The sequence below is a fragment of the Mesorhizobium sp. WSM4807 genome (genome assembly GCF_055811615.1).
In genome coordinates, this window is record NZ_JBVVQY010000014.1 from 107,834 (window position 1) to 165,504 (window position 57,671).

At 62.7% G+C, this 57,671-nt stretch carries 48 protein-coding genes and 3 pseudogenes (1 of these 51 cut by a window edge); 29 read left to right on the top strand and 22 right to left on the bottom strand.

What is annotated here, in order from left to right; translation table 11 throughout:
* The first annotated feature begins 2 nt into the window (after positions 1 to 2).
* The gene (locus tag AC0L3N_RS19510) at positions 3 to 203 is read left to right on the top strand and encodes a hypothetical protein (protein ID WP_123148387.1); all 201 of its coding nucleotides are present in this window, start codon (positions 3 to 5) and stop codon (positions 201 to 203) included.
* Positions 200 to 454 carry a type II toxin-antitoxin system RelE family toxin gene (locus AC0L3N_RS19515; RefSeq protein ID WP_123148388.1) on the top strand — a complete coding sequence of 85 codons (255 nt, stop codon included), beginning with the start codon at positions 200 to 202 and terminating at the stop codon, positions 452 to 454. Before AC0L3N_RS19510 ends, AC0L3N_RS19515 begins: the two co-directional genes overlap by 4 nt.
* A gap of 14 nt (positions 455 to 468) precedes the next feature.
* Here the strand turns inward: AC0L3N_RS19515 and AC0L3N_RS19520 are convergent, their stop codons facing one another.
* The 3 genes from AC0L3N_RS19520 to AC0L3N_RS19530 all read right to left on the bottom strand — a co-directional run bounded on the left by AC0L3N_RS19520 (position 469) and on the right by AC0L3N_RS19530 (position 2,950).
* Positions 469 to 1,080 (bottom strand): glutathione S-transferase family protein, encoded by a 612-nt coding sequence (locus AC0L3N_RS19520; protein ID WP_123148389.1) that lies wholly within the window; start codon positions 1,078 to 1,080, stop codon positions 469 to 471.
* A gap of 125 nt (positions 1,081 to 1,205) precedes the next feature.
* Positions 1,206 to 2,060: an EAL domain-containing protein gene (locus AC0L3N_RS19525; RefSeq protein WP_123148390.1), complete on the bottom strand. Its 855-nt coding sequence runs from the start codon at positions 2,058 to 2,060 to the stop codon at positions 1,206 to 1,208.
* Positions 2,057 to 2,950 (bottom strand): EAL domain-containing protein, encoded by an 894-nt coding sequence (locus tag AC0L3N_RS19530; protein WP_123148391.1) that lies wholly within the window; start codon positions 2,948 to 2,950, stop codon positions 2,057 to 2,059. Before AC0L3N_RS19530 ends, AC0L3N_RS19525 begins: the two co-directional genes overlap by 4 nt.
* Before the next feature lie 206 nt (positions 2,951 to 3,156).
* Here AC0L3N_RS19530 and AC0L3N_RS19535 point away from each other — a divergent pair, with 206 nt between their 5' ends.
* Positions 3,157 to 4,359, top strand: a complete 1,203-nt coding sequence (locus AC0L3N_RS19535) for a pyridoxal phosphate-dependent aminotransferase (RefSeq protein ID WP_473549119.1) — start codon at positions 3,157 to 3,159, stop codon at positions 4,357 to 4,359.
* A gap of 65 nt (positions 4,360 to 4,424) precedes the next feature.
* Here AC0L3N_RS19535 and AC0L3N_RS19540 read toward each other — a convergent pair whose 3' ends face one another.
* Positions 4,425 to 5,942 (bottom strand): DHA2 family efflux MFS transporter permease subunit, encoded by a 1,518-nt coding sequence (locus AC0L3N_RS19540; protein ID WP_473549120.1) that lies wholly within the window; start codon positions 5,940 to 5,942, stop codon positions 4,425 to 4,427.
* Between the two features lie 57 nt (positions 5,943 to 5,999).
* The gene (locus AC0L3N_RS19545; protein WP_123148393.1) at positions 6,000 to 6,407 is read right to left on the bottom strand and encodes a (R)-mandelonitrile lyase; all 408 of its coding nucleotides are present in this window, start codon (positions 6,405 to 6,407) and stop codon (positions 6,000 to 6,002) included.
* Between the two features lie 360 nt (positions 6,408 to 6,767).
* Between AC0L3N_RS19545 and AC0L3N_RS19550 the strand changes: the two genes are divergently transcribed.
* Together AC0L3N_RS19550 and AC0L3N_RS19555 are read left to right on the top strand one after the other, a co-directional pair.
* Complete coding sequence (locus AC0L3N_RS19550; RefSeq protein ID WP_123148394.1) at positions 6,768 to 8,819, top strand: elongation factor G; 2,052 nt, start codon at positions 6,768 to 6,770, stop codon at positions 8,817 to 8,819.
* 964 nt (positions 8,820 to 9,783) lie between these two features.
* Complete coding sequence (locus AC0L3N_RS19555) at positions 9,784 to 10,281, top strand: methyltransferase family protein (protein WP_123148395.1); 498 nt, start codon at positions 9,784 to 9,786, stop codon at positions 10,279 to 10,281.
* A 290-nt stretch (positions 10,282 to 10,571) separates the two neighbouring features.
* Here the strand turns inward: AC0L3N_RS19555 and AC0L3N_RS19560 are convergent, their stop codons facing one another.
* Both AC0L3N_RS19560 and trxB read right to left on the bottom strand, forming a co-directional pair.
* The gene (locus AC0L3N_RS19560; protein ID WP_023799796.1) at positions 10,572 to 11,468 is read right to left on the bottom strand and encodes a LysR family transcriptional regulator; all 897 of its coding nucleotides are present in this window, start codon (positions 11,466 to 11,468) and stop codon (positions 10,572 to 10,574) included.
* Positions 11,469 to 11,540: 72 nt separating this feature from the next.
* A complete protein-coding gene (gene trxB / locus AC0L3N_RS19565; RefSeq protein ID WP_123148546.1) occupies positions 11,541 to 12,515 on the bottom strand; it encodes a thioredoxin-disulfide reductase in 975 nt (324 codons plus the stop codon).
* Between the two features lie 258 nt (positions 12,516 to 12,773).
* Here trxB and AC0L3N_RS19570 point away from each other — a divergent pair, with 258 nt between their 5' ends.
* Positions 12,774 to 13,259: an Lrp/AsnC family transcriptional regulator gene (locus AC0L3N_RS19570; protein WP_473549121.1), complete on the top strand. Its 486-nt coding sequence runs from the start codon at positions 12,774 to 12,776 to the stop codon at positions 13,257 to 13,259.
* Here AC0L3N_RS19570 and AC0L3N_RS19575 read toward each other — a convergent pair.
* The 4 genes from AC0L3N_RS19575 to AC0L3N_RS19590 form a co-directional block, all read right to left on the bottom strand.
* Positions 13,256 to 13,921: a D-glycero-alpha-D-manno-heptose-1,7-bisphosphate 7-phosphatase gene (locus AC0L3N_RS19575; protein ID WP_473549122.1), complete on the bottom strand. Its 666-nt coding sequence runs from the start codon at positions 13,919 to 13,921 to the stop codon at positions 13,256 to 13,258. The genes AC0L3N_RS19570 and AC0L3N_RS19575 overlap by 4 nt on opposite strands.
* On the bottom strand, positions 13,914 to 14,486 hold the full coding sequence (locus tag AC0L3N_RS19580; protein ID WP_473549123.1) for a D-sedoheptulose-7-phosphate isomerase: 573 nt from the start codon (positions 14,484 to 14,486) through the stop codon (positions 13,914 to 13,916). The genes AC0L3N_RS19575 and AC0L3N_RS19580 overlap by 8 nt, the downstream gene beginning before the upstream one ends.
* Positions 14,487 to 14,493: 7 nt before the next feature.
* A complete protein-coding gene (rfaE1, locus tag AC0L3N_RS19585) occupies positions 14,494 to 15,984 on the bottom strand; it encodes a D-glycero-beta-D-manno-heptose-7-phosphate kinase (protein WP_123148398.1) in 1,491 nt (496 codons plus the stop codon).
* 151 nt (positions 15,985 to 16,135) lie between these two features.
* Positions 16,136 to 16,768, bottom strand: a complete 633-nt coding sequence (locus AC0L3N_RS19590; protein WP_473549124.1) for a LysE family translocator — start codon at positions 16,766 to 16,768, stop codon at positions 16,136 to 16,138.
* 164 nt (positions 16,769 to 16,932) lie between these two features.
* On the opposite strand from AC0L3N_RS19590, the gene rfaD reads away from it, so the two are divergent.
* From rfaD to waaC, 3 genes are read left to right on the top strand one after another with little or no spacing between them, the layout of a single operon-like run.
* Entirely contained in the window at positions 16,933 to 17,883 is a 951-nt protein-coding gene (gene rfaD / locus AC0L3N_RS19595) for an ADP-glyceromanno-heptose 6-epimerase (RefSeq protein ID WP_473549125.1), read from the top strand.
* On the top strand, positions 17,856 to 18,863 hold the full coding sequence (waaF, locus tag AC0L3N_RS19600; protein WP_473549126.1) for a lipopolysaccharide heptosyltransferase II: 1,008 nt from the start codon (positions 17,856 to 17,858) through the stop codon (positions 18,861 to 18,863). Before rfaD ends, waaF begins: the two co-directional genes overlap by 28 nt.
* On the top strand, positions 18,860 to 19,846 hold the full coding sequence (gene waaC, locus AC0L3N_RS19605; RefSeq protein WP_473549127.1) for a lipopolysaccharide heptosyltransferase I: 987 nt from the start codon (positions 18,860 to 18,862) through the stop codon (positions 19,844 to 19,846). The genes waaF and waaC overlap by 4 nt, the downstream gene beginning before the upstream one ends.
* Before the next feature lie 249 nt (positions 19,847 to 20,095).
* Here waaC and greA read toward each other — a convergent pair whose 3' ends face one another.
* Positions 20,096 to 20,569, bottom strand: coding sequence for a transcription elongation factor GreA (greA, locus tag AC0L3N_RS19610; protein ID WP_123148547.1), 474 nt, complete (start codon positions 20,567 to 20,569; stop codon positions 20,096 to 20,098).
* A gap of 284 nt (positions 20,570 to 20,853) precedes the next feature.
* Entirely contained in the window at positions 20,854 to 21,393 is a 540-nt protein-coding gene (locus AC0L3N_RS19615) for a tetratricopeptide repeat protein (protein ID WP_123148548.1), read from the bottom strand.
* A 196-nt stretch (positions 21,394 to 21,589) separates the two neighbouring features.
* On the opposite strand from AC0L3N_RS19615, the gene AC0L3N_RS19620 reads away from it, so the two are divergent.
* The 7 genes from AC0L3N_RS19620 to AC0L3N_RS19650 all read left to right on the top strand — a co-directional run bounded on the left by AC0L3N_RS19620 (position 21,590) and on the right by AC0L3N_RS19650 (position 27,579).
* Positions 21,590 to 22,015, top strand: coding sequence for a DUF3775 domain-containing protein (locus AC0L3N_RS19620; RefSeq protein WP_095491539.1), 426 nt, complete (start codon positions 21,590 to 21,592; stop codon positions 22,013 to 22,015).
* 75 nt (positions 22,016 to 22,090) lie between these two features.
* Positions 22,091 to 23,101: an extensin-like domain-containing protein gene (locus AC0L3N_RS19625; RefSeq protein ID WP_473549128.1), complete on the top strand. Its 1,011-nt coding sequence runs from the start codon at positions 22,091 to 22,093 to the stop codon at positions 23,099 to 23,101.
* 201 nt (positions 23,102 to 23,302) lie between these two features.
* Positions 23,303 to 24,103, top strand: a complete 801-nt coding sequence (locus AC0L3N_RS19630) for an extensin-like domain-containing protein (protein ID WP_473489034.1) — start codon at positions 23,303 to 23,305, stop codon at positions 24,101 to 24,103.
* Positions 24,104 to 24,192: 89 nt separating this feature from the next.
* Positions 24,193 to 24,900, top strand: coding sequence for an LssY C-terminal domain-containing protein (locus tag AC0L3N_RS19635; protein WP_123148405.1), 708 nt, complete (start codon positions 24,193 to 24,195; stop codon positions 24,898 to 24,900).
* Positions 24,901 to 24,932: 32 nt separating this feature from the next.
* A complete protein-coding gene (locus AC0L3N_RS19640) occupies positions 24,933 to 25,079 on the top strand; it encodes a hypothetical protein (protein WP_244602819.1) in 147 nt (48 codons plus the stop codon).
* A gap of 101 nt (positions 25,080 to 25,180) precedes the next feature.
* Positions 25,181 to 26,491, top strand: a complete 1,311-nt coding sequence (locus AC0L3N_RS19645; RefSeq protein WP_473549129.1) for a hemolysin family protein — start codon at positions 25,181 to 25,183, stop codon at positions 26,489 to 26,491.
* 506 nt (positions 26,492 to 26,997) lie between these two features.
* Positions 26,998 to 27,579 carry a hypothetical protein gene (locus tag AC0L3N_RS19650; protein WP_473549130.1) on the top strand — a complete coding sequence of 194 codons (582 nt, stop codon included), beginning with the start codon at positions 26,998 to 27,000 and terminating at the stop codon, positions 27,577 to 27,579.
* A 7-nt stretch (positions 27,580 to 27,586) separates the two neighbouring features.
* Here AC0L3N_RS19650 and otnC read toward each other — a convergent pair whose 3' ends face one another.
* Positions 27,587 to 28,252: a 3-oxo-tetronate 4-phosphate decarboxylase gene (gene otnC / locus AC0L3N_RS19655; protein WP_473549131.1), complete on the bottom strand. Its 666-nt coding sequence runs from the start codon at positions 28,250 to 28,252 to the stop codon at positions 27,587 to 27,589.
* Positions 28,249 to 29,265 carry a LacI family DNA-binding transcriptional regulator gene (locus AC0L3N_RS19660; protein WP_123148409.1) on the bottom strand — a complete coding sequence of 339 codons (1,017 nt, stop codon included), beginning with the start codon at positions 29,263 to 29,265 and terminating at the stop codon, positions 28,249 to 28,251. The genes otnC and AC0L3N_RS19660 overlap by 4 nt, the downstream gene beginning before the upstream one ends.
* Positions 29,266 to 29,479: 214 nt before the next feature.
* Here AC0L3N_RS19660 and AC0L3N_RS19665 point away from each other — a divergent pair.
* The 4 genes and pseudogenes from AC0L3N_RS19665 to otnK all read left to right on the top strand — a co-directional run bounded on the left by AC0L3N_RS19665 (position 29,480) and on the right by otnK (position 33,828).
* Positions 29,480 to 30,741, top strand: a pseudogene (locus tag AC0L3N_RS19665) (MFS transporter).
* A gap of 30 nt (positions 30,742 to 30,771) precedes the next feature.
* Positions 30,772 to 31,716: an L-threonate dehydrogenase gene (gene ltnD / locus AC0L3N_RS19670; protein WP_473549132.1), complete on the top strand. Its 945-nt coding sequence runs from the start codon at positions 30,772 to 30,774 to the stop codon at positions 31,714 to 31,716.
* Between the two features lie 19 nt (positions 31,717 to 31,735).
* A complete protein-coding gene (otnI, locus tag AC0L3N_RS19675) occupies positions 31,736 to 32,554 on the top strand; it encodes a 2-oxo-tetronate isomerase (RefSeq protein ID WP_473549133.1) in 819 nt (272 codons plus the stop codon).
* A complete protein-coding gene (otnK, locus tag AC0L3N_RS19680; protein ID WP_473549134.1) occupies positions 32,551 to 33,828 on the top strand; it encodes a 3-oxo-tetronate kinase in 1,278 nt (425 codons plus the stop codon). The genes otnI and otnK overlap by 4 nt, the downstream gene beginning before the upstream one ends.
* 222 nt (positions 33,829 to 34,050) lie before the next feature.
* Here the strand turns inward: otnK and AC0L3N_RS19685 are convergent.
* Positions 34,051 to 39,154 (bottom strand): annotated as a pseudogene (locus AC0L3N_RS19685) (RecQ family ATP-dependent DNA helicase).
* A gap of 878 nt (positions 39,155 to 40,032) precedes the next feature.
* Here AC0L3N_RS19685 and AC0L3N_RS19690 point away from each other — a divergent pair.
* Positions 40,033 to 42,117, top strand: a complete 2,085-nt coding sequence (locus tag AC0L3N_RS19690; protein ID WP_473549135.1) for an adenylate/guanylate cyclase domain-containing protein — start codon at positions 40,033 to 40,035, stop codon at positions 42,115 to 42,117.
* 363 nt (positions 42,118 to 42,480) lie between these two features.
* Here AC0L3N_RS19690 and AC0L3N_RS19695 read toward each other — a convergent pair.
* Positions 42,481 to 43,457, bottom strand: a pseudogene (locus AC0L3N_RS19695) (quinone oxidoreductase family protein).
* Positions 43,458 to 43,555: 98 nt separating this feature from the next.
* On the opposite strand from AC0L3N_RS19695, the gene AC0L3N_RS19700 reads away from it, so the two are divergent.
* Positions 43,556 to 43,978: a winged helix-turn-helix transcriptional regulator gene (locus AC0L3N_RS19700; protein ID WP_473549136.1), complete on the top strand. Its 423-nt coding sequence runs from the start codon at positions 43,556 to 43,558 to the stop codon at positions 43,976 to 43,978.
* Between the two features lie 68 nt (positions 43,979 to 44,046).
* Here the strand turns inward: AC0L3N_RS19700 and AC0L3N_RS19705 are convergent, their stop codons facing one another.
* Positions 44,047 to 44,652 (bottom strand): NADPH-dependent FMN reductase, encoded by a 606-nt coding sequence (locus AC0L3N_RS19705; RefSeq protein ID WP_473549137.1) that lies wholly within the window; start codon positions 44,650 to 44,652, stop codon positions 44,047 to 44,049.
* Between the two features lie 91 nt (positions 44,653 to 44,743).
* Between AC0L3N_RS19705 and AC0L3N_RS19710 the strand changes: the two genes are divergently transcribed.
* Positions 44,744 to 45,112, top strand: coding sequence for a winged helix-turn-helix transcriptional regulator (locus AC0L3N_RS19710; RefSeq protein WP_029350030.1), 369 nt, complete (start codon positions 44,744 to 44,746; stop codon positions 45,110 to 45,112).
* A 503-nt stretch (positions 45,113 to 45,615) separates the two neighbouring features.
* On the opposite strand, the gene AC0L3N_RS19715 is transcribed toward AC0L3N_RS19710, so the two are convergent.
* On the bottom strand, positions 45,616 to 46,011 hold the full coding sequence (locus AC0L3N_RS19715; RefSeq protein WP_292180427.1) for an acyl-CoA thioesterase: 396 nt from the start codon (positions 46,009 to 46,011) through the stop codon (positions 45,616 to 45,618).
* 850 nt (positions 46,012 to 46,861) lie between these two features.
* Between AC0L3N_RS19715 and AC0L3N_RS19720 the strand changes: the two genes are divergently transcribed.
* Genes AC0L3N_RS19720 through AC0L3N_RS19730 form a run of 3 tightly spaced genes read left to right on the top strand, consistent with a single transcriptional unit; the run spans position 46,862 to position 50,606 of the window.
* Complete coding sequence (locus tag AC0L3N_RS19720) at positions 46,862 to 48,478, top strand: GMC family oxidoreductase (protein ID WP_473549151.1); 1,617 nt, start codon at positions 46,862 to 46,864, stop codon at positions 48,476 to 48,478.
* The gene (locus tag AC0L3N_RS19725) at positions 48,475 to 49,686 is read left to right on the top strand and encodes a mandelate racemase/muconate lactonizing enzyme family protein (protein WP_473549138.1); all 1,212 of its coding nucleotides are present in this window, start codon (positions 48,475 to 48,477) and stop codon (positions 49,684 to 49,686) included. The genes AC0L3N_RS19720 and AC0L3N_RS19725 overlap by 4 nt, the downstream gene beginning before the upstream one ends.
* Entirely contained in the window at positions 49,683 to 50,606 is a 924-nt protein-coding gene (locus tag AC0L3N_RS19730; protein ID WP_473549139.1) for an NAD(P)-dependent oxidoreductase, read from the top strand. The genes AC0L3N_RS19725 and AC0L3N_RS19730 overlap by 4 nt, the downstream gene beginning before the upstream one ends.
* A gap of 91 nt (positions 50,607 to 50,697) precedes the next feature.
* Here AC0L3N_RS19730 and AC0L3N_RS19735 read toward each other — a convergent pair whose 3' ends face one another.
* On the bottom strand, positions 50,698 to 51,636 hold the full coding sequence (locus AC0L3N_RS19735; RefSeq protein WP_473488722.1) for a diacylglycerol/lipid kinase family protein: 939 nt from the start codon (positions 51,634 to 51,636) through the stop codon (positions 50,698 to 50,700).
* Between the two features lie 865 nt (positions 51,637 to 52,501).
* On the opposite strand from AC0L3N_RS19735, the gene AC0L3N_RS19740 reads away from it, so the two are divergent.
* The gene (locus tag AC0L3N_RS19740) at positions 52,502 to 53,011 is read left to right on the top strand and encodes a hypothetical protein (RefSeq protein ID WP_473549140.1); all 510 of its coding nucleotides are present in this window, start codon (positions 52,502 to 52,504) and stop codon (positions 53,009 to 53,011) included.
* On the opposite strand, the gene AC0L3N_RS19745 is transcribed toward AC0L3N_RS19740, so the two are convergent.
* On the bottom strand, positions 53,008 to 53,979 hold the full coding sequence (locus AC0L3N_RS19745) for a hypothetical protein (RefSeq protein ID WP_473549141.1): 972 nt from the start codon (positions 53,977 to 53,979) through the stop codon (positions 53,008 to 53,010). The two genes, AC0L3N_RS19740 and AC0L3N_RS19745, sit on opposite strands and share 4 nt — an antisense overlap.
* A 128-nt stretch (positions 53,980 to 54,107) precedes the next feature.
* A complete protein-coding gene (locus AC0L3N_RS19750; RefSeq protein WP_473549152.1) occupies positions 54,108 to 55,145 on the bottom strand; it encodes a CapA family protein in 1,038 nt (345 codons plus the stop codon).
* Between the two features lie 142 nt (positions 55,146 to 55,287).
* Between AC0L3N_RS19750 and AC0L3N_RS19755 the strand changes: the two genes are divergently transcribed.
* Together AC0L3N_RS19755 and uvrB are read left to right on the top strand one after the other, a co-directional pair.
* A complete protein-coding gene (locus AC0L3N_RS19755) occupies positions 55,288 to 56,532 on the top strand; it encodes a hypothetical protein (protein WP_473549142.1) in 1,245 nt (414 codons plus the stop codon).
* A 112-nt stretch (positions 56,533 to 56,644) separates the two neighbouring features.
* Positions 56,645 to 57,671: the 5' portion of an excinuclease ABC subunit UvrB gene (gene uvrB, locus AC0L3N_RS19760; protein ID WP_473549143.1), read on the top strand. 2,114 nt of this gene lie beyond the right edge of the window; only the first 1,027 of its 3,141 coding nucleotides appear in the window; the start codon lies at positions 56,645 to 56,647; the stop codon falls past the right edge of the window.

Consider the following 57,671-nt stretch of genomic DNA (forward strand, 5'->3'; position numbering starts at 1 on the left):
CTATGAGCAAGCTCGAACAGATCGAAAAATCCGTTGCCGAACTAAGCCCTGAGGAGCTGAAGGCGTTTGCCGCCTGGTTCGAGGCGCTGCAAGCGGACATATGGGATCGGCAGATCGAAACCGACGCCAAGGCCGGCAGGCTGGATAAACTTGCCGAGCAGGCCTTGGCTGACCATCGCGCCGGCCGGACCCGGTCTCTGTGAATCATTTCGCCACTCCCTCATTCTGGGAGGCTTATGCAAAACTGCCCTCGTCGATCAGAGCAAAGGCGGACAAATGTTTCGCCAAGCTACGTTCTGATCCGTTTCACCCGTCGCTGCATTTCAAACAGGTCGGACGCTATTGGTCGGCCCGGGTTGATCTCAGCTACCGCGCCGTAGCTGTCCGCGACCACGATGACGTGATCTGGTTTTGGATCGGCACCCACTCCGAATATGACCACCTGCTGAAATAGCCGTAAGGACAGAACTACCCCAGCCATTCCATCGACACATGCCCCGGATCGGCCTCGACTCGTTTCAGCCAGGCCGCCACCGCTGGATAGGCGTCGAGCTGGAAGCCGCCCATCTCGGCCGTATGCGTATAGGCGTAGAGCGCGATGTCGGCGACGCTCAATGCCTCACCGGCAAAGAACGCACTGCCCGCCAGATGCTTGTTCATCACGCCGAGCGCCTTGTTGCCGCGCTCCAGCGTCACCGCCAGCCGTTCCGGCGTCGCATCCTTGGCCCGTTCGGGAAAGGTGAGCAGCGCCTTGCGCACCGCGATATAGGGTTCGTGGCTGTACTGCTCGAAGAACAGCCACTGATAGGCCAGCGCCCGCTCGTATTTGTCGGCCGGCAGGTACCGAGTGCCCTCGGCGAGATAGAGCAGGATGGCGTTGGATTCGGCAAGCCGCCAGCCGTCGTCGAGTTCGAGCAGCGGCACCATGGCGTTCGGGTTCTTGGCGACATAGTCCGGCTTGCGCGTGTCGCCGGTATGCGAACTCACCTCGACATTGGTGAAGGCCATGCCCAGCTTGCCCATCAACAGGCGCGGCTTGTAGCAATTGCCGCTGTCGATCATTCCGTAGAGTATGGTCATTGGCGCTCCGCTCGCTCGTGCAACGACAGCCCTTGGGGCCTGAGTCCGGTCTCAAGGCTCTATCCCGGCGGCAACGGCTTCATCCAGTGATTTGTTTTGGCGCAACCATCAGCGCCGCTGATGGATCACCCAAACAACGGCACGACGTTATTGTCCCTGCCAAGCAGCCTGTCGATCGATAGCGGTTCCTCATCGAACAGCGTGCCGGCCAGCGCCGGCCGGGCAAGGTAAAAACCCTGCAAAAGATCGACGCCGCCGTCCAGCGCGACGCGCAGATGCGTGGATTGCTCGATGCCTTCGACCAGCACCTTGGTGCCGCGGTCGTGCAGCGCAGAGACCAGCGGCCGGAAAAACCGCTCGGCGGCGGCATGGCGGCAGAATTCCGCGAACCAGGTGCCGTCGATCTTGACGATGTCGGGCTGGACAAGCGCGACCCGTTCTTCCGTCGAATGCCCGGTGCCGAAATCGTCGATGGCGATGCGGATGCCGTCACGCCGCATCTCGCGCGCCAGGCTGACGAGCACCTTGTCGTCGGCCGCCTGTTCGGTGATTTCGCAGACCAGCATGCCGGGGTAGAGATCGAACTCGGCGAGATGCCTGGTCATCAGCCTGATCTCAGCCAGCGCTCGCCCGGGGTCATCGTTGATCAGCGGATTGTAGTTGAAGAATAGGTCGAGCCCATCGACGCCGATGTTGCGGAAGTTCCGGAGATGCAGCACCCGGCACATCGTCTCGACGAACAGGCGATCCGCCACGGGGACGCCCTCGAAAAATACGCGCGGCGCGACCGACCTGCCGGCGCGGTGCGGCTCGATCAGGCCCTCGACCGCGACGGCCTTCAAAAACCTGCCGCGCGGGGCAAAAATCGGCTGATAGGCGCTTCTCAACCGGAACGCGCCATAGACGCCGTATTCGATACCGACCTCATCGGTAAAGATTGCTTCGCCGACATTGCGCCGCCTGTCCGGCCGCCCGGTCATGGCACCGCCTTGCGCCCGAAAGCCCGTTTCGGCCGCGGCGAAGGCGAGACAGTCGCAGGCGCCTCGCCGGCATCTGGCACTGTCACCGGCATCTGCCTGTCCTTGCCGAAGGCGTGAAAGCTGGTCGGTGCAAGCTCGGGGCGCGCCAGTGCGAATCCCTGCACCATCGAGGCTCCCGATTTCTCGGCCAGTTCAAGCTGCCAGCCCTCCTCTATGCCCTCGAACACGGTGCGGATGCCTTGCTGTTCGAAACTTGCCACCATGGCGGTCAGCAGTGCGAAACCGGCGCCGGACTCCATCAGCTGCATGACCCAGCGGGCATCGAATTTGACGATGTCCGGCCGGAGCTCCTTGATGCGGTTGATGTCGGACTCGTCGGCGCCGTAGTCGTCGACGGCTATGCGAAACCCGTTGGCCCTGAGTGCCTCGACGAAATTGTAGAGCGTTTCTTGCGACGCTGATTTTTGCTCGGTCACCTCGCAGACGACGCGGTTCGCATCGATCTCAGCCTCATGCAGCACCAGCCGCATGTCGCGCAGCGCCTTGTCGGCGATGCTGCGGTCGGTGAACACCGAAGGATCGAAGTTGATGAAGATGGATGCCTCTTGCGGCAGGCAAGCGCCGGCGTTCAAAAGATGCAGCGTCCTTGTCAGCGCCTCGATATGCAGGCGGTCGACCGTCGGACAGGTGTTGAAAAAGCTCACCGGCGACTGCGGCTCGCCGTCGCGGAACGGCCGGATCAGCCCCTCGAATCCGGTGACGGACAATTTGCCGTTGCTGAAGGCGAAGATCGGCTGGAAAGCGCTCTGCAGCGTATAGATGCCCCAGACACCGCTGGCGGTGCCGTCGTCATGACGGACGATATGGGCATGCTCGATGCTGCGCGACACGGTTCCTCGCTCTGCGAGACTGGCGGAATGGGTCGTGGATCCAGCCACTCGGGGTTTTACCGCCTGCAGGTGAATTTATTGTTGCCGGATTTGCCGGGGTTTGTGATCTGGCTCATCCGACAATGCTTGCGCTTGGCGGAATGATGCGACATGAGAAGCGCCGCGGTTGGATGGACCGCCTGCATCCCCAAGGAGATAACATCGTCATGGCCTTTCTTGCTGACGTCCTTTCCCGCGTAAAGCCTTCCGCGACCATCGCGGTGACGCAGAAAGCGCGCGAGCTGAAAAACGCCGGCCGTGACGTGATTGGGTTGGGTGCCGGCGAACCGGACTTCGACACGCCGGACAACATCAAGAACGCTGCGATCGAGGCCATCCGCCGCGGCGAAACGAAATATCCTCCTGTTTCCGGCATCGTGCCGCTGCGCGAGGCGATCGCCAAAAAATTCAAGCGAGAAAACAATCTCGACTACCGGCCGGAGCAGACCATCGTCGGCACCGGCGGCAAGCAGATCCTGTTCAATGCCTTTATGGCGACGCTGAATCCCGGCGACGAGGTCATCATTCCGAGGCCGTACTGGGTCAGCTATCCCGAGATGGTGGCGATCTGCGGCGGCACCCCGGCATTTGCCGACACCTCCATCGACAACGGCTTCAAGCTGACGGCGGCGGCGTTGGAAAAGGCGATCACGCCGCGCACCAAATGGCTGTTGATGAACTCACCGTCGAACCCGTCGGGCGCCGCCTACACCGAGGCTGAATTGCGCGCGCTGGCCGACGTGCTGCTCGAACATCCCCATGTCTGGGTGCTGACCGACGACATGTACGAGCACCTGATCTACGGCGATTTCGTCTTCAGGACCATCGCCGAGGTCGAGCCGAAGCTTTATGAGCGCACGCTGACGATGAACGGCGTGTCGAAGGCCTATGCCATGACCGGCTGGCGCATCGGCTATGCGGCCGGGCCCGTGGCGCTGATCAAGGCGATGGATATGATCCAGGGCCAGCAGACCTCCGGCGCCTGCACCATTGCCCAGTGGGCATCGGTGGAGGCGCTGAACGGTCCGCAGGATTTCATTGCGAAAAACAAGGCGATCTTCCAGGCTCGGCGCGATCTCGTCGTGTCGATGCTCAACCAGGCGCGCGGCATTACATGTCCCTCGCCGGAAGGCGCCTTCTATGTCTATCCGTCCTGTGCCCAGTTGATCGGCAAGAAGACCAAAGCCGGCAAGGTGATCGACAGCGACGAAGCCTTCTGCTCGGAGCTGCTCGAGGCCGAGGGCGTCGCGGTCGTGTTCGGCTCGGCCTTCGGCCTCGGCCCGAACTTCCGCATCTCCTACGCCACATCGGAGGCGCTGCTCGAAGAGGCCTGCACACGAATCCAGCGCTTCACCGCCTCGCTGATCTGATCAGGCGCATCTCAAACACCAAAACCCTGCCGCGAGCCGGGTTTTCATCACGATAGGCACCAGCCTCATCCCCGCTGATTGGTTTCGCGTGCCGAACGTGCCTCGGCCGGCGCCAGAACGGTGACCAGAAGCCCGGCCGTGACGAACGAAACGATGGCCGCCGTCAGCATCGCCGCATGGAAACCGCCGGCATAAGCGGCTGCGAACAGATCGCGCAGGCTCTCCTCGCCCATCGCCGCATCGGCTGCGAAATCGTACCTTGAAACGGCGGCGCGGGCCACCGCTCCGGCATTGGCGACACCGGCATTTTCAAGATGCGCCGTCAGCAGGGCTGTTGCTCGCATGCTCATCAAGGCGCCGAGCAGGGCGATGCCGATGGCGGTGCCGCCCTGGCGGGTTGCGTTGATCACCGCCGACACCATGCCCGAACGCTCGCGCGGCGCAAACGACATCGCGGCAGCACTGCCGGTCGGGATGGACAGCCCATTGCCGAGGCCGCCGACGGCAAACAGCAGGCCGATCGTCACATAGGTTGTCGAGGGTCCAACCCAGCACATTCCCAGCATGGAAAGACCGCTCGAAAGATAGCCCGATGTCATCAGCGCCGAGTGTCCGTAGCGCTGACTGAGCCTGCCGATCGCCGGCGACACGACCATTTGGACAAGGAACAGCGGCGCCATGCGCAGGCCGGTCTGTGTCGGCGACCAGCCCTGCGCCTGCTGCAGGAACATCGAATAGAGGAAGACGCTGGTGTAGGAGGTGAGGCCGAGCGCGAACGAGGCGACATTGGCGACGGCAAAGCGAATGTCGCGGAACAGGCCAAGCGGCAGCATCGGCCGCGGCGTGCGTGCCTCGAAGACAAGGAATGCCACTAGGCCGGCGAAGCCGACGACAAGGGCGATAACAGCCTCTCGATCGCCCCAACCTTTTTCGCCTGCCGAGATCAGGCCGAAGGTCAAGGCGCCCAGCCACAGAATGCTAAGCGCCAGGCCGACAAGGTCGAGATGGGCATGCTCGGGGTGTGAAGTCTCTACGATCGAAGCCGCACCGAGCACGATCGTGGCCAGGCCGAGCGGCAGGTTGATCAGGAAAATGCTCTGCCATCCGGCGGTTTCGACCAGGATGCCGCCGAGGACCGGGCCGGCGAGCAGCGAGACAGCGGCGAACGACGCCCAGCCTCCGATAACGCCGGCACGCTCGCGACCGTCGGGAAACGCCTGCGTCAGAATCGACAGCGCACCCGGAATGATCAGCGATCCGGCTATCCCCTGCACCACCCGGCCCACCAGCAGCACCGGCAGGTTGGGCGCGATTGCACAGATGGCGGAACCGGCCACGAAAATGCCGATGCCTGCCAGCCAGGAGCGCTTGCGCCCGTAGCGGTCAGCGATCAGGCCTGCCGACAGCATGAAGGCCGACAGGCAAAGCGTGTAGGCGTCGATCACCCATTGCAGCCCGGCGAAATCGATGCCGAGCGCAAGCTGGATCGTCGGCAGCGCGACGTTGACGATGCTGATGTCGAGCAGTGCGACGAATGTGCCGAGATAGACGGCGGCAACAAGAGGCAAGCGACGCTTCGACATGTCGACTCCAAACCTGAGTATGGAAAATCACCTATAATGATCGGACGCGGCGCGCTTTTAGGTCCGATCAACGCCGCCATACTGAACGTCTGTCACCGTCTCCAGCCAGTCGGCATGGACGCCGTCGAGCGCCTCCTGCATGGCGATATGCGCCATCGCCGATTTCGGGCCGGCGCCATGCCAGTGCTTTTCCTCAGGCGCGAACGAAATGACGTCGCCGGCCCTGATCGCCTGTACCGGCTCGCCCCAGCTTTGCGCGAGGCCGGCGCCTGATATGACATAGAGCGTCTGGCCGAGCGGATGCGTATGCCAGTGGGTACGCGCGCCGGGCTCGAAACTGACGATGATGGCGCGCAGCCGCGCTGGCGCTTCCTTCTCGATGATCGGCGTCTGCCACACACGTCCGGTGAAGTACTTTTCCGGCGCAATGACGGTCGGCACGCTGCCGCAGGCAATGATTTTCATCGTCGCGAGTCCTCAAGCTGATGGCGGATCGGTCGGCGACGGCCGTTCCTTTTTGTCGCAAGAAGCAGGCACTTTCGTCCGATAACCATCATGGCGCAACCGCTTTTGCGGCTGTTCGGCGACGGGCTCTGTCGCGGGATTTGATAGGAGGCTAGGCTCGCATCCAACGGCTTCGCCGATCACGGCTCAACATCCGCGACATCAGGCGATCCTCAAATCCCCGATTCTCAAATCACTTGCCCTCCCGGCTAACCCGTGGGACGATGCCTTTGGGTAGGTGGCAAACTGAAAAAAGCCCCGCCCGCGACGGTCGACAGGCCGGCCGCCGCTCCCAGGGAAACGCCTGAGTGGAGGTCAGTCATGGGAACTCGCGCCGGAGGACGACGCACGGGACCGAAATGCATTGCCATAGTCGGTCCCTTTGCAAGCGGTAAGACGACACTTCTCGAAGCCATATTGGCCCGCACGGGCGCCATTCCCCGCCAGAATCCCGTTTCCTCGGGAAATACCGTTTCCGATCATTCGCCCGAGGCACGCGCCCACGCCATGAGCGTCGAGGCGACCTTTGCGACCACCGAATTCATGGACGAGCAACTCACCTTCGTCGATTGTCCCGGTTCCATCGAATTCTCTTTCGAGGCAGAGCCGGTGCTTGCCGCCTGCGACATCGCCGTGGTCGTCGCTGAAGCCGACGCGAAGAAGATCCCTGCCCTGCAGCTGATCATGCGCAAGCTCGACGATCTCGGCGTGCCGCGCATCATGTTCCTCAACAAGGTCGATAAGGCGATATCAGGCGTGCGCGACACGCTGAAGATGCTGCAGCCGGCAAGCTCGGTGCCGTTGCTGCTTCGCCAGATTCCGCTGCGCAAGAACGGTGTCGTCATCGGCTCGATCGATCTCGCTCTGGAGCGCGCCTACATCTATCGCGAATATGCCGAAAGCGAGGTCGCCCAGATTCCCAGCGACGACAAGGCGCGCGAGCTGGAGGCGCGCTTTTCCATGCTGGAGACACTTGCCGACCATGACGACCAGTTGATGGAGCAGCTCCTCGAAGAGATCGAGCCGCCGAAGGACGCGATCTTCGACGACCTCGCCGCCGACCTGCGTGACGGCGCGGTGACACCGGTGCTGATCGGCACCGCCGAGAAGGGCAATGGTGTGCTGCGGCTTCTAAAGACGATCCGCCACGACGCGCCTGATGTTGAAGCAACGCGCAAGCGCCTCGGTGCACCTGACGGCAATACGACCGTAGTCCAGGTGATGAAGACCATCCATACTGCGCATGGCGGCAAGCTGTCGGTCTCGCGCATCCTGTCCGGTCAGCTTGCCGACGCCTCCGAGCTGTTCCTTTCGAATGGCGCCACGGCAAAGGTGTCCGGCATCTACAGGATGCTCGGCAAGGACCAGACCAAGCTCACCTCGGCCAAGGCCGGCGACACGGTCGCGCTCGGCAAGCTGGACGACGTCACGACCGGTCAGACGCTGAGCTCGGCCAAGGGCGGCATCAAGCCGCTGGTGACGCTGGCGCCGCCGCAACCAGTCTTCGCCTTCGCGCTGCGGCCGAAGGAACGCAAGGACGAGGTGAAGATGTCCGCGGCCATCCAGCGCCTTGCCGAAGAAGATCCCTCGCTCAGCCTGCGCCACAATCAGGATTCGGCCGAAACCGTGCTGTCGGGCCATGGCGAGATGCATCTGCGCGTCGTGCGCGAGCGGCTGGAAGGCAAGAACCAGATCCCGGTCGAAGGTCATCCGCCGGCGGTGCCTTATCGAGAGACGATCCGCAAAACGGCGCAGCAGCGTGGCCGCCACAAGAAGCAGTCGGGCGGCCATGGCCAGTTCGGCGATGTGGTCATCGAGATCAAGCCGCTGCCGCGCGGCTCCGGCTTCCAGTTCACCGACACCATCACCGGCGGCGCCGTGCCGAAAACCTATATCCAGTCGGTCGAGACCGGCGTGCGTGACTATCTGAAATCCGGCCCGCTCGGCTTTCAGGTGGTCGATGTCGCGGTCAACCTGTCCGACGGCTCCTATCATGCCGTCGATTCCTCGGACATGGCCTTCCAGATGGCGGCGAAGCTGGCGATGAAGGAAGGCATGGCCGCCTGCTCGCCAGTGCTGCTCGAACCTATCATGAAGGTCGAGATCGTCACGCCGTCCGACGCCACGTCGAGGATCATCGCCCTGATCCCGCAGCGGCGCGGCCAGATCCTCGGCTACGATGCGCGGCCCGGCTGGCCGGGATGGGATGTCGTCGAGGCGACCATGCCGCAGGCCGAGATCGGCGACCTGATCATCGAGTTGCGTTCGGCCACCGCGGGCGTGGCCAGCTATCGTGCCACCTTCGACCATATGGCCGAACTCACCGGTCGCCTGGCCGATGAGGCGTTGAACGCCAATGGCAAGGCCGCCTGATACTGGATTTTGACGCCGGTATCGCAGGCTGCAGAACACAGGGAAACGGCGTCCGGAGTGATCCGGACGCCGTTTCCTTGCGGACCGTCTTCGTGGGAGGCGAAAACGGCAGGTCCGCCGCACATGCCGCCAGCGCCTGACGGCCTCAGCGGAAGAATGGTTCGGACGCGGTAGCCGCCTGAGCCCGGATCGTCCGAGTGATGCCCCCATCTCCCGCACGAACCACACCGCGTCCTATGATCTGCTTAGTCGATGATGGGCGCCTGGGATATGTTACCTGAGGTTACATGTCACTGTTACGTGACAATTTCGGTCGGCTTTCCCTGGGCGCCAGCAGGTTTCAGGCAACAAAAAAGCCGGATCAATGAAGATCCGGCTGAGTTTGATTGGAAGTGCCTGTTAAGGCTAACCTCCAGAGGGGAACACTCGAGGGCGCTAATGGGAGGAGAACGCGCCCAGGAGATGATCTATATATGTGCTCATCATGCCCAAGAAACAAGCATCTATTTTGCAACACACGCATGCAAAATGACACAGGCTGTGGTCTAACCCATTCCTTGGCCCCGTAGGACCAGCAGAATCGTCGAAATGCGGTGCACAGCCAGGCAAAAACCATCGCGAAATAGCGAATCAGAGCCAATTCTCGGCCCGGAATGCAGAAACAACGAATGACGTCGAATCAGGCAGCACGCGTTTATTTTTGCAGCAGCCGCGCATCGGCCCGAAAATTGGCATCGATGTTCGGAAAGCACGGTGCGCAGATCCAAAGTGCTAAAGCGTATTTGTGCGTCCAAGCAGGCGCACGCCGCTCTAATGCATGTCGCCCAAAAGCATGCCCTCGGGCCCGACCCGAGGGTGCGCAGTGGTTTTGGGACAACGACATGCATAAAAACAAGAACTGAAAGCGCGTCGCATGAATCCCTTTGAATCCTTCAGACGCGACGCGCTTTAGAAGGAAGCCTCGATGAGGACACGTCAGGCGATCGCCGGCAGCGCGCTATTCTTCATCGCAGCGCCCGGCGTGGTCGCGGGATTGCTGCCCTGGCTTTTGACCGATCGCTATCGTCTGCCATGGTCGACCCGGCCCGGCTTGGTCCCCGTCGGCTGGGTCCTGATTGTCGTCGCAGCGGCCTTGCTGCTTCATGCTTTCGCCCGTTTTTCCCTCGAAGGCCGGGGCACGCCCGCCCCGGTCGCGCCAACCGAGCGACTGGTTGTCGGCGGCATCTACCGCCATGTCCGCAACCCGATGTATGTGGCGGTGCTGGCGATCATCCTTGGCCAGGCGCTGCTGTTTTCGAGCTGGGCTCTCGTCGCCTATGCCGCTATCGCCGCCATCGCCATGGTCTCCTTCGTGAAGTTCTATGAGGAACCGACGCTTGCTCGGCGCTATGGCGCCGACTACGAGGCCTACCGCCGCGCCGTCCCCGGCTGGCTGCCCCGCCTGACGCCATGGCGCGGGTGAGCCGGAAAGCGGAGATGGCGCCGTTTCAGGGTGTGTTCAGGTCAGGCCGAGTCGAGAATGGTGGGTTCCGAGAAACGGAACGGAGCGGGACAAGGGTCCGTAAGTACCGGAAGCGCAGGTATCAGCCGTTCGCAGGCCGGCATCACCTGAATATCGACATACCCTAATGCGTGTCGCCCAAAAGCTTGCCCTCGGGCTTGACCCGAGGGGCGCAGCGGTTTTGGGATAACGACATGCATAAAGACAAGAACCTAAGCGCGTCGCATGTATCCGTTCAAACGCGACGCGCTTTAGAACGACCAGCTGCGCGCCTTGGCGATGATAAAATCGCGGAAGACGTGCAGTTTCGCTTGGTTCTTCATCGCATCGGGATAAGCGAAATAGGTGTCGAAGGACGGCACTTCGGTCTCCGGCAGCAACTGCACCAGCCCTGAGTCCTTGCTGACCACATAGTCGGGCAGCATGGCGATGCCGGCACCACCCTGAACCGCGCGCTTGATCGACAATATGTCGTTGATCTGCAGCGTCGGCACCCTTTGCCCGCCTTCGAAATCGCCGACCGTTTCCAGCCAGTTCAATTCCGACAAATGCGCCGGCACCGGCACGCCGAAGGTGACGATGCGATGGCTCTTCAACTCGGCGATCGACGCCGGCTTGCCATACTTGTTGACGTAAGAAGGGGCGGCGTAGAGATGGAAATGCACGGTGAACAGGCGGCGCTGGATGAGATCGGGCTGCTGCGGCTGGCGCAGCCGGATCGCGCAATCCGCTCGGCGCATGGTGAGGTCGAGTTCCTCGTTCGCCAGGATCAACTGCAGGCTGATCTCAGGATAGAGCTCGATGAATTCCTGCACGCGCTCGGTCAGCCAGCCGGCACCGAGCCCCACCGTGGTCGTCACCCTAAGCACGCCGGAGGGCCGGTCCTTGGCCTCGGTCAGCCGCGATTTGATCGTCTCCAGCTTCATCAGCACGTCATGCGCCGTGCGGAACAGCATCTCACCCTGCTCGGTCAACACCAGGCCGCGGGCATGGCGATTGAACAGCGGCACGCCGACGTCATGTTCGAGCGCGCTGACCTGCCGCGAGATCGCCGATTGCGACAGATGCAGTGTCTCGGCGGCATGGGTGAACGACCCAGCTTCCGCCGCAGCGTGAAACACGCGTAGCTTGTCCCAGTCCAACGCCATGATGCCCCCGTTCTGTTTTCTGGCGTCTGAATGAAAAATCAGGCTTTTGCGCGGCTTTTCTCGGCCGCTTCCTTACTCCGCCGCTTCGCGGTGAACTTCGATCCCGGCGAGGTACTTTTCCGCCTCGAGCGCGGCCATGCAGCCGAGCCCCGCCGCCGTCACCGCCTGGCGGTAGATGTCGTCGGTCACGTCGCCGGCGGCGAACACGCCCGGCACGTCGGTGCAGGTCGAATCCGGCGCCGTCCACAGATAGCCGTTCGGCTTCTGCTTCAGCTTGCCGGCGAACAGCTCGACTGCCGGCGCATGGCCGATCGCCACGAACACGCCGTCGACCGTCAGATGCATCTCCTGGCCGGTCACCACATTGCGCAGCTTCAGCCCTTCCACCGACGGCGGCAGCGGCGTCTTGCCGGACTGGCCGGTGATCTCGTCGACGACGGTGTCCCAGATGACGCGGATATTGTCCTTCTTGAACAGCCGCTCGCTAAGGATGCGCTCGGCGCGGAAGTCGCTGCGCCGGTGGATGACCGTAACGCTCTTTGCCAGGTTGGAAAGGTAGAGCGCCTCCTCCACCGCCGAATTGCCGCCGCCGATCACCGCGACATCCTTGCCGCGATAGAAGAAGCCGTCGCAGGTGGCGCAGGCCGATACGCCGAAGCCCATGAAGGTCTGTTCGCTCGGGATGCCCAGCCATTTCGCCTGCGCACCGGTGGCGATGATCAGCGCGTCGGCGGTATAGGTGGTGCCGGAATCGCCCTTGGCACGGAACGGCCGCACATTGAGGTCGACTTCGGTGATGATGTCATTGATGACGTCGGTGCCGACATGCTCGGCCTGCTTCAACATTTGTTCCATCAGCCACGGACCCTGGATCGGATCGGCGAAGCCCGGATAGTTTTCGACGTCGGTGGTGATCACCAGCTGGCCGCCCTGCTGCAGCCCGGCGACCAGCATCGGCTTCAGCATGGCGCGGGCGGCGTAGATTGCCGCCGTATAGCCGGCGGGGCCGGAACCGATGATGAGAACGGGTGCGTGCTTGGTGATCATGGACAGGCTTTCACAAAACCGGACGCGAATGAAGCGTCCGGCACAGGGTTCGATATCGGCCCTAATCTAGGTGTTGCAGGCGACGCCAGCAAGACGACCTGGCCTTCGTCCCCGGAAAGCTTGCCCGCAAACAGACGATCCATGAACATCTTGCGCGGCGACTGTCCGAAAATCAGCGACTGAAGGGATGGAATGGACACCAAAGTCGTTTAATTACAAAATCACGAAAGATTCTTGCGTGAAGCGCCGAAGGTATCCATGCCGCTCAAAGCCGATCTCGATGCCATCGACTGGAAAATCCTGCGCGAGCTTCAGCAAGACGGGCGCATGACCAATGTCGAGCTGTCCGGCCGCGTCGGCATTTCGGCGCCGCCATGCCTGCGTCGCGTCAGGCGGTTGGAAGAGACCGGCATCATCCGCGGCTATCGCGCCTTGCTCAATGCGCCGGCGCTCGGCCTGGATGTCGTCGCCTTCTGCCTTATCGGCCTGCATCACCAGGCCGACGCGGAGCTGAAAACCTTCGCCGAACGCACCCGCGGTTGGCCGATCGTTCGCGACGCCTGGATGGTGTCGGGCGAATCCGACTTTTTGCTGCATTGCGTGGCGCGCGACCTCGGCGCCTTCCAGACCTTCGTCATCGAGGAACTGGCCTCGGCGCCGAATGTCGACACGGTGCGGACGGCATTGACCATCCGCCGCGTCAAGGACGAGGGCCTGGTGGCTTTCAGCGAAGTGAGAATCTAATCCCGGCCGAATTCGGCGATGGCGTCGCAGAGTTTGCTGTGATCGTTACCGGTCGTAAGTTTGCGCTTCATGAAAGTACCATCGCCAGAAGTCCGATTGGATCTGCCGTGCACCAACCAGCCCTCGCAAAGTCCGGCGCGCCGTCCGGCTTCCATGTCATCAGCCTTGTCGCCGACGATGATTGATCGGCTGATATCCACGCCCAGCAGATCGCGGGCGCGCAGAAGCATGCCCGGATTGGGCTTGCGCATCGGATGATCATCTACTGCCAGTTCACCCGTCCCGCTCGAATGGTAGGCGCAGGCGAGCACCAGATCGATCCGGCAATTCTGTGCTTCGAGAAGTGTCAGCAGCCGAGCATTGACTGCGGCGAACTCCGGCCAGCCGAAATAGCCGCGGGCTATGCCTGACTGGTTGGAGACCACGATCGCAGGAAGGCCGACGATGTTCGCCATTCGGATCACCGGCAGCATCTCCGGCCGCAGCACGATGTCAGCCGGATCGCTGGGATAGCCGCTATCGACATTGATGGTGCCGTCGCGGTCGAGGAACAGCGCCGGCGTGCCAGCTGCAAAAACCGAGGTACCGATCCGCTCGACCCACAGGCCCGGCTCTTCGAGCGGGTACGGCTGCGAGGTCCTGACAGCGTCCCTATCAGCCATCACAGAGGCGCGCTTCGACCATTTCGCACAGATGATGATAGAGGCACAGATGCCCCTGCTGGATGATCGGCGTCGAGGTCGAGGGCACGTTGAGCAGGATGTCGGAGAGCGGCTTGAGCTTGCCGCCGGTGTCGCCGGTCAGGCTGATCACCGTCATGTCCATCGTGCGCGCCTGCTCGGCAGCGGCAAGGATGCTGGCCGAGTTGCCGCTGGTCGAGATGGCGAGCAGCACGGCACCCGCTGAGCCATGTGCCTCGACCTGGCGTGAAAACACCGTGTCGAAGCCGTAATCATTGCCCCAGGCGGTCAGCACCGCCGCATTGGCCGGCAGCGCGATGACGTTGTAGGCCTTGCGCTCCTTCAGGAAGCGGCCGACCAGTTCACCGGCGATGTGGATGGCATCGCTGGCCGAGCCGCCATTGCCGCAGATCAGCAGCGCCTTGCCCTGCGAAAGCGCGGCGACAACGGCGGTAACCGCCCGCTCCATCTCGCCGGTGAGGTCGCGCTCGATCATCGCGGTGATCGCGGCCGCCGAGCGGACCAGGTATTCGTTCAGTTCGGACATGAAAACCTCAGTTTGTACTGCCGGCGCGCAACTTGCCGATGGTGCCGGTGGTGCTCTTGCCGGCGACGAGATCGACCAGCACGACGCGGCCGCCCGCCTTTTGCACGATTTCGGCGCCGACCACCTGATCGATCGTGTAGTCGGCGCCCTTGACCAGTATGTCGGGCTTGAGCGCCTCGATCAGCGCGAGCGGCGTGTCCTCCTCGAAGACGACGACGGCATCGACCGAGGCAAGCGCCGCCAGGACACAAGCCCGGTCATGCTCGTCGTTGACCGGGCGCCCTGGCCCTTTCAGCCGGCGCACCGAGGCATCGCTGTTGAGGCCGAGAACCAGCCGGTCGCATTGGCTGCGTGCCGCATGCAAAAGGCTGACATGGCCGGCGTGAAGGATATCGAAGCAGCCATTGGTGAAACCGACGCTCAGGCCTTCGTCCTTCCACGTCGCCACCAGCCGTGCCGCGGCAGCGGCATCGAGAATTGCATCCTTGTGGGCAATCGGTCCATGCGACCGAAACAGCGCCCCGGTAAGCTCTTCGACCGTCAGCCGCGCGGTACCGCGCTTTCCCACCACCACGCCACCCGCCGCGTTGGCGATGGCGGCGGCCATGATGCGGTCGGCGCCCGCGGCCAGAGCCAACGCAAACGTCGCAATGACAGTGTCGCCGGCGCCGGAAACGTCGAACACTTCCCGCGCCTGCGTAGCGATGTGGCGGGCATCGTCCGCGCCGACGACGCTCATGCCCTTTTCGCTGCGCGTCGCGACCACGAAATCGAAGCCGTGTGCCGAGATCAGCTCACGCGCCGCGGCCACGATCTCGTCATCGGCAAACACCACGCGTCCAACCGCCTCGCCAAGTTCCTTGCGATTGGGCGTGATCGCCGTCGCCCCGGCATAGCAAGCATAGTCGCGGCCCTTGGGATCGACCAGCACCGGCTTTCCCGCCTCGCGGCAGATCGAGATCAGCTCGCCGGCGACGCCGTCGAGCAATATGCCCTTGCCGTAGTCGGACAGGATAACGATGTCGGCTTGCGCGAGCGCGGCGCGGAAATGCCGGACCAGCGTTGCCCGCTCAGCGTCGCCCAGCGGCTTGATTTCCTCTTCGTCGAAGCGCAGCACCTGCTGGTTGAGCGCACTGAACCGGCTTTTCGACGAGGTCATCCGGTTCGCGTCCTGCGCGAGGCCGCCAGTCTCGACACCAAATTCGGCGAGCATGCGCAGGAGATTGTCGCCGGCCTGATCGGCGCCGATCACCGAGACCGGTATCGCGGCAGCGCCGAGCGAGACGATATTGGCGACGACATTGCCGGCGCCGCCCATCGCCGACGTTTCGCCACGCCCGCGCAGCACCGGAATGGGCGCTTCCGGCGAAATCCGCTCGATGACGCCGTTGACGAAACGGTCGCGGATGAAGTCGCCGACCACCAGCACCGTGACGTTGCCGAACCGCGAGATGGCGCGGTGAAGGGGTTCGGGAGAAGGCAGGTATTGCTCGCTCATGTCATCCGCGACGTGCAATGAGAGCCGGTCCCGATGCTGTGAAAACGCTGGACTGGCAGGGCTGATCATTCATGGCGAAGCCGATATACCGCAATTCGGCTCAGCGCAACGGCAGCCACCGAACGGCCCACAGCCATCGCCGGTTGGCGGATCAGCCTTTCTGCAAAGCCACATGGACGCCCAATCCGACGAGCACCGCACCGCCCGCACGCCGCATGAGGCGCTGTGCGTGGCTCGAACGCCGTAGCCTGGTGATCAGCGCACCCGCCAGCACCACGCACATGACATCCGCCGAGGAGAACATCAGATTGACGATCGTCCCGAGGACGAGGAATTGGAGCCAGACGGGAAACGTCGCCGACGCGTCGATGAATTGCGGCAGGAACGCCATGAAGAAGATTGCAGTCTTGGGATTGAGCACCTCGACGGTGATACTCTCGAAAAAGGCGCGGCTGGCGGATTTCGGCTCAATGCCTGAGATAACAGTATCGTCTTGCGCCCTGGCGCGGAACAGCGACACACCCAGCCAGATCAGATAGAGCGCGCCAGCCAGCTTGACTGCGATGTAGAGCGTCGGTACGGCGTGGAAAAGCACGGACAACCCGGCAGCGGCGGCGACGACGTGCACATAGCCGCCAAGATGGATCCCCAACGCCGCCGTCAGGCCGGACCAGCGGCCGCGCGCCATGGTTTGCGCGGCAGCGTAAAGCATCGCCGGACCGGGAATGTAGGCAAAGATTGCCGTGGTGGCGAAGAAGGCGATAAGCAGTTCGGTCGACGGCATTGCCTTGCTCCTGTCGCGCTTCGCCGGTGATCGCCGACTGAAGCGAAAGCTTTGCGGCTGCACTGTGGCGCTCACCCAACCGCCGGATTGCGACCTGCTTTATCGACAGCCCCGCCAGCCTCCCCTATAAGGGCCGGAATCGGCACAAGATACCAGAGGCTTTCATGATCATCGTCACGGGCGGCGCCGGCATGATCGGCTCCAACATCGTCGCCGCCCTTAACGCCGAAGGGATCAGCGACATCCTCGTCGTCGACGACCTGACCGACGGCCACAAGATCGCCAATCTCGCCGACCTGCAGATCGCCGATTATCTCGACAAGGACGATTTCCTGCCGCGGATGGAGGCCGGAGACCTCGGCCGCATCGAGGCCGTCTTCCACCAGGGCGCCTGCTCGACCACCACCGAATGGAACGGCAAGTTCATGATGGAGGTGAACTACGCTTATTCGAAGCGGCTGCTGCATGCCTGCCTGGCGCTGCGGGTGCCTTTCCTCTATGCCTCCTCAGCCTCGGTCTATGGCGGCGGAGCCGAGTTTCGCGAGGAGCCGGAATGCGAACGCCCGCTCAATGTCTATGCCTATTCAAAGAAGCTGTTCGACGACTACGTCCGCCGCACCGTCTTCGATACCGACCATTCGCCGGTGGCGGGCCTGCGCTATTTCAACGTCTATGGGCCACGCGAGGCGCACAAGGGCACCATGGCCTCGGTCGCCTTCCACCTGTTCAACCAAGTCGAGCAAGGCCAGAACCCGAAACTGTTCGGCGCCTATGACGGTTTTGGACCCGGCGAGCAGAGCCGCGATTTCATCCATGTCGGCGACGTTGCCGACGTCAACCTGTGGTTGTGGAAACGGGGCTCAAGCGGCATCTTCAACTGCGGCACCGGCCTTGCCCAGCCGTTCCGCGCCATCGCCGAAACGGTGATAAGCACGCTCGGCAAAGGCGAGATCGAGTTCATCGACTTCCCAGACCATCTCAAGGGCAGCTACCAGAGTTTTACGCAAGCTGATATGTCCCGGTTGCGCGCTGCCGGTTACAATGGTCAGTTTCGCACAGTGGAAACCGGCGTCAGAGACTATGTCGAATGGCTGAAAGCCCAACGATCCTCGTGATCGGCCCACGCTGGGTGGGCGACATGGTGATGGCGCAGTGCCTGTTCTCGGCACTGAGAGAGCTTCACCCGAACGCCGCGATCGACGTGCTGGCCCCGGCATGGGCGGCGCCACTGGTCAAGCGCATGCCCGAAATACGCCAGCAGATCGATCTGCCGCTGAAATCCGGCGCGCTGGAATTCCGCATGCGAAGGCGCTTCGGCCGCCTGCTGCGCGGCCACTACGACATCGCCTATGTCATGCCTGGAAGCTGGAAATCGGCGCTTGTCCCGTTCTTTGCCCGCATTCCGCGCCGCGTCGGCCATCTCAAGGAAATGCGCTACGGGCTGCTGACCGATATCGTCCCCTTGCCCGACAATGTGAAACGGCGCACGGCGCAGGCCTATTTCGGCCTCGCGCAAGGCGGCACGTTCCGTGCTCCCAAGCTCGCTGTCGACACGAAAAACCAGGCGGCATTGCTGGGTCGCTTCGGGCTGGAGGCGGAAAAATTCGTCGCGCTGATGCCCGGCGCCGAATTCGGCCCGGCCAAACGCTGGCCGAGCGAACGCTATACCGGCCTTGCCCTCGACATGATGGCGAAAGGTTTTGAGGTCGCGCTGTTCGGATCGAAGAACGACGCCGACGTGACGGCGGAAATCGCCACGCTTGCCCCAGGCGTTGTCGACCTCGCCGGCCAGACGCGGCTGGAGGACGCCATCGACCTGATCGCCGCGGCCAGGCTTGCGGTGTCGAACGATAGTGGGCTGATGCATGTTGCCGCCGCGGTCGGCACGCCGATCGTAGCCGTCTACGGCTCGACCTCGCCGCAGAATACGCCGCCACTCGCCGAGCAGCGCGAACTGGTCTGGCTCGGCCTGTCCTGTTCGCCCTGCCACCGGAAAATCTGTCCGCTCGGCCATCTCAACTGCCTGAACACGCTTGAGGTGGCACAGGTCGCGGCAGCAGCGGAACGGCTGCTGGAAATGCCGGCCGCCGCATGAAGGTGCTCATCGTCAAGACATCCTCGATGGGTGACGTCATCCACACCTTTCCGGCCGTCGAGGATGCGCGCCGCAACCGGCCGGATGTGTCGTTCGACTGGTGTGTGGAAGAGGCTTTTGCCGGCATCGTGGCGCTGCATCCGGCGATCGCAACCATTCACACCGTGGCGATCCGGCGCTGGCGCACAAGCCCGCTCGGCCGCAGCACATGGCGCGAGGCGGCGCCACTGCGCCGCGCCTTGCGGGATTGCCGCTACGATCTCGTCATCGACGCGCAAGGATTGCTGAAGTCGGCCCTGGTGGCAAAACTGGCTGCGGCGCCGATCGCCGGCTTCGACCGGTCGAGCGCCCGCGAGCCTTCGGCGACTTTGTTCTACGACCGCCGCTATGCTGTGCCGCGTGATCTGCACGCCATAGAACGCACAAGGCGGCTGTTCGGGCTGGCGCTCGGCTATGAACCGGATTTTTCCAGGCTCGAGTCCGGCATCGTGCCGCCGGCCGGCGGTTCGACCTTTGTCGGCGAAAAAACCGCCTTCCTGCTGCACGGCACCAGCCGCGAGGACAAGAAATGGCCGGTCGGCGACTGGATCGAAACTGCCCGGCTTCTCGTGGAGAGAGGAATGACGCCGGTCACCACCTGGTCGAATGATAGGGAAAAGGCGGTTGCCGAGGCAATCGCCGAGGCCATTCCGCAGACCGTGCTGGTGCCGAAATCACCGCTTTCTGAGATCGTCGCGATCATCGGCCGGTCGGCGCTGGTCATCGGCGCCGACACCGGCCTCGCCCACCTCGCCAGCGCCTTCGGCCTGCCGACGGTCGCCGTGTTTCTGGCGACAGAACCCGGCCTGACCGGCCCGCGCGGACCGTTCTCGTCAACGCTGCTGGCCGCGCCCGGCGGCCGCATTACGCCTGAGGAGGTGTTGGCTGAGGCAGAGAAGTTGCTGGAGCGCCACGTGCATGATCTGGCAGCCGGAAGGCGTTGATTTATTGAATCAATCCAAATGGAAAGGCCGGCGCCGCCCCTCATCCGCCTGCCGGCACCTTCTCCCCGTATAGTGACGGGGAGAAGGGGGCTGGACGCGAACTCGGCGCCTATTTGCAACGCTGACAATTGGCGAAACCGTCGGTGACGGCGTCCTTCTCCCCGTCACTATACGGGGAGAAGATGGCGGCAGCCAGATGAGGGGCAGCGCCATTCCTGGATTGGAATAGCGACGTTCAGCACCAATCCCTCAGATGAACTGCACCTGGACGATCTCATAGCCCCGTGCACCGCCTGGCGCGTTGACCTCGATCGCATCGCCGACTTCCTTTCCGATCAGCGCCCGCGCGATCGGCGAGGAGATCGAGATGCGGCCGGACTTCACGTCCGCTTCCTGGTCGCCGACGATCTGGTAGGTCTTCTTCTCTTCCGTGTCCTCGTCGACCAGCACCACGGTCGCGCCGAACTTGACCTTTTCGCCGCTGAGCTTGGTGATGTCGATCACTTCGGCGCGGGCGATGAAGTCCTCGAGCTCGTTGACGCGGCCCTCATTGAGGCTCTGCGCCTCTTTCGCCGAGTGGTACTCGGCATTTTCGGAAAGATCGCCATGCGAGCGCGCTTCGGAGATCGCTTCGATGATGCGCGGCCGCTCTACCTGCTGGCGCCAGCGCAGTTCTTCCTTCAATGACGCGAACCCCTCGCCTGTCATCGGGACCTTGTTCATGATGCCTGACCTTTCCTGCCGCCGCCCCCGCATTCCGGGAGCGACCTTGTCGATGGGTACAAAAAGAAAACGGTCCGGCAGCCTCGGGCTAACGGAACCGTGTCACCGCTATTTCCCCCAATATAGCAATCTTCGCGGGTTTTTCACGCCAAAAAATCGGTTTTGAAAAATTCGCCCGCCATTTGTGGAAATGCCGTCACGGCAGCGCGGCAGGCAGGGCGAGCGGCAACAAAAAACCGGCTGCGATTGCTCACAGCCGGTTTCAGGAGCGTTTGGGCTTCGAATCAGCTCTTCATGAAACGGTCTATCTGCTCAGACAGCATGCCGTATTCACGAGATCCCTTGCCGGTGCGCTTCTCGATCTCGCGGAGCTGCTCCTGGGCACCGGCGATATCGCCGATCTGCAGATGCGCCTCGCCGAGATATTCACGTACCAGCGTGTAATCAGGATCGATGCGCAGCGCTTCCTCGTAATAGCCGAGGCCGACGGTGACACGTCCGGAATGGCGATGCGAGTAGCCGAGATAGTTGAGGATGCGAGGGTCTTTCTTGTCCGCAGCCAGGCTGAGTACGGCGATCGCCTCGTCATAACGTCCGGCCATCGCCAGCGCGCGGCCAGCTTCATAGATGTTGTCGTCGTCCAGCATGCCTTGCTTGGGTGCCACGCATTTCTTCAGCTTCTTGTCCCAGACCATGCCTTTCTTGCACTGTGTCGTCTGGCTGCCATCGCCACCGCCTCCACCTTCACCGGCCGAAAACACCGGAACAGCAAACAGCGGCAGGGCGGCAACCGCCAGAACCTGGATCAGCAATCGTCGGCGCATCGAACCCTCCTTGAAGCATGACAATGCAAGATAAACGCCGGGCAAAAGCCATTTCATCCCGGAAAAAAGTCATGGCCACTGAAAGCTTTTTTAACGATCCGCGCCAGCGGAAAATAGAAGCGCCGAACATGACGTGACGAGCGCTGCAAATTCGCTATCATCCAGCAAACGGCAACGGAGTATGCGGAGACGGCCAGTGCAGCGGCGCCTTGAAAAGGAATGGGAGCTTTCGATCGGTCCCGACACGGTGCGCCTATTCATCCTCAAGGCGAAGGCGTTGAGCGCTGCCGTCAACGAAGACTATGCCGATGGCGCCGAGCACGAGGTAGAACTCGATGGCGAGGCGCATGACAACCATCATCATGACGGTCTCGTCGAGGAAAGTTCCGAAGACCTCACCGAAGAAGAACTGCGCGAACTGATCAACGACCTCAATGTCGACGAGGCGGCCGAACTCGTCGCCCTCGCCTGGGTCGGACGCGGTGACTATGACGCCTCGGAATGGGCGGACGCGCTGACGGCCGCGCGCGAGCGCGCCAACAAGCGCACGGCGAAATATCTGCTCGGCATGCCGCTCTTGGCCGACTGGCTGGAGGAAGGGCTGGAAGCGATCGGTGCGTAACGCGGCGGTTACCGTTCGTGATCGGCCAAAACCCTCGTTCAGGCAACTTCCGCATTCGCCCGCCGTTTACGGCAAATGGCGGCGCTGACCCCTCTCTTATTCTTCAGATTGGCCGGATTTATCAGATTGGCCGGATTGACCAGATTGACCAAATTGGCGCTGCCCTTGGCGGCGGCGATGCTGTCGGCAGGAGCGGCCCTGGCCCAGGCTCCGGAATTGCCTGATACCGTGCCCGTCCCGGAGCTCAATCAGTCGCAATCAGCGCAAGAAGCCGCACCTGCCGACGTGCCGATCCCCGAGCCGCGCCCTGCGGATGCGCCAGGGCCTGATCAACCCGCCACCGACAAACTGAACCAGCAGAAGTCGGACCAGCATCAGGAAGCCCGGCCGGAGCCGCCGGCAATCGCTCCAACGCCGTCCGAAAAGCCCGCCGAGGCGCAACCGCCGGCCGCCGCCCCGAAACCACCGGAGAAGCCGGCGCAAGCGCAGCAGAAAGAAATCCCTGCCGACCCGCGCTCGGCCTTGGTGCCGCAGGAAAAAATGCCGGACGAGGAACTTGCCTGCCGCAGGCGGCTGAAGTCGATGGGCGTCGACTTCGAGGAACGCAAGGCCGAGCACGATGCGGCGATCGGCTGCTCTATCCCCTATCCGATCGTGCTGAAGACGCTGGGCAAGTCATTGGATATCAACCCCGAAGCCGAGCTTAACTGCCAGATGGCCGAGGCCGCCGCGCGCTTCGCTGCGAACATCATCCAGCCGGCGGCCAAGGCCGAGCTCGGCGCCAATCTCAAGTCGGTCGGCCAGGCGTCCGCCTTTGTCTGCCGGTCGCGCCACGGCGGAGGGAAACTGTCGGAACATGCCTTCGGCAACGCGCTCGACATCGCCAGCTTCACGCTTTCGGACGGCAGAAGGATCGACATCGGCCCGGCGCCGCCGGAAAAGGATGCAAAATTCATGAACGCAATACGCAAGGCGGCCTGCGGACCGTTCAAGACCGTGCTCGGCCCGGGCAGCGATGCCGATCATTCGCTACATCTCCATCTCGATCTCGCACCGCGCCGCAACGGCGGCACCTTCTGCCAGTGATATGGTCCCAGACCGCCGCGCGCCGCAATTTGGCCGCAGCCGTAAACGCGGCCGCTGATTTTTCCTTTACTCTTGGCGGTTAATCTCCGTCTCGTCTGACCATGATCCCGAAAAGCCGGATCCGGTTTTCGGAGAAAGATCATGATCAAACGATGAGACAGAGCCTGATCGGGATCAGGCTTGGGGACAGGGATCTTGTCGATGGCCGGGATAATTCGCGCCGCGTTCGTCGCCGTGCGGCAAACCAGACGCGCGCGCATGATTGCCGGCGGCCTTGCCATCACAGCGATCTCGGCCTGCACCACCGGCAGCGTGCTTTCGCTTGAACCGGCCGTCGATGTCGGCAGCCAGACATCGGCCGTTCCGAACTACGCGGGGATGCAGCGCCTCGTCCCGTCCAACCCATACATGACCGCCGCCTATCCGCGCATGGACGAGCCGATGGCGCCGACCGAACAGATGCCGGCCAGCGAGGTCGACTGCCGCAACGAACTGAAACGCCTGGGCGTCGTCTACACCGATCTTGCGCCGATCCGCGAAGGCCAGTGCGGCATCGACTATCCGGTCAAGATCTCGGCCATCGGCAGCGTCGGAATGAAGCCTGCCGCGACGCTGACCTGCGACATGGCCGCCACCTTCGCCGGCTGGACCAGGAATGAACTGGTCCCCTCCGCCCGCTGGCGTTATTTCTCCGGCGTCAAGACCATTCGCCAGGGCTCGAGCTATTCCTGCCGCAGGATCGCCGGCGAAGGCGTGCTGTCGGAGCACGGCAAGGGCAACGCCCTGGACGTCATGAGCATCGAGCTCGGCAATGGCAAAGATATCGACGTGCGCAAGCCCGGCCTGTTCGCCTTCCGCACGCGCGGCTTCCTCAACACTGTGCGTGCTGACGGCTGCCAGTATTTCACCACTGTGCTCGGCCCCGGCTACAATTACGACCACCGCAACCACTTCCATTTCGACATCAAGAACCGCAGGAACGGCTACCGCGCCTGCCGCTGAACCCGAGCGCATGCCCACTGCCCAAGGTCTGCGCCGCCGCGTAGAATGACGCCATATAAGGTGATGCCGTATCGCCTGGGTGGTGTCTCGTGAGCCGACGAAGCCTTCGACGACGCGCAACGATCTGGCTGGTGGCGTTCTGTGCCGGCTATCTCGTGCTCGCCTATTTCGCCGCGCCGGAATTCTGGACCCTGAGGGACCGCAATTTCCGTACGCAGCGCTTCGCGATGCTGACGCACACGCCGCAGGGTATTGCGGGCGACCCGATCAATGTCGGCCTCGTCGGCACCAAAAAAGAGCTGGTCCACGCCTTCGCCGTCGCCGGGTGGGACACGGCCGACGCCCTCACGCTGAAGACCGCCATCGAGATCGGCGAAAGCGTGCTGTTCGATCGGCCCTATCCCGACGCGCCGGTCAGCCGGTTGTTATTCGAAGGCCGTGCACAGGATCTGGCCTTCGAGAAGCCGGTCGGCGACAGTGCCGACCGGCGTCATCACGTCCGCTTTTGGCAGACCGAGGCGACCGGAGACGATGGCCGGCCGCTCTGGCTGGGGTCGGCAAGCTTCGATCGCGGCGTTGGCCTCAGCCACGACACCGGCGCGATCACTCACCATATCGCTCCCGACATCGACGCCGAGCGCGATTTCCTGATCCGCGACCTGTCTGCCGCAGGCATGCTGATCTCGACCGACGAAATCGCAGGCATCGGCGCGACAAAGACCGGGCGCAATGGCGGTGGCGACCCCTATTTCACCGACGGCAAGGCGGTGGTGGGCGTGCTGCTGCAGTTGCCGTAGGCGCAAGACGAAACGGTTCTATCTCCAGATGCTTGAACGTCTGCGACACCTGGTCGAAACAGAGCAGCGAACTCGAGACGGTCCTGTCGGAGTGTCTCGTCGAAGACATCGTCGTGCACGCCATCTGGCCGGTGACGCGCAGCCTGACGCCAAAGGTCGGCGCCGCGTCGACGCCTTGATCATCATTTTTCGTCGCCGCCATGGGATGCTGCATGAAACCGGCATGAAAAATGATGGCGATCTATTTTCGAAGACCGCGCCGCAATGCTATTGACCCCGCATGCTCTATGCTGAAATCGCCATCGTGGCCGCCCTCATCTGCGTGAACGGCCTTCTGGCAATGTCCGAACTTGCCATCGTCTCGTCACGGCCGGCCCGCCTCAGGGCGATGATCGACCGCGATGTCAAGGGCGCCGGCCGCGCCTTGGCGCTCGGCTCCAATCCCGGCAAATTCCTGTCGTCGGTGCAGATCGGCATCACCCTGGTCGGTGTTTTATCCGGCGCCTTTTCCGGCGCCACGCTCGGCGAGCGGCTGTCCGTGTTCCTGGCATCGGCCGGCGTCCGCGAAAGCCTTGCCGACCCGATCGGCGTCGGCATCGTCGTCGCCCTCATCACCTACTTCTCGCTCGTCATCGGCGAACTGGTGCCCAAGCAGATCGCGCTGCGCGATCCCGAACGCGTCGCCGCCAAGGTTGCTCCGGCGATGATCATCCTCGCCACCGTCTCGGCGCCGCTGGTGTTCCTGCTCGACATTTCCGGCCGCGCTATGCTGTGGCTGCTCGGCCAACGCGGTGAAAGCGAGGAGAAGGTCACGGACGAGGAGATCAAGATGCTGGTCGCCGAGGCCGAGCATCACGGCACCATCGAATCCGACGAGAGGCGCATGATCGCCGGCGTCATGCGCCTCGGCGACCGCGCTGTCCGCGCGGTGATGACGCCGCGCACCGAGGTCGACTGGATCAACCTGGAGTCCGACGACACGGCGATCCGCAAACTCTTGATTGAGACCCAGCATTCGCGCCTGCCAGCCGGCGATGGCAGCGTCGACGCCATGATCGGCGTGGTCCAGACCCGCGACGTGCTGGCCGCCATGCTTGGCGGTCGCGCGCTCGACCCGCGCCGGCACGTCCGCACCGCTCCCATTGTCCATGACCAGGCCGACGCGCTGGATGTCCTTTCGACGCTCAGGGAATCCAACGTGCCGATGGCGCTGGTCCATGACGAATATGGCCATTTCGAAGGCATCGTCACCCCGGCGGACATACTGGAAGCCATCACCGGCGTCTTCCGGGCGGACCTCGACGCCGGCGATGAGGAAAACGCTGTCAAGCGCGAGGACGGCTCATGGCTGCTCGCCGGCTACATGCAGGCCGACGAAATGGCGGACGTTCTCGGCATCGACCTGCCCGAGAATCGCGATTACGAGACCGTCGCCGGCTACGTGCTGTCGCACATGCACCATCTGCCGGCGACCGGCGAAAGCGTGGATGCGCAGGGCTGGCGCTTCGAGGTCGTCGACCTCGACGGCCGCCGCATCGACAAGCTCATCGCCACCCGCCTGCCCGGCGGTCACCGCGAAATCGTGCGGTAACAAGCGTGTCGAGGTGAAGAGGCACCACGGAACGGTCCGTTTGCCTCGATCGAGTCGCTGATCTCAACTGAAAGAGCCTGCATCTGGACGTTGCGCGGGCTCTTGGACAACGAGCAGTTCAAGCGGCTTCTGGAGGAGCCGAGAGGGCACTTATGCCCTTCGTGACGGCGGTCGGCGCCATCGTTGGCAACGCGTCACCCCAACGGGAATACCACCTCGACCTCGTAGAAAACGATGAGCCCGGCCAACGCCAATAGGAGAGCAAGCAAGCCTGCGCCGAGTAATGACTCGAACTTGTTTCCGTCGCTGCGCATTGGAACGCCAATGGTTGACAAGTTGCTAATCTTTATGTGACACTTTTGTGACAATTGCAAGGGTGGGATATGACAATAGCAAGGGTGGGAAAGGAAGCCCCGCTTCTGTTCAGCGAATGGAGACCGATACTCGCCCTAGTTACAGTATTATCTCTACTGATTCTTTGTGCAAGTTTCGCACAAGATTTAAGCTTGTACGCTGGACAGGAGCCGGACCTTTCGAGAAAAATATGGCTCCTTGATGTCGATGTGGAACGGAGCGCGTTCACTTGGGTCTCCGTGCTGGTGCTTTTTTTCTGTAGCCGTCTTCTATTTCAGTGCGGAGACGATGCGGCGGGCCGTAGCAGTCGGTTCACTTGGCATTGGTACTTCTTAGGCTTCCTGTTCCTGCTTCTTTCTTTCGATGAATTCACGGGCCTTCATGAGAAGCTATCCGCTGCGTTGGCTGCGAGGTCAACCAATACGGGCCTGCTGTATTTTGCATGGGCAGCGCCGGCAGGCATCCTTAGCTTGGTGGGGCTAGCTGCCTTTGTTCCATTCATCCGCTCTTTCCCGACATCGCTCGCCGTGCTGTTGGCGGTTTCGGCGGCGCTGTTTCTTGGCGGAGCGGTCGGGTTTGAAATGGTCGGCGGCAGCGTTGCAGAGGCGGAAGGTATGGAATCCTTGCGCTATCGCATTCTGGCCAACATCGAAGAAGGTCTCGAACTTGCCGGGACATTGACCTTTATCTACGCACTACTCTCATACCGTGAGATAACATCACGCACGCGCTGAGGGTATGCTAATGGTGGTGCTCGTCTTGCTTCGGCAAGGATATCCCGAAAACCCGCACCAAATCGGCGACCTGTTCCGGCGACAGGTAGCGGGGGTTGAGGCCGCGTAAGAGCAGATAGAGCCTTGCGGTTTCTTCCAGCTCCTCGGTAGCGAATACTGCGGCCTCGAGCGTTTCGCCCGCGACCACGGGACCGTGATTTGCCAGCAGCACTGAGGAGTAGCGTCCGGCAAGGCCCTTGATCGCAGCGACAACCGCCGGGTCGCCTGGCCGATGGTAGGACACCAGCGCGGTTTGTCCGGCGCGCATCAGATAGTAGGGCGTCATCGGCGGCAGCACCGCCTTAGGATCGATTTCCGGCAGCATGGAAAGGGCAACTGCGTGGGTTGAGTGCAGATGCACGATGGCGCGCGCCTCTGCCCTCGTCTGATAGAGCGCAGTATGCAACGGAATTTCCTTGGTCGGCGCATCGCCAGAGGTCAGCCGGCCTTGCGCATCAAGGCGTGAAATTCGGCCAGGATCCAGGAATCCCAGCGAGGCATTGGTGGGTGTGACCAGCCAGCCGCCATCATCGAGCCGCAGGCTGATATTGCCTGATGATCCCGGCGTCAGCCCGCGCTCGAACAACGAACGTCCGAAGCGGCAGATATCGTCCCTCAGCTTGGTTTCAGTCACGTCGTCGCTCCTTCAATCAGCTCGAACCCGATATCGACCACTGCGGATGGTCCGTCGGAGCAGACGAGCCGTGCTCCGATCTCACCGACGGTCACGCGCGGCGTCAGGATGGTCGAAAGTGGCTGCGGCGCACTCCTGGCTACATCGAGACCGTTGTAGCCGAAGATCGCCAGCCGGTCCGGTATGGTGATGCCGTGGGCGAGACAGTGGAAATAGCCGCCGATCGCCATGTCGTCGTTGGAGAAATAAACCGCATCCAGATCGGGACAACGCTCCAGCAATCGAGCCAGCCCGTCGCGCCCGGCTTCGATCGAGGATGCGGCAGGAATGATTTCTTCTCCGATGACGCTGAGCCCGGCTTCGCCCAAGGCCGCGCGAAATGCTGCGAAGCGCTTGGCCGCGCGAAGGTCCAGGCTGAGGTCGTGGCCAACGTAACCGATGCAGCGATAGCCACGCGATATCAAATGCCGAGCGCTCACCCGGCCCGCCTTGCGGTTGGAAAAGCCCACGACGATGTCGATGCCCTCGCCATCGGTATCGAGCAATTCGGCCACTCTGATGCGGGCGTTCCGCAGCATGGCGCCGGTGCGCTCGGTATGCTCGAGCCCCGCTACCATCATCCCGGCTGGACGCCAGCTGAGGAGTGACTCGATGACGCTCTCCTCTCGCTCCGGATCGTAGTCTGTCACTGCGACGACAGGTTGGAAGCCGGCTCCGACCAGTACTGTATTGGCGCCGCGCAGCACATCCGGAAAGACGATATTGCTTAGCGAAGGAATGACAACACCGACGAGCTTGGACCCCATGGAGGCCAAGGTTCCCGCGATCCGGTTTGGCACATAGCCGAGGCTCCGCGCGGCAGTGAGTACACTCTCGCGTGTCTTGGTTGAGAAGGAACCATGCCCACGCAACACGCGCGAAGCAGTGCTTTCGCCGACGCCAGCCGCGCGCGCAACGTCGGTGAGGGTTATCATCGCACCGGTTTGCGGACCTTCTTCTGCTTCGCTCTGCATTCCAGTTTCTCGGCTCGATGCGTCGGTACGACTCCAGTTCCTGACGCTTCTTTTGTCACATTCAGGCACCGCACTCAACAAAATTTGGCAGCGCTGCCATTTTTTGTTTGGCAGCGCTGCCATTCTCGTGTATCGAACTATGCAAGCGCTGCCAAAATCCAGCCAGGGGGCGTGAGACCTTGAGGGACCACCCCTTACACTTGGGAGGAAACTGATGACGATACTCATCCCGACGCTTCCGGCGGAGGCCGGAGCAGAAGACGACATCAAAAGGAAGGCCTACGGCAAAGTCTTCTGGCGCATCGTGCCGTTTCTGATGCTGTGCTATGTCGTTGCGTACCTCGATCGGGTCAATGTCGGCTTTGCCAAGCTGCAGATGTCGACCGACCTTGCCTTCAGTGAAACCGTCTACGGCCTTGGCGCCGGCATCTTCTTCATCGGCTATTTCCTGTTCGAGGTCCCGAGCAACGTCATCCTGCATAAAGTAGGGGCACGCGTCTCACTGCATCTGCCCCGATGTTCTATCTGCTGCGCTTCCTGCTCGGTGTCGCCGAGGCTGGTTTCTACCCCGGCATCATCCTCTTCCTCACCTATTGGTACCCCTCGCACCGCCGCGCCAAGATCATCGCGATATTCATGTCCGCGATCCCCATCTCCGGGATTTTCGGCAATCCGCTTTCCGGCTGGATCATGGATTCGTTCCATGGCAGCAACGGCCTTGCCGGCTGGCAGTAGATGTTCCTGATCGAAGCGGTTCCGGCAATCCTGCTCGGCATCGCGGTCTTTTTCTTCCTTGACAACGGCATCCGTCACGCCAAGTGGCTGAGTGAAGCGGAGAAGCAGGCAATCGAGCGAGAAATCGCCCAGGAAGAGCACAGCAAGGAACGCTCACACTCCGTCGCCGGCATTTTCCGCGATCCCCGGATCTGGCTGATGTGTCTCATCTATTTCTGCTTCGTAATGGGCCAGTACGGATTGACGTTCTGGATGCCCACGCTCGTCAAGGCGACGGGGGTCGCCGGCAACCTCAACATCGGACTGATCAGCGCAATCCCGTTTATCTGCGCTGTAATCGCCATGAACTTTTTTGGCCGCAGCGCCGACAGATATCGCGAGCGCCGCTGGCACCTGGTGGTTCCCGCTCTCTTTGGAGCCATCGGCTTCGTCGTCGCAGCCGCCTCGCCCGATCCCACCATCGCGATTGCCTTTCTGTCGCTGGCCGCAGCAGGTGCGATCACTTGTGCGCCGCTGTTCTGGTCACTGCCCACAGCGTTCCTCGGCGGAACTGGTGCTGCGGCTGGTATTGCGCTCATCAATTCGGTCGGAAATCTTGCCGGCTTCGTCAGCCCCTATCTCGTTGGCTACCTCAAGGATCTGACCGGCACGACCCAGGTCGGCATGTACGCCCTGGCCGCAATCCTGGTGGTCGGCGCGATCCTGGTGCTGACAGTCCCGCCCAAACTGGTCAACCGCTAGCCGAACCGCCTAATGCAGGGAGTTTCCATTATGACCATGAACGACGAGCAGAAGGATATCCCAGCTGCAACCACACTGCGGGTCGCGGTTATCGGCCTCGGTTCGATGGGGTTCGGGATGGCGACGTCGCTTCGCCGCGCGGGGTTCGAGGTGACGGGCTTCGACGTCAACGACCAGATGGTGGCGCGCTTTGTCGCCACCGGCGGGCGGGGAGCACAAACCCCCGCCGAGGCCGCCCAAGCTGCGGAGGTCGTGATCTCAGTGGTCGTCAATGCGGCGCAGACCGAAGCGATCCTCTTTGGCGCCGATGGGGTGGCCGAAACCCTGCCAGGCGGCGCGGTGTTCGTCTCCTCAGCCACCATGGATCCTGACGTTGCACGCAATCTGGCCGCCCGGCTGGAAACCACCGGACGGCTCTATCTTGACGCCCCGATCAGTGGTGGGTCGGTCCGCGCGGCGGAAGGTGCCCTCACCGTTCTGGCCTCCGGCAGCGCTGCCGCCTTTGCCAAGGCGCGGCCCGCACTCGACGCAATGGCAGCCAAGCTTTATGAGCTTGGAGATGAACCGGGCGTCGGCGCGGCATTCAAGATGATAAACCAATTGCTCGCCGGTGTGCATATCGCGGCAGCGAGCGAAGCTGTCGCCTTTGCCGCTCGGCAAGGGCTCGATATTCGCAAGGTCTATGAGGTCATCACCGCCTCGGCCGGCAATTCATGGATGTTTGAGAACCGCGTTCCGCACGTGCTCGATGGCGACTATGCCCCTCGCAGCGCCGTCGACATTTTTGTCAAGGATCTCGGTATCGTCCAGGACATGGCGCGCAGCGCCAAGTTCCCCGTGCCGGTGGCTGCCGCAGCGCTGCAGATGTTCCTGATGACCTCGGCGGCCGGTATGGGGCGCGATGACGATGCCTCGGTCGCCCGCCTCTACGCAAGGATCACGGGCACCGACTTGCCCGGCGAACCGCAAACCTGACCAGGACCGGACCCAGCCAATGCCCCGCTTCGCCGCCAATCTCACCATGATGTTCAACGAATGGCCGTTCCTCGACCGGTTCGCTGCCGCCGCCGATGCCGGCTTCGAAGCGGTCGAGTTTCTTTTCCCTTACGAGCATAGACCCGATGCGATCGCCGAACGCCTCGCAAAGAACGGTCTTTGCCAGGTCCTGTTCAACCTGCCGCCCGGTAACTGGGCTGCCGGCGAGCGCGGGCTGGCCTCCCTGCCGGGACGGCTCGACGAGCTCAAGGCCGGCGTTGAAACAGCGCTCTCCTACGCAGAGGCGACCGGCGTCAAGCGCCTTCATCTCATGTCGGGGATTGCCTCTCGCGACGACAAGGAAGCTGTCGAGGCCTACCGGAAGGCCATCGTCTGGACGGCCGGAAAACTCGCCGATCGAGGCATCGATCTCCTGATCGAGCCGATCAACAGCCGTGACATGCCGGGTTACTTCCTCAACGACTTCGGCTTCGCAGAAGCTCTTGTCGGCGATCTGGCGCTACCCAATCTCAAGTTGCAATTCGACGTCTACCATCGCCAGATCATGCATGGTGACGTCACCATGGCGCTTCGGCGGATGATGCCGCTCATTGGTCACATCCAGATCGCCAGCGTGCCTTCGCGGCATGAACCGGCGACCGGGGAACTCAATGATCACTTCATTTTCGACGAGCTGGACCGGCTAGGATATGCCGGCTTTGTCGGCTGCGAATACCGGCCGAGCAGCAAAACGCTCGACGGGCTCAGCTGGCTCGCGCCCTATACCGGCGAGCGCCAGCGCCCAATTTCCGGTGCCAAGCGTGGAGTTCTCCCATGACGCTCTCGCTCGGCTGCATCGCGGACGACTACACCGGTGCCTCGGACCTGGCGAACACGCTGGCCAAAGAGGGTCTGCGTACGATCCAGACCATCGGAATTCCCACGGACGACCTGGCTTTGCCCGAAGTCGATGCGATTGTCGTTTCGCTGAAGATCCGGTCGATCGCCGCATCTGAGGCGGTCGAACGTGCCCGTGCCTCTGATCGCTGGCTGCGCGAGCGCGGCGCCGATCATGTCATGTACAAAATCTGTTCCACCTTCGATTCGACCGACAGGGGCAATATCGGCCCGGTGCTCGATTCCTTGCGCGCCGATGCCGGTGAAACAACGGTGCTGGTGACGCCGGCCTTTCCGCAGACCGGTCGCACCGTCTATCAGGGCAATCTCTTCGTCGGAGCGGCGCCGCTCAACGAAAGCCCACTGAAGGATCATCCGCTCAACCCCATGCACGATGCCAACCTGGTCCGCGTTCTGGCTCGGCAGAGTGCTGCGGCGGTTGGACTGGTCGATCTCGCAATCGTTGCGCGCGGCGCCGAGGCGATCGTCGAGCGGCTGGCACGGCTTGCCTCCGATGGGAACGGAGCGGCCATCACCGATGCCGTGTTCGAGAGCGACCTCGAAGCAATTGGCGCGGCGGCGCTTCGTCAGCGATTGTCGATCGGAGCCTCCGGTTTGGGATTAGGTCTTGCCCGCGGCCTGATCGCGGCGGGCACCGTACGTCGCCACGAGAGGACTGCTGTTTACGGCAGACCGGTCGCAGGACCAGCAGCTATTCTTGCCGGAAGCTGTTCACAGGCGACTTTGGAACAGATCGCCAAAGCCGAGCAGACAATGCCCGTCCTGCGGCTCGATCCGGAAAAGCTTATGAACGGGCGGGAGGAGGCCCAGCTTGCCCTCGATTGGGCGGCCGAGCGGATGGCCCGAACTCCCGTCATCATCGCCAGCAGCTCCAATCCGGATGATGTATCAAGGCTGCAAACCCGCTACGGACGCGATGCGGTCGGCCAGGCCATCGAACATTCCCTTGCGGAGATTGCCGAAGGTCTGGTGGAACGGGGCGTGCGTCGGCTGATCGTCGCGGGCGGAGAGACATCCGGCGCGGTCGTCGACCGGCTCGCCATTCCCGCATTTCAACTCGGGCAGGAAATCGTCGCGGGCGTGCCCGTCTTGCACACTATCGGAGCTCGCCACGGCGACATGGTGTTGGCTCTCAAATCAGGAAATTTCGGCGGCGAAAGCTTCTTCGCGGACGCTTTGGCCATCATGGCGTAAGCGCCGTGGCGGCTCTTCACGAGAGCGGACTGGCCGCTTCCGGGACGAAGTTACCGACAAGCGGCCATTCAGTTGACGACCCATTTGCGGCAGTTCGCTCGCCCTCGGTCGAACTCACGCCCATGACCCGACGCCTTTATCCGCCACACACATGTGTCCGTCCTAAGATCGGTGCAGGTCTGCCGACACCGTTCGGGTCAAGATACGACCGCGGGCAAACCGTCAGCCGAATACAAGCTCCGGCAGAACCGCTTCCCAGACATCTCGGTGAAGGTGCACCCGGCACTCTTCCAGATTATCGGACTTGCGCCAGCGCACGATGGCACCGACCTCGCCGCGCAGGAAGCTGAGGCCTTCGGGAGGCGACCAGCTTCTGGCCATGCGTCCGAGGGCCTGCCCTTGTTTGTCCTGTATCATCCAGAGCGGGCCATCGCGCACGATCTGAATCGGATCTCCTGCTTTCGCCGCCGAGATGGCGGCGAGCGAGGGATCGCCCGGCCTGAGACGCCCTGCCCATGACAGGTCCACGGACTTAAGGTTCGGCACTTGGTACAGCGCGGTCGGAAGAGCGACGCCGTCGGCGACAGCCGGCGCGGCTCGGCGCAGCACATGCTCTTTGTCCTGCTGGACGAACGGATGCTGACCTTGAGCAATGATCGCGAGGCTGCGTCGCGCCCGGGTCATGGCGACATAAAACAGGCGGCGCGGCGCATCAGGGTCCTCGCCTTGGGAAGGCTTGTCCCAACCGCCATTCAGGATGACGACATCCTCGAATTCCAGGCCTTTCGATCGATGCGCCGTCAGCAGCAGCAGCGCGCGCTGATCGCTGCGGGCATCATTGGCCCACTCAGCGAACCACTCGACAAGGTCCGGCACGGGCATGGTCTTGTTCGCAAGCTCCTTTGCAAGCGCGGCGATGCCTTCGGCGATCAGATCCGTCCAGCGGTTGGACGGTATTGCGTTCAGCATATCCACCAGATCACGGACGGCCACCAGACGGGTATTATCGCGGCGCAGTGTGTCGATGAACTGCTGCATCTCGCGCAGGCGCCAGATGCTGGGCAGGCTCTCGTTTGCCATTTCCACTGGGATGCCAAGCGTTTCGGCATAGGCCCGCACCGAAGCCAGCCGCCGCCAGTCGCGCGCGATGATCGCGGCGCGCGACCAGCTCCACTCCGGATCAAGGCGCGAAAGCCGGACGAGTTCATCCATCGCGGCCATGGCCTGCGCCACGTCACCGGCCCGGCAGTCCAGCACATGCACTCGCCCTTGCGCAACCGGATCGAGCGCCGCCATGTCTCCGCCGGGCGGCGCTACGCTGCGCTTGCGATCTATGGCAATGTCGTGTCCCGCTTTCATGCGGTCAGCGGCGGGCGCAATGACTGCGTTGGCCGCCGCAATGATATGTCCGGTCGAACGGTAATTCTCGACCAGGAATTGCGGTCGTGCACGATAGTCGGCCTCGAACTGCCGGATGAAGCGGATGGACGCACCGGCGAAGGCGTAGATGTTCTGAGTCGTCATCGCCCACAGCAAAAAGGCTGAGCCGAAGGTCCGGATCGTCCAGGGAGCGGCCCGCAACGGCGGAGATCAGCGCGTATTCCTCAGGGCCGATGTCCTGATACTCGTCCACCAGAATCCAGCGATAACCCTGGATCAGGGTGTCGCGTTGTGCCTCCGCCTCGGGCTTGCTGAGCCCTTCGCCGTTCAACTGGCGCACGGCCTCCATGACGATCCCGTCGAAGTCGTGCGTCGTCTCGTTCGCACTTCCGGCAAAGCTCGCCCCCACCAGCCGCATCGCGAGGGCGTGGCATGTGGATATGGTCACCGCATTCGCGTCATCGCCGATCAGGTGGCGGAGCCGGATGCGTATCTCGGCGGCGGCATGACGGTTGTAAGTCAGCACGAGGATGCCGCGCGAATCCTCGCGACGGACCCGGATGAGATAGGCGATGCGGTGCACCAGAACGCGCGTCTTACCCGAACCCGGTCCTGCCAGGACCAGGACGCTGGTCTGTTCGCGGTCGTCGGCGACGATCTCTTGCTGAACTGGGTTCTTCAGTGCCTCAACGATCGCTTTCCAGGAGGTGCCGGTGGTTTGACGCCGGATCTCGCCGCCCTTGCCGGGCATCCAGCGGCGCAGGAAGGCGTCGCGATCGAGCACGAAGTAGTCCTCGGACAGCCGCAGCGCCTGATCCATCGCGGCAAGGCCCTTTTCGGCATAGGCCGCCATCACATGGGTCTGGATCGTCTGCTCGGCGTAGTGTTCCTCGAGGGGTACAAAATCCTTCGCTGTGAACTGGCCGCCCGAAGGGTTCAGATGGACCGTCATCGCCGGCCGAAAGATCGTCAGCCCCTTGCCTAGCGTCACCACCTCCTGCTCGTGCAGCCACAGAAGTGCGCGGTCCATCAGCTTGGTCATGTCCTGAATGCCGCTGCCGCGCAGCAGGGCATCTCCGGTCAGGGTGGCGAGCAGATCGCCCATCGTAGTTTCGACCTGGATGTCCTTGCCGCGGCTGCCGTTCGGCAGCTTGCCCAGAAGATGCCCCAGCAACAGTTCGGCGCCCTGCTGCCGCAGGCTTGCCGTCTGTTCCAGTGCCTGCCAGGTCCGTTGCAGTGTCACCATCAATGTGTTGCGCGAAGCCTTGCGCAGTCGCAGATTGCCCTTGCCACCATCCTGATCGCGCCCGTCACGGCCCATGCTGCGCAGCAGCTTTTCCACGATGTCTGGTCGCACTGCGCTGTGCCCCTGATTGCGGAGCGCCTGAGAGGTTTCGGCCAGATGCAGGGGAGTGCCTCCGGCACCTTCGGCATCGGGGGCGGCCTCGCGCATCAGCGTGATCAGCGCGATTTCAAGCCGTGCGGCCTGCGCCAGCCGCTGCTGCGAATTCCCCTCGACGGCGACATGGACAAAGACTGTGACCGTCACGTCATTGCGGGCGACCCCGACCGCCTCGAGATCGGCCATTGCCTTGATCAGCATGCCGCCTGTCAATCCGCTGACCCCGGCCAGCTCATCGGTGGAAATGCCATGATCGGGAGGCGCGTTCATCACGTGGCGGGTGATATCCAGAAGCTGCTTGCGACGGGTGCCGGTGATCATGGCCTTGGCCAGGATCGCCTCGACTTCTTCCAGGTTGCGGATTCTAAGGGATGAGGGCAAGACCTGAACTCGGTTTTCGTCGCGGCTCAGGAGCGTGGCCTCTTCCAGCCAGGACACAGCGGTTTTCACTCTCGTGTCGTCGGTGGCGCTGTCGCGCTCGAACTCCTGATCGCGTTCGGCTCGCACGACTTCGCCTGAGGTGGCGACCACGGTGCCGGTCTTCTTCGTCCGCTCGTCCAGCCGCCGCAGGGCCTTGAGGATGGCACCGATTTCGTGCCGGGCCAGGCGCGAGCGCGCCGAAAGCGAGAACTGCCGCTCGACATCCTCGACGGCGAACAGCAGGACGCAATTGGCATGCGCGCGATCGCGGCCCGCTCGGCCGGCTTCCTGCAGGTAATTCTCCAATGACCCGGGAATATCGCCATGCACCACCAGCCGGATATCGGGCTTGTCGATCCCCATGCCGAAAGCGTTGGTCGCGGCGATAATGCGCAGTTCGCCGATGCGGAAGCGTTCCTGAATGTCGCGCTTTTCCTCGGGCATCAGACCGGCGTGGAACCGTTCCGCCGACAGACCCTGCTGTTTGAGGAAATCGGCGACGCGTTGCGTCTCGCTGCGGGTAGCACAGTAGACCACCGCGCCCGAGGCGCCGTCCTGTGGCAGCTTGGCCTCGATCACGTCGAGGATATCGGCCAGCTTGGTGCCGGGCTGCGTCGGCCGGACCTCGAAGCTGAGATTGGTGCGCACCGCGCCGCCGTCCAGCAGCATCAGTTCGCGCTCTAGACGTGATCGGAAATGGTCGCGGATGTCGCGCACCACTTCGGGCTTGGCGGTGGCAGTCAGACAAAGCACCGGGGCAGCAGCTTCATCCCCTACGGATTCCTTGATGAAGCGGCTGATATAACGGTAGTCGGGCCGAAAATCGTGGCCCCATTTCGACACGCAATGCGCCTCGTCCAGCACCCAGAGTCCGATTTCACGCTGGGCCAGAACCGAGCGGACCGAGTTGCTGCGCAATTGCTCGGGCGAGATCAGCAGCATTGCCGCCTCGCCCATACGCACACGGTCCAGCGCATCCTGCCGCTCGGGCATCGACAGCATTCCGTTGACGGTTACGGCCGAGGAAATGCCCGCCCGCGCCATGCCCTGCACCTGATCGGCCATCAGCGCGACCAGCGGCGAGATCACCACTGTCAGCGCCCCAGTCTTGTCGAATTTCGACAGGGCGGGGATCTGGTAGCAGACCGATTTGCCGGTGCCGGTCGGCAGAATCCCGAGGACGCTCGCCCCGCGCATCGCCTCATCGACGATTCGCTCCTGCAGCGGGCGGCCCATATCGTCCACCGGCTCCGCGCGGAAGGCATTGAACCCGAACCAGCGCGACAGCGCGCGGACCGGGTCGTTTTTGTCGCTGCACCAGGCGCAATCCGGGCTTTCGCAATTGGTATCGCGCAGGTGCCGCACGATCAGTGCAGCCTCGCGGAATTGCGCCCGCACCCAGGGCGGCATGACGGAATCCCCGCCCGCGACCAGGATCCAGGACAAAGCATAGGCCATGGGCCATCCGAGCTGCGGGTTCGAAAGGCGGCTCAGCGTCTGCTCGACCCGCCTCTCGCAGGCACGCCCCGCCAGCAGTCGGGAAATCGCTTCTCTCGCCGCAAGAGGACCCGGCGCAGGAGCTCCCCGAACCTCCTGGAACACTGCGTCGAACCCACCTGGGTTTTCCATTCTCGTAGTAAGGAAATGAAAGGCTGCTACGGCATCGGGCTGGTCGGCATTCTGCTGCGTCAAAGCCGCCAGTTGATTGCGCAGCACCTGAAACACCAGTCGCGCATCCATTTCCGGATCGTTGACGTGGCCCACTTGCAGGCGCCCGTCATGGTAGTGCTTGACCAGGTGGTGGTAGGGATTGCGCGGAAATGCGAGCGGATTGAGCCATAGGGTGTCGATCGGCGATCGAAAAATATTCGCGAGTCCAGGCCGCAATGCGACCAGATGAGGCAAGTCATGTCGAATGATATTGTGGCCGAGCAGATGCTCGGCCGCGGCTGACTCTGCTCCCAGACGGTCAAGAGCCGCATCGAGATCGCGTTTCTTTGCGAGGATTGAGGGACGAGCGTCATCACGCACCGCCGCAAAAGCGAAGATGGTAGCGGTTGCAGGATCCACTTCCAGATCGACCGAAACGCAACGCTGCAAAAAGGGTTGGAAAGGCTCAGTCATATTGCAACGCTGTACTCACGGGATGAAACGGTTAGCGATCATGGTCGCGCTCGACGAAAGGTCAACGTTCAACTTGAGCCACAAAAACGTTGCCCGACAGCCACCTATCCAGCTCAGTTCAATAACGCGACCCGTAACTGCGCAGGTTATCGACTAATCCTGATGTGCCTCACAGAGGGTAATGTGCACCTGAGTTCATCGCGCAGCGACAACCATCCGAGAAGCAATATCTGCCAATGCCGCAATCTGGGGGCTATAGCAAACGGTGCTTTGATGCCTAGAGGTGCCGCGAAGGGTTGAGGAGGCTGAAGGTTTCGATTTGAAATTGCTCGCTGCGACTGATGAGAAAGTCGCTCGAACTCGCTGCCCGAGGATCCAGTGCCAGCCAAGCGCGCCATAGTTCCGACAATGGCAGGTTTTGGGCAACGGCGGCAGAGCGACTACTGACCGAGTTGAGGCACATTGCTGCCGGCAGCCTTTGGCCGAGAGCAGACCGGCAGCTTGGAGGCTTGGATTTTAAGAAGCGGACCCTCAGGCTCGCCGCTGGCATCGACGTGATCCGACCCTGCGTCGCCCTTCATCAGGCATTTCCTGCCCGATAGTCGACATTCGCGGCAACCGGCACTGATTACCTTCAAGGGGACGCTGGCGGTCGACTCATTTCGGACCAAGATAGCCGCTGTGCTCTTCTCGCAGATTACGCTGCCCATCTGACGGCGAATGCATTAGCATCTGGCGTTCAGATTGAACTGCCTTGAACAGCGGGAGGCATTATCATCATCGTCGGCAATATGTGCCAAGCACTTCGCGTTGTCGGTTCGAGTTGATTCATGTCTTCTTCCGGCGTGACTAGCTCATCCCGACCCGGTCGCTGGGGCTTGGCTGTAAAGCTGTTTACAACCCTCGTCCTGCTTGGCGCTACCGCAGTGATGGTGACCGGGGTGCTCGGTTACTTCCGCGCCCGCGATGCCCTCGAAAAAGCAGTCTTCGACCAGCTTACGGCCGCCCGCCAGATCAAGGCGCACCAAGTCGAAACCTACTTCCGGACGATCCATGCCGAGTTACGGCTTCTTGCCACCTCAAAGATGGTGGTAGAGGCAACGCGCGAGTTCAGGATCGCGATAGACAAGCTCGATCGGGCTGGCGCGCCGCCTGAATTTCGCCAGAAGGTCGGCGATTGGTACGCCGAGAACTTCATCCCCGAAATGACGCGAATTCTGGGGAGGGAACCGGCCCTGTCAGATTATCTGCCGGTCGGCGGCGCGCCCTACTATCTGCAGTATCACTACATCGCGGCAAATCCGAATCCGGGGGAGCGCCGCAAGCTTCTCGACGACGCCAACGACGGCAGCGAATACACCAAGCTGCACGCCATTTATCATCCCCTGATGCGGGCCGCAGCTACAACGGTTGGTTTCTTCGACTTCATGATGGCCGACCCGAAGTCGGGTCGCCTGATCTACACTGTCCAGAAGGAAGTTGACTTCACCACGTCCCTCCAATTCGGCCCCTACCGTCGCTCCAACGTAGCCGCCGCCGTCGCCCGCTGCGCGGAGACCGCCGATCGATCGGCCGTCTGTCTCGAGGATTTCGCTCCTTATGCGCCATCGGGCGGCGCACCTATCGCCTTCATGGGAGCACCGGTGATCGACGAGGGGGTCGTCATCGGCGTGCTTGTCGCACAATTGTCGAACGAGGAGATCGACAACGTCGTCACCGGCGGTCGCCGCTGGCGGCAGGAAGGGTTCGGCGACACGGGTGAGGCCTATCTCGTAGGACCCGATCATCTGGTTCGCTCCGGCCCGCGGGCATTCTACGAGAATCAGGAGGGCTACTTCGCCGAACTCAAGTCCGTCGGCACATCGGACGAGGAGATCGCTGCCATTCAGCGTTACGGAACGCCGGTGCTGCATCAGCGCGTCGACACCAAGGCGACCCGGGCTGCACTCGCCGGTGTCGAGGGCACGGGCGAGATTATCGGATATCGGGGTGTGCCGACGCTCGCCTCTTGGGGACCGCTCGAGATCCCCGGCGTCAAGTGGGGCCTGGTCGCCAAGATCGACACCGCAGAGGCCTTCGCGCCGATCGCCCGGCTCCGCCAGGATCTGCTAATCGTCGGGGGGCTGGCGCTGCTGGTGGTGGCCGCCACCGCCGCGTGGCTTTCGCGTGCGCTGCTCGGACCGCTGCGCGAGCTCACCGCCGGCGTGAGACGCTTCGCTGCCGGCGACTACGGGGCCAGCGTGCCAGTTCGCACGCGTGACGAGATCGGCCAGCTCTGCTTGGCCTTCAACGGCATGGTCGCGGATCTCAGCCAGAAGAATGTCGTGATCGAGAACAAGAACCGGGAGAACGAGGAGCTGTTGCTGAACGTCCTGCCGGCGCCGATCGCCAACCGGCTGCGCGGTGGCGAACATAGTATTGCCGACGGCTTCGCTGAAGTAACGGTCGCCTTCGCGGACCTGGTCGGCTTCACGGCGCTGACAGCGGAGATGCCGCCGCAAGAAGTGGTGACGTTTCTCAACGGGCTATTCACGCGTTTCGATGTCGCCGCCAATGATCTCGGCATCGAGAAGATCAAGACGGTGGGCGACGCCTACATGGCGGTGTGTGGTCTGCCCGTGCCGGTGGCCAACCACGCCGAGCGCATGGTCCGCATGGCCATCCGCATGGTCCACATTACCCGCGAGCACGCTATGGAGCACAACGTCTCGATGAAGCTCAGGGTTGGCGTCAATAGTGGGCCGGTGGTGGCCGGCGTCATCGGCAAGAGCAAGTACATCTATGACCTGTGGGGCGATACGGTGAACCTCGCGAGCCGAATGGAATCAGGCAGCGTCCCCGACGCGGTCCAGGTGACGCGCGCGGTCTACGAGCAACTCAAGGACCAGTTCGTTTTCGAGCCGCGCGGCGCTATAGAAGTCAAGGGCAAAGGGAAAGTAGAAGCTTGGCTCTTGAGGTTGTAGAGTCGTTGTCCGGTTATGGGCGTACGTGGTCGGTTGGGGTCGCTCAGACTTCGGATGGTCTGATGAGGCTCGGGAAGGTCCGGTCGGGTGAAAAGCTGCGGTTCGTCCCGTCCATAATGGCAGACGCATCCAGCGATAGCTGAGTGGTTACTACGTCCCAACTGTTGTAACGGTTCGATTTCGGCGACGTGAATGTCCTCTTCGAAGAAGTGTCCGGAATGTCCGCCTCTGGTGCGACCGCGACCTCCCGCGCGGTCGCCGGTAACGTCCGCTTTAAGGCAGTGGCCGAGCTAGCTTCAATGGCCGATATCAGGCGCAAAGCGGACGGGTTCCACGATTGGCCTGTGCGCAGTTAATCGACTCTCAAGGTATCAGCACGACCTTGCCGGTCGAGCGGCGCTCCTCCAGCGAGCGGTGCGCTTCGTTGGCCTGGTCGAGCGGGTAGCGGCCGCCTTGCGTCACGGCAACCTGGCCGCTGGCGGCCAGGTGAAAAAGCTCCGACAGGCTGGTCCTGAGGCCATCGGCAGAGAGCAGCGGCAGCAGGGCAAAACCTCGCAGGGACTGGTTTCGGGTGATCATCGCTTCCAGTTCCGAGGCGCCGATCGCGTATCTGCCCAGCGCTGCAAAAACCAGCTCTCCGCCAGGCGCGAGAGCCTGCAGCGATGCCGCCGTCATCGAGCCGCCGACAATGTCGTAGATGATATCGACGCCGGCGCCGCCTGCCGCTTCCCGTACACGCATGGGCCAATCTGACATGCCGTAGTCGACCGCGGCATCCGCTCCAAGCGACAGGGCAAGATCGAGCTTGGCCCTGCTGCCGGCGACCGCGATCACGGCGCTGGCGCCTTGGCGGCGAGCTGGACCAGCAGGGACCCGACACCGCCCGCGGCTGCAGTGACCAGCACCGACTTGCCGGCGGGCGGGCTTTGCCGCAGCAGATGAAAAGCCGTCAGTCCCTGCACCATCAAGGCCGTGGCGTCTTCGAATGAGAGCGCGTTGGGCATAGGCACGGCCAGCTTTGCGTCCATCGTCACATAGTCGGCATAGCCGCCAAACGGGCGCTTCGAAGCGAACAGCGGCGCCGCGACGCGTCTCCCGGTCAGCGAGGTGTCCGCGCCTTGACCAAGCGCCTCGACTGTGCCGGCAGTCTCGACGCCGAGAACCATCGGCAATTGCGGCGTCACCGCGTAACGATCCCCGCGCATCAGCACTTCGAAGAAATTCACGCCGGCCGCATGAACGCGGATCAGCACCTCGCCTGCTTGCGGCAGCGGCTTCGGCATCTCGACAACATCCAGGACGTCGGGACCGCCGAAACGGTTCAGTTGAATGGCTCTCATGGCATGCACCCCATCGCTATGGCATCGGCTGCTGTTTGCCACTATCTGCCTGATCGCGACTACACACTCATTTGTCCCCTGCTGACCAAGAGGTGACCATGGCCAAGCCGACTAAAAGGGGGCCGACCAAGAGGCTTCCAACCAAAAGACTGCCGATGCTGCCGGCGGAACGCGCCCTGAAGGTGATTTCGGGCCGATGGAAGGCTGTCATTCTCTACCATCTCTTCGATGGACCCCGGCGGCTGTCGGTGCTGAAGACGCTGGTGCCTGATATCACGCAGAAAGTGCTGATCCAGCAGCTTCGCGAAATGGAAGAACACGGCCTTATCAGACGCGAGATCTTTGCCGAAATTCCCTCACGCGTCGAATATTCGGCGACGCGCCTCGGTCTCAGTCTCGAGCCTATCCTTCTGGCGCTCTGTGAATGGGGCCAGCACCATGCGGATGAGCTTAACGAAATGGACCGCGTTACCGATTGCATCATCAGGCCACGGCAGGCGCGCCAGCCAGCCATCGCCTGAACTGAACAAAAAAGGGGCGACGCAAGCGCCGCCCCGGAATCCTTGGGAGGATTGTTCTGGTCTGCGGTTCAGGCCGCCTTGACTTCATCGGCCACCGCGTCGGCTTGACGCGCCGCCTTCAGCACTTTGGCCCACCATGCAACGTCGTTGACCAGTGCAGTCGCCGCCTGATTCAGGTGCTCGAGCTCCTCGAGCTTCTTTTCACCTTGCCGGACGGCAAGGAAATCGCCCCAGGCAATATGGACGGCGGACTTGACCGGCGCCATCTGCAGCTCGACCGCATGCAGCCTGAGCTGCTCGACGGCACGCGCGCCACCGACGCTGCCATAGCCGACGAAGCCGGCCGGCTTCTTGTTCCATTCATTGGCGGCGTAGTCGATCGCGTTCTTCAGCACGGCGGTCGGGCCATGGTTGTATTCGGCGGCGGTGAAGATGAAGCCATCGAACTCGGCGACCTTCTTCTGCCAGCGCTGCGCCACCTCATTTTGCGACGGCGCCCAGGCGGACGATGCGACCTCGTCGAAAAACGGCAGCGGGAAGTCGCGCAGATCGACCACTTCGACGTCGATGTCGGCATGCGACTTGGCGATCTTGGCGATCCACTGGGTCGGAACGTCGGCAAATCGTGCGGCGCGGGTCGAACCGACGACAATAGCGATTTTGGGTTTGGACATAGAGGGGCTCTCCTTGCGGGAAAAACTGGTATCGTTTGGATACCTGAGCTATATGAGATACTGCCAGCGCGACGCGCAAGGAGGCACCTTTTTGTTACCAAGGCACCCGCACCGCACCGAGGACTGCCGCGCCATCTCGGAAATCCTGCAGCGCGTCGGCGACAAATGGACCGTACTCGTCGTCGGCAAGCTCGGTGACGGGCCGCTGCGCTTCAACGAATTGCGCAGCGCCGTCGGCGGCATCTCGCAAAAGATGCTGACCACCACATTACGCGGGCTCGAGCGCGACGGGTTCGTCACCCGCACCGTGTTCCCGACCATTCCGCCGCGCGTCGACTACGAACTGACCGACCTTGGTTACGAGCTTCTTGTGCCGGTCGGTGCGCTCGGCGAATGGGCGCGCAAGAACACCGAGCGGGTCAAGGCCGCGAGGGCGAGGTTCGATGGGATTCATGCCTGAAACTCTTGCGCTGCAAGGGTTTGCGCACGGCGCGTAGCGTAGTCTACGGCTGCATCTGCATCCCGGCCCGCAGACGGCTTTCGATCCGCTTCGATTTCGGGCCCGATTGACCACCTTGCCGTCGATGGCGCAGGCCGCCCCTTTGCCGCAATTGCTCACGCTCATCGCGCCGGTGTGGTAGGTCGTTGCAACGCAGATTCCGCACCCTGATCACTTGCCGCTTGAGGCTATGGTTTTCGGAGGCGCAACTGATTGCGGCCTCGTCTCGTTTGACCCCGGTTTAGGCGGTCCCGGCCAACAGGCAGAACAAGGCCGCAAGCGCCTGCCAATGCGCCGTTCAGCAGTCGTTGACGCATTGTGTTTTCCCCATGTCCTGCCGCCATGGTCACGGAAATGTGCGAACGCGAATATGAAAAGCATCACACAGCGTCGCTGTTCGCGTCTCAATGCGAGGGGCTGGCAGCGGCGTTGCCGTTCGACTTAAGCTGACTGCATACAGCCGATCAGCTTTCCGCCGGAACGGCCTTTGGCTTGCCTTCGCCGTCCAGCGCCACCATGATGAAATCGGCATGGGTGACCTTCTCCATCAGGTCGGAGAGGTAGCGCTGCGCCCAGGCCTCGACCTTGAGCGTCATCGAGGTGCGGCCGACGCGCTCGACATGCGTATAGATGCACAGCGTGTCGCCGATCTTCATCGCCTTGGCGAACGACATTTCCTTCACCGCCGCCGTCACCACGCGGCCCTTGGCGCGCTCGGCGGCGCGGATGCCGCAGGCAAGGTCCATCTGTGCCATCACCCAGCCGCCAAAAATGTCGCCCGCCGCATTGGCGTCCGAAGGCATGGCCAAGGTCCTGAGCGTCAGATCGCCAATCGGCCGGCCGTCCGCGTAATGCACCATGCGCCAGATCCCCTCGATATCGATCTTCTCCCGTATCGGGATGGCACCGATGCGTCAACGCGCACAGCCAGGTGCTAAACTGCGCACGGTGAGTTGAGAAAGGCAGCTGACATGAAACTTACCTCTCGCCCTCTGACGCCAGATCTATGGCCCGCGCTCGAGGACCTGTTCAGGGAGAGCGCCGTCTGCAGTCGCTGTTGGTGTATGTACGGGCGGATCGGCAGTTGTTATCGAAAGCGACCAGGCGAGGAAAACAAGGCCGCATTCCGGCAAGCCGTCGAGCATGGTCCCTCCCCAGGCGTACTTGCTTTCGACGGCGGTACTGCTGTCGGCTGGTGCCAGGTGACGCCCCGCGATGCCGTGCCCTGGCTCGATCGGCTGTGGCAGCTCAAGCGAGTGGACGATGCGCCGGTCTGGTCATTGTCGTGCCTCTACGTGCGAAAGGATACCGCCGGCAAGGCATCGCATCCCACCTGATCGCAGCGGCGCTGGAAGCCGCAAGGCGCGCAGATGCCCCTGCGCTTGAGGCCTATCCTTTTGATGCCGACGTTTCGCCGAGCGCTTCCGGCAGTGGATACGCCTCCACCTTCCTTCGCTCGCGCCGGGTTCAGGGTCGTCGCTCGCAGGGTGCCAGCCAGCCCGATCATGCGTTATGATTTCAAGCAAAATTCTGATGATGGCGTATGATGCTTGGACCGCTTGCCCACGAGGCAAGGGCCGCTTCGGGCAGGACACCGAATGCAAACGAAGTGTCGGTCGCTTTTTTCACAGGCGATGCCGCAAGCTCCGGTGATCGCGGCGGCTTGCGGCGTCTAGGTTGAGCGAAAATTCGGAGCCGACCGCAGCCACCATGCAGACCTATGATTTTATCATCGTCGGCTCCGGCTCGGCCGGTTCGGTTCTGGCCGAAAGACTGTCGGCTTCCGGCCGCTTCTCGGTGTTGGTGATCGAAGCCGGCGGCACCGACCGGCGTTTCTACGTCCAGATGCCGCTCGGCTACGGCAAGACCTTCTTCGACCCGGCGGTCAACTGGAACTACAAGACCGAGCCGGACCCGGGGCTCGCCGGCAATGTCGACCACTGGCCGCGCGGCAAGCTGCTCGGCGGCTCGAGCTCGATCAACGCCATGGTCTGGATCCGCGGCGCGCGCCAGGATTTCGACGCTTGGGCAGCGGCCGGCAATCCCGGCTGGGGTTTCGATGACCTGCTGCCTGCCTTCAAGGCGCTGGAAAATAATCAGGCCGGCGCCGACCAATGGCGCGGGGTTGGCGGTCCGCTGCACATCACCGACTGCTCGACCTCAGTCCATCCGCTCACCAAGCGCTATCTGGCGGCCGCCAATCAGGCCGGCCTGCCTTTCAACCCGGATTTCAACGGCGCCTCCCAGGAAGGCGCCGGCATCTATCAGATCACCACCAGGAACGGCCGCCGCATGTCGGCCGCCCGCGCCTTCCTGCGCCCGGCGATGAAGCGAAAAAATGTCCGCGTCGAGATCAATGCGCTGGCGACCAGGATCCTGTTCGAGGGCAAGCGCGCCGTTGGCATCGAGTACCTGCAGAACGGTGAGACGAAAACCGCCCGCGCCGGCCGCGAGGTCATCCTGTCCGGCGGCTCGGTCAATTCGCCCCAGTTGCTGCAGCTTTCCGGGGTCGGCCCGTCCGCCCTGCTCGGCGCGCTCGGCATTCCCGTTATCCATGCCAACCAGAATGTCGGCGCTAACCTGCAGGACCATGTCGGCATCAACTACACCTTCAGGGGCAGGCTGCCGACGCTCAACCAGATCCTGCGTCCCTGGTGGGGCAAGCTCATGGTCGGCATGCAATATGTCCTCTTGCGCTCCGGCCCGCTGTCGCTGTCGATGAACAATGCCGGCGGCTTCTTCCGCACCGACCCGGCTCTTTCACGGCCCAACATGCAGCTTTATTTCCAAGCGTTCTCGACCGTCGTCCCGAAGAGCGGAGAACGCCCGATCCTGACCCCAGATCCGTGGCCGGGCTTTTCCATCGGCCTGTCCAACTGCCGTCCGTCGAGCCGTGGCGAGATCATGATCCGCTCCGCCAATCCGCGCGATTATCCGAAGATCGTCGCCAATGCCTTTTCGACCGAGGCTGATATCGCCGAAATGCTGGCGGCGGTGAAGTTCATCCGGAAGATCGCCGCCATGCCGGCGATGGCCGAGATCATCGAGGAAGAGGTTTTGCCGGGCCCGTCAATCACCTCGGACGCGGATCTCATTCAGGATTTCAGGAAACGTTCGGGCACCGTCTACCACCCGGTCTCGACATGTCGCATGGGACCGGACGCTGCGCGCGCCGTTGTCGACCCGCGCCTGACCGTTCACAGCCTCGCCGGCTTGCGCGTCATCGACGCGTCGATCTTTCCCGATAACATCGCCGGCAACACCAACGCCGCCTCGATCATGACCGGATGGAAGGGCGCCGAACTGGTTCTGGAGGATCAAAAATGAAAATCACCGAGGTGAAGACCTGGGTTGTCGGCAATCCGCCGCCCGGCATCGGCGGCAAGTATTTCATCTTCGTCAAGCTCACCACCGACGGCGGCGTGGTCGGCTATGGCGAGGCCTACAACGCCACCTTCTCGGCCCATGTCACCGCCAGGATGGTCGAGGACATGGCCGAACGCTATCTCGTCGGCCGCGATCCGCACGACATCGAGAACTTCTTCCGCCGCGCCTATTCGTCCGGCTTCACCCAGCGCCCAGACGTTTCCGGCATGGGCTGTTTCTCGGCGCTCGAAATGGCATGTTGGGACATTATCGGCAAGGAGGCCGGCAAGCCGGTCTACAAGCTGCTCGGCGGGCAGGTGCACGAAACGCTGCGTTCCTATACCTACCTCTATCCGCACAGCGGCAGCGTCCACTCGGAGGATGCGCGCGGCAAGAACGTCTACAACGATCCCGATATGGCCGCCGAATGCGCGCTCGAATATGTCGAGCAGGGTTTTAATGCCGTCAAGCTCGATCCGGCCGGCCCCTACACCGCCTTTGACGGTCACCAGCCGCGTCTCGTCGACATCGATCTCTCCGCCGGCATGGTCAAGGCGATCCGCGAGGCGGTCGGCACAAGGGCCGACATCCTGTTCGGCACGCATGGCCAGTTCACCGCATCGGGCGCGCTGCGCATGGCCCGCGCCATCGAACCTTACGACCCGCTGTGGTTCGAGGAACCCGTGCCGCCCGATATGCCTGAGGTAATGGCCCAGGTGGCGCGCGGCACGTCGATCCCCATCGCCACCGGCGAACGGCTGACGACCAAGTTCGAATTCGCCCGTGTCATCGAGAACCGCGCGGCGACCATTTTGCAGCCGGACCTCGGCCGCTCCGGCGGCATTCTCGAAACCAAGAAGATCGCCGCGATGGCCGAGGCCTATCACATCCAGGTCGCCCCGCACTGCTATTGCGGGCCGGTCGTCGGTGCGGCCAACATCCAGCTCGCCGTGACCTTGCCCAACTTCCTCATCCTGGAGTCGCTGAAGCAGTGGGACGGTTTTCACGAAAAGCTGTTGAAGAAGAAGATCGAGTGGCAGGACGGCAACGTCATTCCGTCGAAGGAACCGGGCCTTGGTGTCGAGCTCGACGAAGCCGTCTGCGAGGCGCATCCCTGGACCGGTACGGACCTGCATCTGCAGATGATGCAGACGCCGTTGATGCCGTGAGCGCGCGCGAGCGTTACGCCTTCATCGGCCTTGGCCATTTCGGCGGTCACCTCGCCGCCAGCCTGATCCGCAACGGTTTCACCATCACCGTCTTCGACCGCGATCCCGCGGCTGTCGAGCGCCTGTTGACGCTCGGCGCGACCGCCGCAAAGAGCCCAGCCGAGGCGGCCGCCCTGGCCGGCAACGCCATCACATGCCTGCCGTCGCCTGATATCAGCGAGGCGGTGCTGGCCGGTCCCGGCGGATTGCTCGAAGGCCTGCCCAAGGGCGGAAGCTGGATCGAGATGTCGACCAATGGCCAAGACGAGATTGTGCGCCTTGCATTCCTGGCTTCGGCAAGCGGCGTCGAGACGCTCGAATGTCCAGTTACTGGCGGCGTGCATCTGGCGGCCGTCGGCAAGATCACCGCACTGGTCGGCGGCGATCCGGCACTCTATAAGCGCCACCGCCCGGCCATCGAGGCGATGTGCGCGAGATCTTTCCTGATGGGGCCGATCGGTTCGGCGGCGGTGATCAAGGTCATCACCAACATGCTGGCCTTCATCCATCTTATCGCCGCCGGCGAAGCGCTCATGCTGGCCAGGAAGGGCGGGCTGGATCTTGCCCAGTCCTACCACGCCATATCAGCCTCGTCCGGCAACAGCTTCGTCCACGAGACCGAGAGTCAGCTGGTGCTGAACGGCTCCTACGACATCGGTTTCACCATGGACCTCGCATTGAAGGACCTGGGCTTCGCACTGGGCATGGCCGAGAAATTCGGCGTGCCGCTCGAGCTCGCCTCGCGCGTCAACGCCATATTCGAACAAGGCAAGAACACCTATGGCGGCAGCGCCTGGTCGACCATGATCGTCAAGCTTCTGGAAGATGCGGTCGGGACCGACCTTCGTGCGCCTGGTTTCCCGGCCAAGCTCGACGTCTGACATCAGGTAATTGTCACGCGATTTCAGCATATTGGCCGGATCGCCGAAATCACGCCCGTAACGACCTGAATCAGTCTCTCAGCGCGTTGATTCAATACCTCAGCGTAAGCGCGCCCGGCAGGATCTCGAAGGTCGCCGGTATGCGCCCCGGCGATTCACCGTCTACGTCGACCAGCGCGCCGTTCTTCTGCACATCGCCCAACGGTTCGACAACCACTTTCTTGCCGCGCAAAATGGTGATCGCCGGATGGTTGCGATGCCGCCCGCCATAGAGCAGACGGATATCCCAGATCAGTTTCAACTTGCCCGCCGCCCGCAAGATGACGATGTCGAACTGCCCGTCGTCCAGTTCGGCATCCGGCGCGATCATCATGCCGCCGCCGAAGAACTTTCCGTTGGCCACCGCCACCAGCGCCACGCGCGCCTCGACCGGGACGCCGTCATCGACGGTGATCACAACGTCCTGGAACCGGTAGCGCATGAATTCCCACACGGTGCGCCAGTAGAACAGCGCCTTGGCCGACACCTTGCCCTTGCGCTTGTCGGCGTTGACCGCCCGGTCGGTAGCGCCCGAAAGACCGAGGCTGGCAATGTTGATGAAATGACGGCTGGCCAGCGCGCCATGGTCATCAACATAGGAGATGCGGCCCGCATCGACCCTGCGAGCCTTGGCCTCGGCGATGCGCTTCAGCGTCAAGTCGACCTCGTCCGAAAGACCGAGCCCGCGGGCGAAATCGATGCCGGCGCCGCAAGGCAGCAGGCCGAGTTCGGCCGTCCGGCCGCTTTCTGCAAACGCCTGCAGCAGTCCGTCGGCCACTTCGCTGGCGGTGCCGTCGCCGCCCGCCGCGATCACCAGGTCGAAGCCGCTGGCGGCAAGGACGAGCGCCAGCCGTTCGGCATCGCCGGTCGCCTGCGTTTCGCGCAGCTCGAAATCGCCGAAATATTTCCTGAGCGAAGCACTGACCTCCGGCCAATGCCGTTTGAGCCGGCCGCCACCGGCAATCGGATTGAGAACCACCCCGACCTTCAAGATCGCCCTCCCCAAAGGACGGCAACGACACTGCTGTCCTAAAATCCTTTGCCGGCATTGAAGCCCGCGCCGCTCTGTGGGGCAAGGGCCGAATGTTCGATCTTGCTGCTCGCCGCTGATGAGGGCGTGTCCCGCCCCTGCATCTCGTCGAAAAAAAAACGCTCCGCCGCCGAGCTCGGTCCCCGATAATCCCGCTATCCACAGGCTCGCGCCTGTTTCGCCAAACGCTTATCCCCCGTATGTTGAACCCCATCTCAGGCGGCTACCGATTGCCAAGTCGAAAGGCAAAGCGAAACGGCGGATTTCCTGAGGCCCGTACGGCCCCGAACGAAAGCAGGCTTGCCTGTTTTGAGGAGGGATGCCGAGACCTACGGGGGCCGCGGAAAGCGTGCGAACGCCTACGGCGGACCGATGCTGCCATGAAGGACGGCAAAACCTTCGATGGCGCGCTGGACGAAGCTCGCAAGGGTGGAGACTGGCGAGGTCCCGAACGGACGCTGCCCTCGGGCGGCGACTGGCAGGACCGTCAACATCAAGGCCGGCATGGCGCGACGTCTTTACGGAAGTTGCTGCCGCGACCGTGTCCTGATCTGACAGGGAGGCGCTGGGAGAAATCCCGGCGCCGACTGTCGTTTGGGCTCCTCTCGCGTAGCAGACGTCAAGTTCGAACACGTCTACGTGAGACCTTTCGGCCACAGTCAGCGACCGTGAAACGTTCCGTGGCGTACCCGTCACGCTCATTCCACAATCGCGGCCAAATCCCGCCTTGTTCCACGGTGATTGACGATGCTTGAACGTCGCGCGTCATTCTCGGCCACGCGAGGCCCTCGGCAGTATTTTGCAAGCAACTCGAAGGGACAAGATCGTGATCAAGACCGCCCTTGTCGCCATGACCATCGTCGGCTGCGACTGCGATGCGAGGCTTTGCGAATATATCGGCGAGACGCCGGCCAAGTGGTCGACCATCGCCGATTGCGAAGCGGCGATGAAAAGCCAGACGTTGCACGCGCGCAATTTCAACTACCCGCTGATCTCGGGCATATGTCGCACGACGCAAACGCCGTCGTCGCAGCCTGCCACGACAGTCGCCCTGCCTGAATTGATGATGGCAACGCAGACCGCCACCGACCCGCTCCCCACAGAATTGGGCCATCGGCCGAGCGTTGCTGTCGGATCGCTGACAACGGCGACGGAAACAGAAGCCGCCACGCCTGTTGCCTATGAATCCGTGGTCGATGGCGGACGCTCGGTGCTGTATCGCACAAAGAACGGTTACGCCGTCGTCAAGACCGACCTTGGCCGCGCCGCATCCGCGACCATCGGCATGGCCAAGCGGTCGGCGAACTGGCTGGCGGCCAAGATGCCCGGCGGCTAACCCGCTGCCTCGTCGTTTGCGCCGATCTTGCGCACCAGCGCAGCCGTCGCCAGCATCGCGCCGATGTCTGATATCATCGGCGCAACGTGCTTGGCGTAGTCGAGCGGCACTGAGATATCAGGCAGCTCGAAGAAGTCCTTCGTCTGCGGCAACAGCAGGAAACCATCGCCGCCATTGAGTGCAACCCGTGCCGGATCATCAGGCCATGTCTCGCTGAGCCAAGTCAGTGCCTGCGCCAGCCGGCCGCTCACCAGCGGCTGCGCCGCCTCGACATTGTCGGTGCGGAAGTCGTAAGCGGCATCAAGCTTGGGCACTCCGCATGACAATTCCTGCATCTTGCTGGCGAACATGCCGCGGAAGAACCCGACGGCCATGTCACTCCGGCGGGCGGCCACCAATATGCCGGGGAACGGCACGATCGTCTCGAAGGCGACGACGATCCCCTTGAATGCTATCGTGCCGCTCTTGCCCGTGCCTTGCCGGAGATCCGCTTCGTAAAGCTCGAACGGAAATCCCTCGTAGCGGCCGGATACGATGTCGTCGAAGCGCTTGGTGTTGAACGTGCCGATCGTCTCGCGCGGCAGCCGGTCGAACGAATTCGGCGTCACCTCATGCTCGTAGCGCATGTCCTCGATAAAACCGAAGATGATCGGCAGCAGCGTCTTGCGGAACGAGTGCTGCAACATGCTCGTCGGCTTGATCGCCTGGAAATAGAGCAGGATCGCCGCCACGAACCCGACGACATAGAGGAACACATGCGGTGTCGAGAACCATCGCTCGTATGGGTCGGCGATCATATTGAAAAGCCAGGCCACCAGCGCCACGACCAACAGCACCAGTCCGATGAACAGCGGCACCCGCCAGCGGACTTGCCGGCAGGCCGAAGCCCTTTCGGCCTCGTAGGCCGCGAGATTGCTCTTGATGCCGGCGATGTCTGCATCATCAGGCATGAAATCCGCTGCTTCCATCGCCATCCCACCGTCGAAAGACCACCCAGCTCGGACAATAGCCGATTTTGCGGAAAGTCGCGCGACTACAGCGTTGGGATGGTGGTGAGCCCACACGATTTATCCGAGCCATCCGTCGACTGTGGCCATCAATTCCCGTTACCAAAAACCGCAACGAAACGGGCCGTAACCTTTTGCCTGAATGCGCCCTCCAGCGCCTCGACGGGAACCAGCCGCTCATGGTCGCCGGCGCGCAGCCGCATGAAGGGATGCAGCCGGTAGGCGACAATGGCGCCACGCGTGCCGGCGTCGGCGCTGATATCGGCGGTCAGGATGCCCCCGATGCGGCCGGGCCACGGCTGGCGCGCAAAGGCGGTGCCAAGGAAATCGCCGAGCCCATAGGCCACGAGCGCCTTGCCGATCCGCTCCACCGGCTGCACGACATGGGCATGATGGCCAGCGATCAGCCCGACGCCTTGCGCGGCCAAATGCCGTGCCAGTGCCCGCGTTGCGGCCTGTGGAAAATGCCGGAATTCCCAATCCCAATGTGGCACGGCACAGGTGAGGTCGACGGCGCCGCGCGGCCATCGTGCCGGGTCGCCTTGCATCGACACACGGCCCGCGAACGCAGCCGCGCCGGCATTTCGCCACAGCGTGAAAGCGGCAAAGCCTATTGTCAGCGGCCCGACAGCAAGGTGTTCGACCGGACCGTCGGCGGCGGTACCGATGCTGCGGATGCCGAGACGGTTCAGCGCCGCCACGGTCTCGTCGAAACCCTCGACGCCTTGATCGAGCACATGATTGTTGGCGAGCGACAGCATCAGTTTCTCGCGCGAGATGCCGACGGCCGCCAGCGTCTCGGCAAGAAACCGCTCGGTCATGGCGTGACGGGTGCCAAGCTTCGTGCCCATCGCCGCGCTCGGTCGCTCCACCACCGGGCTTTCGCAATTGCCGACCACCAGATCGGCGGAGCCGAGCAACGTGGCGATCGCCGGGTCGCATTGCGGCGCACTGCGATTGGCCACCGCCGAGATATCGCCGACAAAGGCGAGCCGCACCGTCCGTCCCGGCGGCGGCTCGATCATCGTTGCTGCCGCCGGTGCAAAACCACGGGCGTCGCCGCCAAGCGTCGGCTTCAGGAAACGCGGCAGCCAAGACAATTTGTAGGAAAGCGGATAGTTCGACACGCGCAGCCTGTACCGGAATGAACGGCCACGGTAGACGATGCGCCCGATATAGCGAAGTGCCTCTGTTCGGAATCGTGCGGACAAGGCGCGGCACGCGAATTGCGTGTATGCTTGCCGCCGAACAGCATACCGGAGGACCAAGATGACGCGATTTTCGAGCCTGCTGGCATCCGCCCTTATTCTGCTGCTGCCGGTTGCTTCTGCCGGTGCCGCAGCCCCCGAACCGGCCGCCCTGTTCGAGGCAAAAACCGTAGCCGACCGCGACAGCACGCTTACAGCGCTCGAAGCCGCGCCCACTGATCCCGCGTCGGCCTACGCCGCGGGCGCCGGCCAATTCTTCACCGCGCTGGAGATCCTGGCCGGCGGCCTGCACCGCCATGGTTTCGAGAGCCCGCAATCATTCATACTGCCGCTGATGCGGCTGCCGGTGCCGGACAATCCCAATCCCGAGCCGCTGACCTACGACGACTTCCGCGCCATCCTGGTCGCCTTCCGCGATCGGTTGGAAAAGTCCGCCGCCACGCTTGGATCCGTGCCTGCCGATGCCGACATCGGCATGGAGGTCGACCTCACCCGTCTCGGCATCGATCTCAACGAGGACGGCCAGATCGCGCCGGACGAAAGTGCCGCCGCGATCATGGCATCCCTGTCACGCGGCGCGCCAGACGCGGCCGCACCCGCCCTCACCTTCCGCTTCGACCGCGCCGATGGCTACTGGCTGCAGGGCTATGCCGAATTCCTGATGGCGCAGGCCGATTTCTGGCTCGCCCACGACTTCAGGAACGCCTTCGACGGTTCGTTCCACATGCTGTTCCCGCGCGCCAAACTACCTCTGCAGGACACGCTCGTGCCGCCGGACGGCGGCATGAGCGGCGGCATGTTGTCGTCCGAATGGCGCATCGCCGACTTCATCTCGCTGGTCCATCTGGTCAACTGGCCCGTGGTCGAACCGGAGCGGCGGCAGGCGGCGCGCCGCCATCTCATGGAAATGATCCGCCTGTCCCGCGAAGACTGGAAGGCGATCCGCGCCGAGACCGACAACGACCGCGAATGGCTGCCCGGCCCGCAACAGAAAGGCGCCAGCCCGCTCACCGGCCTGGAAGTCGGGGAGGAGCAGGTCCAGGCCTGGCACGCCGCGCTTGATATGGCCGAGGACCTGCTCGAAGGCCGCATCTTGCTGCCGCATTTCCGCTTCGCCGAGAAGGGCATCAATATGAAGCGCTTCTTCGACGAGCCGAAGCCCTTCGACCTGGTGCTGTCGATCACCGGCCCGGCCATCGCGCCCTATCTCGAGAGTGGAAAGATCCTCACCAGCGAAGAGTTCGACCAGATCCAGCGCCAGTTCGGCGGCGCCGGGTTTTTGACGTTTGCGCTGTGGTTCAACTGAGCGCGCGTTTCGACATCGCTCCTGACACCCTTGTGTCAGGAGCTTGGTTTCCTCTCGCGCCCCTAGTCACTCCGCTCTTTCCATTTTGGCCGATACCTCCCATATTCGGGGCATGGCCAAACTTTCTGATAAAAAAACGCCGCCGCCGGCGCGTGATGATCGCGCTTCGCCGCCCAAGCGGCGCAGCCCGTTGACCGATTTCCTTGATGCGTCGGAGCCGCTGCACAAGGGCGGTTTTGCCGAGGCGCCGCAGACCGAGTTTTCAGGCACGCCGCTGACCGGCTCGATCGCCGATTGGGCCGAGCAGATCGAGCAGGAAGCCGAGCGCCAAATCTCCCCCCTCGAGGGGGAGAAGTCGCCGAAGGCAACAGAGGGGGTCGCCGGAGCTAGCGCGGGACGCAAGGGCACGCCGAGCGCTGCCGCACCGACCCCACCCGGCGGCTCCGCCGCCACCCTCCCCTCAAGGGGGAGGGAAGGCGCCAAGCAAAAGAAGATTCCCGAACGCTCCTCCTCCCCCGGCCGTACGGCACGTGGCACCTCCATGGGCGGCGCAGCTTCCGCGCGAGAGCGCACCGCAGCCGGTCTCAATCCGGTCGCCGGCCTCGATGTTTCGCTGGAGGAAGCCGAGACCATGGCCTCCGGCGGCGTCACCGCCACCGTTGCGGCGCTATCGGCGCTGATCGAATCCGGCAACCCGCTGCACAAGGACGGCGTGCTGTGGACGCCACACCGCCCGGCCCGGCCTGAAAAATCCGAAGGCGGCATCGCCATCAAGATGGTCTCGGATTTCGAGCCGGCCGGCGACCAGCCGACGGCGATCAAGGATCTGGTGGAAGGCGTCAACGACAACGACCGCACCCAGGTGCTGCTCGGCGTCACCGGCTCGGGAAAAACTTTCACCATGGCCAAGGTGATCGAGGAGACGCAGCGCCCTGCTTTGATCCTCGCCCCCAACAAGACGCTGGCCGCACAGCTTTATTCCGAGTTCAAGAAATTCTTCCCGGAAAACGCCGTCGAGTATTTCGTCTCCTATTACGACTACTACCAGCCGGAAGCCTATGTGCCCCGGACGGATACCTTCATCGAGAAGGAATCCTCGATCAACGAGCAGATCGACCGCATGCGCCATTCGGCGACGC

Excerpts from the sequence above, each read along its gene's own strand:
- rfaE1 (WP_123148398.1), bottom strand. The coding sequence starts at position 15,984 with ATGAGCGAGCAATACCTGCCTTCTCCCGAACCCCTTCACCGCGCCATC.
- AC0L3N_RS19615 (WP_123148548.1), bottom strand. The coding sequence starts at position 21,393 with ATGCGCCGACGATTGCTGATCCAGGTTCTGGCGGTTGCCGCCCTGCCG.
- AC0L3N_RS19510 (WP_123148387.1), top strand. The coding sequence starts at position 3 with ATGAGCAAGCTCGAACAGATCGAAAAATCCGTTGCCGAACTAAGCCCT.
- rfaD (WP_473549125.1), top strand. The coding sequence starts at position 16,933 with ATGATCATCGTCACGGGCGGCGCCGGCATGATCGGCTCCAACATCGTC.
- AC0L3N_RS19540 (WP_473549120.1), bottom strand. The coding sequence starts at position 5,942 with ATGTCGAAGCGTCGCTTGCCTCTTGTTGCCGCCGTCTATCTCGGCACA.
- AC0L3N_RS19550 (WP_123148394.1), top strand. The coding sequence starts at position 6,768 with ATGGGAACTCGCGCCGGAGGACGACGCACGGGACCGAAATGCATTGCC.
- AC0L3N_RS19725 (WP_473549138.1), top strand. The coding sequence starts at position 48,475 with ATGAAAATCACCGAGGTGAAGACCTGGGTTGTCGGCAATCCGCCGCCC.
- AC0L3N_RS19660 (WP_123148409.1), bottom strand. The coding sequence starts at position 29,265 with ATGCAGAGCGAAGCAGAAGAAGGTCCGCAAACCGGTGCGATGATAACC.
- trxB (WP_123148546.1), bottom strand. The coding sequence starts at position 12,515 with ATGATCACCAAGCACGCACCCGTTCTCATCATCGGTTCCGGCCCCGCC.
- AC0L3N_RS19630 (WP_473489034.1), top strand. The coding sequence starts at position 23,303 with ATGGCCGGGATAATTCGCGCCGCGTTCGTCGCCGTGCGGCAAACCAGA.
- AC0L3N_RS19525 (WP_123148390.1), bottom strand. The coding sequence starts at position 2,060 with ATGACCGGGCGGCCGGACAGGCGGCGCAATGTCGGCGAAGCAATCTTT.
- AC0L3N_RS19645 (WP_473549129.1), top strand. The coding sequence starts at position 25,181 with ATGCTCTATGCTGAAATCGCCATCGTGGCCGCCCTCATCTGCGTGAAC.
- AC0L3N_RS19545 (WP_123148393.1), bottom strand. The coding sequence starts at position 6,407 with ATGAAAATCATTGCCTGCGGCAGCGTGCCGACCGTCATTGCGCCGGAA.
- AC0L3N_RS19720 (WP_473549151.1), top strand. The coding sequence starts at position 46,862 with ATGCAGACCTATGATTTTATCATCGTCGGCTCCGGCTCGGCCGGTTCG.
- AC0L3N_RS19755 (WP_473549142.1), top strand. The coding sequence starts at position 55,288 with ATGACGCGATTTTCGAGCCTGCTGGCATCCGCCCTTATTCTGCTGCTG.
- AC0L3N_RS19625 (WP_473549128.1), top strand. The coding sequence starts at position 22,091 with ATGGCGGCGCTGACCCCTCTCTTATTCTTCAGATTGGCCGGATTTATC.
- otnI (WP_473549133.1), top strand. The coding sequence starts at position 31,736 with ATGCCCCGCTTCGCCGCCAATCTCACCATGATGTTCAACGAATGGCCG.
- AC0L3N_RS19575 (WP_473549122.1), bottom strand. The coding sequence starts at position 13,921 with ATGGCTGATAGGGACGCTGTCAGGACCTCGCAGCCGTACCCGCTCGAA.
- AC0L3N_RS19570 (WP_473549121.1), top strand. The coding sequence starts at position 12,774 with ATGCCGCTCAAAGCCGATCTCGATGCCATCGACTGGAAAATCCTGCGC.
- AC0L3N_RS19580 (WP_473549123.1), bottom strand. The coding sequence starts at position 14,486 with ATGTCCGAACTGAACGAATACCTGGTCCGCTCGGCGGCCGCGATCACC.
- AC0L3N_RS19520 (WP_123148389.1), bottom strand. The coding sequence starts at position 1,080 with ATGACCATACTCTACGGAATGATCGACAGCGGCAATTGCTACAAGCCG.
- AC0L3N_RS19715 (WP_292180427.1), bottom strand. The coding sequence starts at position 46,011 with ATGGTGCATTACGCGGACGGCCGGCCGATTGGCGATCTGACGCTCAGG.
- AC0L3N_RS19590 (WP_473549124.1), bottom strand. The coding sequence starts at position 16,768 with ATGCCGTCGACCGAACTGCTTATCGCCTTCTTCGCCACCACGGCAATC.
- AC0L3N_RS19705 (WP_473549137.1), bottom strand. The coding sequence starts at position 44,652 with ATGTCCAAACCCAAAATCGCTATTGTCGTCGGTTCGACCCGCGCCGCA.
- greA (WP_123148547.1), bottom strand. The coding sequence starts at position 20,569 with ATGAACAAGGTCCCGATGACAGGCGAGGGGTTCGCGTCATTGAAGGAA.
- AC0L3N_RS19555 (WP_123148395.1), top strand. The coding sequence starts at position 9,784 with ATGAGGACACGTCAGGCGATCGCCGGCAGCGCGCTATTCTTCATCGCA.
- otnK (WP_473549134.1), top strand. The coding sequence starts at position 32,551 with ATGACGCTCTCGCTCGGCTGCATCGCGGACGACTACACCGGTGCCTCG.
- AC0L3N_RS19535 (WP_473549119.1), top strand. The coding sequence starts at position 3,157 with ATGGCCTTTCTTGCTGACGTCCTTTCCCGCGTAAAGCCTTCCGCGACC.
- AC0L3N_RS19745 (WP_473549141.1), bottom strand. The coding sequence starts at position 53,979 with ATGGAAGCAGCGGATTTCATGCCTGATGATGCAGACATCGCCGGCATC.
- waaF (WP_473549126.1), top strand. The coding sequence starts at position 17,856 with ATGGCTGAAAGCCCAACGATCCTCGTGATCGGCCCACGCTGGGTGGGC.
- AC0L3N_RS19560 (WP_023799796.1), bottom strand. The coding sequence starts at position 11,468 with ATGGCGTTGGACTGGGACAAGCTACGCGTGTTTCACGCTGCGGCGGAA.
- waaC (WP_473549127.1), top strand. The coding sequence starts at position 18,860 with ATGAAGGTGCTCATCGTCAAGACATCCTCGATGGGTGACGTCATCCAC.
- ltnD (WP_473549132.1), top strand. The coding sequence starts at position 30,772 with ATGACCATGAACGACGAGCAGAAGGATATCCCAGCTGCAACCACACTG.
- AC0L3N_RS19700 (WP_473549136.1), top strand. The coding sequence starts at position 43,556 with ATGGCCAAGCCGACTAAAAGGGGGCCGACCAAGAGGCTTCCAACCAAA.